The sequence below is a fragment of the Marinomonas sp. NPDC078689 genome, from assembly GCF_044542435.1.
Lineage (GTDB): Bacteria > Pseudomonadota > Gammaproteobacteria > Pseudomonadales > Marinomonadaceae > Marinomonas > Marinomonas arenicola.
Genome location: NZ_JBITUJ010000012.1, coordinates 22689 through 68087, shown reverse-complemented (window position 1 = coordinate 68087; position 45399 = coordinate 22689). Strand labels below are relative to the sequence as shown.

Below are 45399 nucleotides of genomic sequence, written 5' to 3'. Positions count from 1 at the left end.
TCCCATCCCGAACTCAGAAGTGAAAAGCGTCATCGCCGATGGTAGTGTGGGGGATCCCATGTGAGAGTAGGTCGTCGTCAAGCTTATAATTAAGAGAAGCCCCATCCTGCTACGCAGGGTGGGGTTTTTTCGTTCCACTGCATAATAACCTCACACCCGTGTGGGGCTCTTATGAAGGAACGCATGTGAGAGCGGATTATCGTCAAGCTTATAATTAAGAAAGCCCTGATAGCTAACGCTGTCAGGGTTTTTTTTATGCCTGAAATTAAGTTAACCCCCTACGAAAAGTCATTTCTTGTTCTTCCATTTGCTTGCGCCATCACTTTCTAAAGAGCCAAGCTCGACGCGTCAGCGGCTCTCTAAAGATACGGTAAAACAAGAACCTCTCACACTGATTGCACATACCGTCCGTAGGGTCAGACTCCTTAAAAAGTAGCACAGCGTTCAACCAGCCACATCACTCGATGTTTAAGGGCTCTGACCCTAGTCGCAACCGTTGGACTCTCTGCTTCAGTAAAACGGCCGTTTCTTGTTCTTCCATTTGCTTGCGCCTGTCTCGCAAGCTCGACGCGTCAGCACAGATGAAAAACAAGAACCTCTACACTGATTGCGCAGGGTCAGACCCCTTAAAAAGTCGCACAGCGTTCAACCAACCACATCACTTGATGTTTAAGGGCTCTGACCCTAGTCGCAACCGTTGGGCTCTCTGCTTCAGTAGAACGGCCGTTTCTTGCTCTTCTGTTTAAAGGGATCTGACCCCTTTTAGCTACGAGAACCTCTCACACTGCCCCTAGTCGTAACCAGCAAACTAGCTGGGCTTTGAAATAGTCCTCCCCCTGCCAAGGGGGAGTTAGAGGGGGTTGTTTCTTGTTCTTTCGCTTACTTATCAACGCTTTCCGATAATGTATATCGCGTGAATAATTCCTGGAATATAGCCTAGTAACGTCAATAAGATATTGAGCCAAAATGCCCCACCGATACCTACTTGTAAAAATACACCTAAAGGTGGCAGTAGAATGGCGAAGACGATTCTAATCAGATCCATGTTGCTACTCCTTCAATTATGCAATTAGTCGTTTGTTATACTAACGTTAAAAATACTTAGAGTTCAAACTAATGATGGCAAGCTGTCAGTCTTCCATCGAGTTAATAGCTAACTTCATCTTTATCCACAATGCTTTGTAGCCTAGTGGCTTGTTAATAACTTTGCTAGTTATGCACTGATATTGTTTGTTTTAGATTGCTGCATTACGGTTGATTTAAACCATTATAAAGACGGGAATGAGGTGTGTAATAAAGTGGTTATCTCGTGACTTTCTTATGCGAACGTAAGGTTTTATTTCGTATTATCACAATTAATGTATTAAATATTTACCATACCCGAACACACGCCCAGTAGGGAATTCGCTACTATAGGCGTTAATGTTAAATGGATAGAGTCAGCTTATGAATCTTCATTGTTTTTCAGAGCCTGTGAAGGGTTCTCACTTGGTCGGGACACAATCCCGAAAAACGAAAACTGCGAATCGCCTGCAGCGTTTAGCCAGTCGTTCGTTATTGACTGTTGGTGTGTTGTTCAGTGTGACGGCTTGTGCCGCGCAGCCTTCTGAGCCAGCGGAGCCAAAAGCCGGCGAAGCGTTTAACTATGCTTGGTTGAAAGGCTATGCGAGACAGTTAGCAACTCAACCTTATCAAAGTCATAAAGGTGAGTTGCCTAAAAGCCTAAAAAGTTTGGATTGGGATGACTATCAACAGATTCATTTCAATAAAGAAAAAGCGTTGTGGACGAAAGATGACACAGAGTTTCGCACTGAATTGTTTCATCTCGGCCTAGGTTTTGACACGCCAATCCATATGAATGAACTTGAAAATGGAAAGTCGACGCCTATTCCTTATTCGTCCTCTATGTTTGAGTATGGTCAGTCTAAAGTGAATGGTAAAAAGCTGCCTAAAGACCTTGGTTTCGCGGGTTTTAGAATGCAGTTTGCGACGGACTGGCAGCGTGACGTGGTTGCCTTTTTGGGGGCGAGCTATTTCCGTGCGGTAGGCAGTGAGATGCAGTATGGCCTTTCTGCGCGTGGATTAGCCGTTGATACTGCGCTTCCTCACCCTGAAGAATTCCCAACCTTTACCAATTTCTGGCTAGAGAAACCAAAGCCTGGTTCCGATGTGGTGACTGTTTATGCACTAATGGACTCGCCTAGTGTGTCAGGGGCTTATCGTTTTGATATGTCGCCAGGCGAACCGTTTAAAATGAAAGTTGATGCGGCTATTTACCCTAGAAAAGCGATTGAGCGCTTAGGTGTCGCGCCAATGACCAGTATGTTTATGATAGGTGAAAATGACCGTCGAACAGGCTATGACTGGCGTCCAGAGATTCATGATTCCGATGGTCTGGCCATGCAGACGGGTAACGGTGAGTGGATTTGGCGTCCTTTGGGCAACCCTAAGAACTTAAGGTTTAATGCTTACAGTGATGAGAATCCTAAAGGGTTTGGTTTGTTGCAGCGTGACCGAAACTTTGACCATTATCAAGACGATGGGGTTTTCTATGAGAAGCGCCCAAGCTTGTGGATTGAGCCTATTGGCAAATGGGGTAAGGGTTCTGTTCAGTTGGTAGAAATTCCGACCTTGGATGAAACGTTTGATAATATTGTGGCCTTCTGGAATCCGGCGAAACCGATTAAGCCAGGTCAAGAATTGCTGTATAGCTACAATATGTATTGGGGAAGTCACCCGCCGGTTCACTCACCCCGTGCTCGAGTCGTGGATACGTTCACTGGTATTGGTGGTGTGATTGGTAAAAAACGTCATTATTACAGTAAGCGTTTTGTGGTTGATTTTGCCGGCGGATCTTTGGCTATGTTAGGCAAAGACACAAAAGTAAAAGCGATAATTACGACATCGAAAGGTAAGGTGGAAATCGAATCTGCTCGTCCCTTGCATTCTATTGATGGTTACCGTGTGATGTTTGATTTGGTACCGCCTGATGCGACGTCGAATCCGATTAACATGCGAGTGTACTTGGAAGCGAATGGGCAGCCTTTATCGGAAACGTGGCAGTATCAATGGAATCCGCCAGCAGCGAAAGACAGAGCCTTGCATAATGCCGGTCATTTGAAATAACAGTGAGAGACAATTCTTTTATTGTAAGAGCGTCAGTTTAACCACTGACGCTTTTTTTTGTTTTGGGGTTGGGAGCATTGAGGCAGTAGAGCATTGGTGTGAGTTGCCGGCCTTGTGCAGTGTAGGCGGTGAATCTCTGTTGCAGTTCCAGGGGGAGTTGCTCTGCTGTGATCACGCTAAAGCCATTATTCTGATAGAAAGTCGCCAGGTGAGAAAAAGCAAAGCAGTAACAAGGTTTTTCAATTAAGGCGTCGTGTATGCCGCTCAGTAAATGGCTTCCGATTCCTTTTCCTCGCAGCGCCGGCTTGGTTACCATGGCGGTTAATAACTGATAATTTGGAAACTGTTTAAGGCGCACCGCTGCAATAATGGCTGCTTGTTCTTTTAGGACCCAAATTGGATCGGCTTTGTTGGGTTTTCCGCTCGGATAATACTGTTGGTAAAACTTCTTTACGAGTAAGAACCAAAGAGCGGGAACGCGTTCTACGGTCAGTGCTTGAGTCTGCATCGAAGGGTTTTTTATTCAGGCTAGAGAAGAAAGAATAATAGCATAGAGTTTTCTCTCTGGGACTTTGGTAGGATCATAGTATTTAACGACTTTAATAAGGATGAATCATGCGACAACAAATTGTATTTTGGTGTCTGTGTGTGATGATGTTTCCCGTATGGGCCGCAGATGGCAAGGATGTTTTTTTATCAAAATCTGGTGAAGACTTTTCGACCTATGAATCACGCGCTAGACTATTTTTGAGCGCTCATAAAGAATGGATTAACCCTCAAAACTCGGCCAATGAGCTCGCTGCCGTGATGCCGTTTGAGCTACGGCCCGATCCTCAACAGTGTGGCACCTATTCGACAATAGGTGTGTTGCTGTCTCATGGCCTTTCTGATTCTCCTTTTTCTATGCGCGACGCTGCGCTTGCTTTGCAAAAAGCCTGTTACCAAGTACGGGTTATTTTATTGCCAGGACATGGCACGCGCTCTGCGGATTTACTTCAAGTAAATGAAGATGATTGGCGCACAGCCTTTCGGGATGCGGCAGACACCTTTCAAAAAGAAGTGGATGTATTCTATGTTGGCGGGTTTTCGACTGGCGGTGCTCTGGCGGCAGAATACGCTTGGCTGCATCCAGATGCGGTTTCCGGTGTGTTGCTGTTTTCGCCTTTATTTAAAATCAACAGCGGCATTGATTGGTTCTCACCCTTGCTTTCTTACTTTAAAGATTGGTTAGATAATTACCCAACGGATGATTTTGCCAAATACGCTTCTATTCCTGTGCCTGCCATTGCTTCCGCGTACCGTTTAGCGAAAGAAGCACGTAATACTTTGCAAGATAACCCACAACCCATTCCTGTGTTTATGGCGCTGTCTGAAGATGATCAAACAGTGGACGCATCGGTGAGTGAGTCTGTGTTCCATGAGGCCATGATTAGCCCAAAAAGTCAGATGTTGCTCTATAGCCGACTGCAAAGTAATGCCAATACAGATCGAGTGAGGATCTATAATACGAATTGGCCAGAGCAACGTATTCTGGGGTTGTCTCATATGTCGATTCACGGTGATCCCAATAATCCCTACTACGGGGCAAACGGCTCCTACCGGATTTGTGGTTGGTATCTTGATGAGCCGGTAAAATATCAGGCGTGTCGTAGTGATACGAATAATTGGTTTGGTGAAAAGTCAGCGGCGTTGTCGGAAAAAAGTGACCATGCCGGACGTATCTCATGGAATCCTCTTTTTGAGTCCTTGATGAAGCAGGTGTCTAACTTTATTCAGGCGACGGCTTATTTAGAGTAGAAAGATCAGACAAATAAGAGGCGATACCTATGGGGGCAAATAATCCACTCGATTTAGACGTGCTGACCTTGAGCCAAGAGCAAGTAGAGGATTATCACGAAAACGGCTTTCTAGTGATCGAGTCAGCGGTCTCTGGGGTTGTCTGTGAGGCGCTAAAAAAGAGAATGTCGCAGTTGATGACGGAATTTGACCCGAATTCTGTACGTTCTATTTTTACTACGAATGAACAAACTCGGCATACTGATCAGTACTTTATGGCGTCGGCAAACAAAATTTCCTACTTCTTTGAAGAAGACGCATTTGATGCCCTGGGCGAACTTAAACAAGCACTGCCACTATCGATTAACAAGGTAGGGCATGGGCTGCATACGCAGGATGATCTGTTCAAAGCCTTCTCCTTATCTTCCGTCTGGAAAGGGTTGCTTGAACAGTTGGGCATGGTAGAGCCGAGAGCGGCGCAATCTATGTATATCTTTAAGCAGCCAGGCATTGGTGGAGAAGTTAATTGTCATCAAGACAGTACCTTTCTCTATACTACGCCTATGAGTGTGGTGGGATTGTGGTTTGCTCTTGAGGATGCAACGCTTGAAAATGGGTGTTTGTGGGGGATTCCTGGTGGGCACAGACAAGGCCTGTTAACGCGTTTTGAGCGTGTTTCTCCTGCCGCTACAGAGACCACAATGGTGACGCTGAAAGAGCACATTTGGCAGCCTGATGAATTGGTTGCCATGCCGGTGCCAAAAGGGTCATTGGTTATTTTAAATGGTGAGTTTCCTCACCTTAGTTACGCAAACCGCTCGGATACATCTCGTCATGCTTATGCGCTTCATGCGGTAGATCAGCAGTGCGATTATCCCGCAGAAAATTGGTTGCAGCTTGAAAAAGGGCAAGAGTTTGCTGCGTTTTTCAGCGCCGATGCCAGTACGATTGGAGTATAAATAAATGCAAAGAGTATTATCTCTTTTAAGTGACAGTAAGTTTCATTCTGGTGAAGAGCTTGGTGAAGCTATTGGTGTGACGCGAGCCGCGGTGTGGAAAAAATTAAAAAAATTAGAAAGTATTGGGGTGACAGTACACTCTGTGAAAGGTCGCGGCTACCGGCTGCCAGAACCATTAGAGCTGCTATCAGAAGCTGCGTTAGAAGCGGCAGGGATAAATACGGATGTGGTACGCAAGATTCTGTTTGAAACAGAGTCGACCAACAGTGACGTGAAGCAACATATTACCGAAGGTGGGGCATTACCTGTTCTAGTGACCGCTGAGCGACAACTTAACGGCAGAGGGCGTCGTGGTCGCCAATGGGCATCCGGCGTTGCTAAGAACGTTACAATGTCGTTTGCTTGGCGTTTTGAAGGCGGCCCTAGTGTTGTGGAAGGGTTGAGTCTTGCAGTGGGTGTCGCAGTAGCGCGAACCATTAAAAAACTTGGCATCCCGAACCCTGGCTTAAAATGGCCAAATGATGTGCAAATTGATGGTCAAAAAGTGTGTGGCATTCTACTGGAAATGGTCGTTGATGAAGATGTTTGCAATGTCATTATTGGTATTGGCCTAAATGTAGAAATGACGCAAGAAGTGATGGTTGATGTTGATCAGCCATGGACGGATCTGGCATCTCGCCTGGGTCGTACGCCAAGTCGTAACCAAATTCTTGCAGACCTAACCAATGAGTTGGTCGCTGTGTGTGAGTGTTTTGAAGAAGGTCATGGCATGAAGCATTATCAGGCCGTTTGGCAGGCTCACGATGTCCTATTTAATCAGCCAATTACGGTCAGTTCTATTTCCCAACAGAGAATGGGTATTGCTCGTGGTATCGATGAAAGCGGTGCGCTGTTGGTAGAAGAAGATGGGGTGTTGGTCGCATTGCATGGGGGAGAGGTGAGTGTCCGTCGTCGCTAAAGTATTGATCGTTGATGTGGGTAATACCAGTATCAAATACACGGCGTTTGATGCTGATAACATTCTTTGGCAAGTGCGTGATGAGGATATTGCCAAGCAAACAGGCTTTGTACCTGACGCGGTTTATTTTGCCAGCGTGCGCTCGTCAGAAGACGGTGAAGCGTTACAACAGCAACTGAAGGCGTCTTACCCTAATGCTCATTGGGTTGAGCTTAGTAGCGTCGCTGAAGCTTGTGGTGTGCGTAATGCCTATCAAGAGCCGCATCGGTTGGGTGTAGACCGTTGGTTAACTGTGATAGCGAGTTACCATTTGTTTGGTGGTGATGTGGTTGTGGTGGACGCTGGTACCGCGATAAAAGTCGATATGGTAAACAAAGCCGGGCAACATTTAGGTGGTTACATTACGCCTGGGTTAGCAATGATGGAGGCGTCGTTATTGTCTAAAACGGCGCGTATCCGCTATACGCCAGAGGAAAAAGTCATGACAGACGGCTTACCGAATTCTACCGCTAGAGCGGTTGCACAAGGGTGTCATGAAATGGCTCTGGGCTTTCTTGAGCGTATCTACAAAGACTATCAACACTTTACTTGGGTGGTAACGGGGGGCGATGCTAAATCGCTCTTCGATGCGCTGGGTATTGATGCCAGCCAAGAGCAACACCTGGTGGCAAAGGGAGCAAAATTCGTGGGCGATGATTGTTTGAGGGCGCAAATGTGAAGTGGCTTTTTTATCTATTTGTGTTGGCGAACGCGGCTTTTCTGAGTTGGAATAGCTTTGTTCAGGATAACGCTGCACAGCCCAAACAAGCGGTGTACGCGCCGCCGGTGAGTGAAAGCATTCGTTTGTTGTCTGAGCCGCCTAGCGAGGAGGACAAGGTCAAAGAGAAAACGCAAACCGAACAAATGGAAGAGGCGCTTAATCAAGCGGTTGCAGCCTCCACTGTGGCCCAAGGTGCTACTGATGGCGTCTTCTGTCCGCGTATTGAAACCGAGAAAAGTGGCGATGAAGCGCAAATAGTCAAAACGTTAAAAGCGTTCGGCTGGGCCTACAAAGAAGGGGAGACGCTAGGCAAGCGTCCTAAATTCTGGCTGTACATTGATGCGCCTGCAACCAAGCAGCGCGCCACCGAAATAGTGAAAGATTTGGCAAGCAAATCCATCGATAGTTTTATTATTACTCGAGAAGAGATGAAAAATCGTATTTCTTTAGGTTTGTATTCCGAAAAAGGTCGGGCGGAACAGGCGCGAGAAAGGATACAAACCTTGTCGGGTTATACGGTGAATGTCTACGATCATATGCGTACCGTTTCCTTGCATCAGATCACCATTGAGCAGTCTATCAATGAAGAAGACTGGAATGCTTTTCTAGCTCAGTTCGATTTAACCAAGATGATGATAAAGTTAGAAAAAAATCCTTGTTAGTGCTTGCAATTAGAAACGTGATTCATATAATGGCTCCCACCTTTTGGGGTGTTACGCAAGTAGCGATGAGTCGTGGAGGGGTTCCCGAGTGGCCAAAGGGAGCAGATTGTAAATCTGCCACGAAAGTTTCGGTGGTTCGAATCCACCTCCCTCCACCATTTGCGGGTATGGTATAGTGGCTATTACCTCAGCCTTCCAAGCTGAAGAGGCGGGTTCGATTCCCGCTACCCGCTCCAAGCTCATGTAGCTCAGTTGGTAGAGCACACCCTTGGTAAGGGTGAGGTCGGCAGTTCAAATCTGCTCATGAGCTCCAGCATTTTCAATGCAAAGATAGGTGGTTGATCCGCCTTTTTTATTGTCTGTTTTTTGGGCGAATACCCTTGCTAGTTTTTGCAAAGACGGGTATCATCCTCCGCCCATACGATTGTAGGCCAATAGTTCAATTGGTAGAGCACCGGTTTCCAAAACCGGCTGTTGGGGGTTCGAGTCCCTCTTGGCCTGCCATTTTTCGTATCCTATTTCTTAGTTAGGGATTACCTGAAAGTATGAGATCGAGTACTGAAGCTCAAGCGTCTCGCGGAGACGTATTTAAGTGGGCGATTGTTATTTTACTGGTTGCGGTTGGCGTTGTCGGTAATAACTATTTTTCTGCTGAGTCACTATTGTATCGCTTGATCGCTATTCTGGTTTTGGCTGGTGTTGCTGGTTTTGTTGCGTTGCAGACTGCGAAAGGTAAAGCGTTCTTTACATTGGCTAAAGAAGCGAAAACCGAAATTCGTAGGGTTGTATGGCCAACAAGGCAGGAAACAGTACAGACTACCTTAATCGTGTTAGCGGTTGTTATTTTTATGTCTCTCGTACTATGGGGGGTAGATTCGCTCCTTGGTTGGATCGTTTCTTCGGTAATAGGTTAGGAGTTGCTCGTGACGAAACGATGGTATGTAGTACAAGCGTACTCAGGGTACGAAAAGCACGTGATGCGCTCGTTGAACGAACGTGTGCAGATCATGGGGCAAGAAGATAATTTTGGTGACATCTTGGTTCCAACCGAAGAAGTGGTTGAAATTCGAGATGGTAAAAAGCGCAAGAGTGAGAGAAAATTCTATCCAGGCTATGTGTTAGTCCAAATGGATATGAATGATGACTCTTGGCACTTGGTTAAGGGCACGTCGCGTGTATTAGGCTTTATTGGCGGTACAGCGGACAAACCTTCTCCAATCACAGAACGCGAAGCGAATGCTATTCTGCAACGCGTAAATGATGGCGTTGACAAGCCTCGTCCTAAGACTTTGTTTGAAGTTGGGGAAGTGGTTCGTGTTAACGAAGGTCCATTTGCAGACTTTAACGGTGTCGTTGAAGAAGTGGACTACGATAAAAGCCGAATCAAGGTGGCTGTGCTTATTTTTGGGCGCTCTACACCAGTTGATTTGGAATTTAGTCAGGTTGAAAAAGCCTGATTTTGTTGAACGGGTAGCCTTCGGGCAGTGACCCATCTGGAGTTATACAATGGCTAAGAAAGTCCAAGCTTATATCAAGCTTCAAGTTAAAGCGGGTCAAGCGAACCCAAGTCCACCAGTTGGTCCAGCACTTGGTCAACACGGTGTGAACATCATGGAATTCTGTAAAGCGTTTAATGCCAAAACACAAGGCGTTGAACCTGGTCTTCCAACACCAGTTATCATCACTGTATACAGTGACCGTAGCTTCACATTTGAAACAAAATCTACTCCAGCTTCTGTTCTTCTTAAGAAAGCAGCAGGCCTTAAGAGTGGTTCACCACGTCCAAACACTCAAAAAGTAGGTACGGTTACTCGTGCTCAACTTGAAGAGATTGTTGTTGCTAAGCAGGCTGATTTGACTGCAGCAGATATGGATGCAGCGGTTCGTACAATCGCTGGTAGCGCTCGCGCTATGGGTCTAGACGTTGAAGGTGTGATCTAATGGCTAAGCTAACTAAACGCGCTCGTTTGATCGCAGAAAAAGTAGAAGCAACTAAGTTGTACTCTGTTGAAGAGGCTGTTGCTCTTTTGTCTGAGCTTTCTACTGTTAAGTTCAAAGAATCTATCGACGTATCTGTAAACCTAGGCGTTGACCCACGTAAATCTGATCAGGTTGTTCGTGGTTCTACTGTATTGCCTCACGGTACAGGTAAAGATGTTCGTGTTGCTGTATTTGCTCAAGGCGCTAACGCCGAAGCAGCAACAGCAGCAGGCGCTGACGTTGTAGGTTTTGAAGACTTAGCTGAACAAGTTAAAGCCGGCAACCTAGATTTTGACGTTGTAATTGCTTCTCCAGACGCAATGCGCATCGTTGGTCAACTTGGTCAGATCTTAGGCCCACGTGGTCTAATGCCTAACCCTAAAGTTGGCACAGTAACACCAGACGTTGCAACTGCAGTTAAGAATGCAAAAGCAGGTCAGGCTCGTTACCGTACAGATAAAAACGGCATCATTCACGCTGGCATCGGTTCTATCGACTTTGCTGCTGAATCTGTCCGAGGCAACTTGGAAGCGCTACTTACCGACCTACGTCGTGCTAAGCCTGCGTCTTCTAAAGGTGTTTTCATGAAAAAAGTAGTCTTGTCTTCTACAATGGGACCTGGCTTACAAATTGATTTAGGTGCTCTTACTTCTACGAAGTAAGCATTTAAGTCATGCGCTTTGGGGTCTGCCTTCATTAATATGTTGTGCAGGCCGTCAAAGACCGCAGGAACCTTAGGGTTTAATAACAACGTTAAAAAATGTTTGTCCTGCGCAGATGGTGTGGCCCGATTCAGATTTACTGGATCTAACTCACCAGCAAGTACTTCGAGCAATCGAAGAGTTGGTAAAAAATAGGGGAGTTATCTCCCTGCTAATCCAGGAGAAAACCAGTGGCATTAGGTCTAGAAGACAAAAAAGCCATTGTCGCCGAAGTTAGCGAAGCTGCTAAAACTGCATTGTCTGCAGTAGTTGCTGATTCTCGCGGTGTTACCGTGAGCAATATGACAGCACTACGTAAAGAAGCGCGTGAAGCAGGTGTTTATGTACGTGTAGTACGTAACACTTTGGCTCGCCGTGCAGTTGAAGGCACTGACTTCGAATGTCTAGCTGAGAGCTTTGTTGGTCCTACGTTGATCGCTTTCTCTAACGAACACCCAGGTGCGGCTGCTCGTTTGTTGAAAACGTTCGCGAAAGCGAATGACAAGTTTGAAGTAAAGGCGTTGGCGTTCAACGGTGAGTTGATCCCAGCTGGCGACATTGATCGATTGGCAACACTGCCTACTTACGACGAAGCTATTGCGAAACTGATGAGTGTTATTCAGGGCGCAACAAGCAAGTTTGTACGTACTCTTGCAGCGGTTCGCGATCAAAAAGAGCAAGAAGCAGCGTAATACGGTTTACCGTAACCCTTCTTGATAAATATTTTGTTTTATCGCCTACGGGTGATTTTAAAAGAATGCTAGGAATCTGAGTCATGGCTCTAACTAAAGAAGATATCATCAATGCAGTAGCAGAAATGTCTGTGATGGACGTTGTTGAACTAATTTCAGCAATGGAAGAAAAATTCGGCGTATCTGCAGCTGCTGCTGTAGCTGCTGGCCCAGCTGCTGATGCTGGCGCTGCTGCTGAAGCACAAACTGAATTTGACGTTATCCTTACCGCTGCTGGCGATAAGAAAGTTAACGTAATCAAAGCAGTTCGTGCAGCAACTGGTCTTGGCTTGAAAGAAGCTAAAGCTGTTGTTGACGGCGCTCCTGCTGCTGTTAAAGAAGGCGTTTCTAAAGAAGATGCTGACGCACTTAAAGCGGCTCTTGAAGAAGCTGGTGCATCTGTCGAAATCAAGTAATGATACTTGTATTTCCAGATTTCGACCTATAAGTCGAAATGGCTGGTGACATTTTGTCACCGGCCTTTTTGGGTTTCTAGAAACTCAAATAAAACATAAAAGAATTTTCAAGTGGGAGATAACGCTCCCATATATGGTAAGGCCTGATTTGGGCCTTTTGCGTCAATGTGCACAAGCTGGGGAATGCTGATGGCTTACTCATATACTGAGAAAAAACGTATCCGTAAGGATTTCGGTAAACTGCCGCCCGTTTTGGATGTGCCATACTTGCTGGCAATACAGCTTGAGTCCTACCGTAATTTTCTGCAAGAAGGCAAAAGCCTTGCAGAGCGTGGGGAATTAGGTCTGCATGGGGCCTTTAAATCTGTCTTTCCAATGGTCAGCTTTTCCGGCAATGCGGCGCTAGAATACGTCGATTACCGTTTAGGCAAACCTGTGTTTGATGTGAAAGAGTGTCAGTTGCGTGGTATTACTTACGCGGCACCTCTACGCGTTCGAGTTCGACTCATCATCTACGATAAAGAGTCCTCTAACAAGGCCATCAAAGACATCCGCGAGCAAGAAGTCTACATGGGTGAAATTCCACTCATGACAGAAAATGGTACGTTTGTAATTAACGGTACAGAGCGTGTTATCGTTTCTCAATTACACCGTTCACCTGGTGTGTTTTTTGATCACGACCGTGGTAAAACTCACTCATCAGGCAAACTACTACATTCTGCTCGTGTAATTCCTTATCGTGGTTCTTGGTTGGACTTCGAGTTTGATCCAAAAGACTGCGTATTCGTTCGTATTGACCGTCGTCGTAAGCTACCAGTAACTATCTTACTGCGTGCTTTAGGTTATGGAACGGAACAAATTCTTGAAACTTTCTTCGAAACAACTCGCTTCTTCTTAACCCGTGACGGTTTTGAAATGGAGTTGGTGGCGAATCGTCTTCGTGGCGAAACGGCATTGTTTGATATCGCTGATGCTAACGGCGAAATCATTGTTGAAGAAAGTCGTCGTATTACGGCTAAGCACATTCGCGTTATGGAGAAAGCGGGTCTTGAGCGCTTATCTGTTCCGCTAGAGTACATGCTTGGTAAAGTAACGGCGAAAAACTTGGTTCACCCTGCTACGGGTGAATTGATTGCAGAAGCAAACACAGAGCTTTCTGTAGAATTGCTAGAAGTACTAGTGTCTGCAGGTATCTCAGAAATCGATACCTTGTACACAAATGACTTGGACAACGGTCCATTCATTTCTGACACGCTTCGTATTGATCCAACAAACAACCAGCTGGAAGCATTGGTAGAAATCTACCGTATGATGCGTCCTGGCGAGCCACCAACCAAAGAATCAGCAGAAGGCTTGTTCCAAGGTTTGTTCTTCTCTGAAGACCGCTATGACTTGTCTGGCGTTGGTCGTATGAAATTCAACCGCCGTCTAGGCCGTGACGAAGACACTGGTCTTGGTATTTTGGATAACGACGATATCGTCGCTGTTCTTAAGACCTTGCTAGATATCCGTAACGGTAATGGCATGGTTGATGACATCGATCACTTGGGTAACCGTCGTGTTCGTTCTGTTGGTGAAATGGCTGAAAACCAATTCCGTGTTGGTTTGGTTCGTGTTGAGCGTGCTGTTAAAGAGCGTCTGTCTATGGCAGAAGCAGATGGCCTTATGCCACAAGATCTTTTGAATGCGAAGCCTGTGGCTGCTGCAATCAAAGAATTCTTTGGTTCGAGCCAGCTGTCTCAATTTATGGACCAGAACAACCCGCTTTCGGAAGTCACTCACAAGCGTCGTGTTTCTGCATTAGGGCCTGGTGGTCTTACTCGTGAACGCGCAGGCTTTGAAGTACGTGACGTACACGCCACTCACTATGGTCGTGTTTGTCCTATCGAAACGCCGGAAGGACCAAACATCGGTTTGATCAACTCGTTGTCTACTTACGCGCGCACCAACAGCTACGGCTTTTTGGAAACGCCTTACCGTAAGATTGTAGACGGCAAGATGACCGATGAAACAGTCTATGTTTCTGCGATCGATGAAGCGAAATATGTTATTGCCCAAGCGTCTGCGAATGTAGATGAAGAAGGGCGTTTGGTTGATGAGTTGGTTCAGGTGCGTCATATGCACGAAACCACTTTGATTCCAAAAGAGAAAGTAAACTTGATGGATGTTTCTCCTCGTCAGGTCGTTTCTGTGGCGGCGTCATTGATTCCGTTCCTTGAGCACGATGATGCCAACCGTGCCTTGATGGGATCGAACATGCAACGTCAAGCCGTACCAACGCTTAAGGCTGATAAGCCTGTTGTTGGTACTGGTATGGAGAAGAACGTAGCAAAAGACTCAGGTGTTTGTATTGTTGCTCGCCGTGGCGGTGAGATTGAGTCTGTTGATGCAAGCCGCATCGTTGTTCGCGTGAACTCTGAAGAAACGCTAGCGGGTGAAGCCGGTGTTGATATCTACAACCTAACGAAATACGTTCGTTCTAACCAAAATACCTGTATTAACCAGCGTACTTTGGTCATGAAGGGTGAGAAAGTAGCGTCTGGCGATATCATGGCCGACGGTCCTTCTGTTGATATGGGTGATTTGGCTCTAGGCCAAAACATGCGTATTGCTTTCATGCCTTGGAACGGTTTCAACTTCGAGGACTCGATCCTTGTTTCTGAGCGTGTTGTAGAAGAAGATCGTTTTACATCAATCCACATTCAAGAGCTAACGTGTGTTGCTCGTGATACTAAGCTTGGGCCTGAAGAAATCACTTCTGACATCCCGAACGTGGGTGAAGGCGCACTTTCTAAGCTGGATCAATCCGGTATCGTTTACATCGGTGCGGAAGTTGAGCCTGGCGATATTCTTGTTGGTAAAGTGACACCTAAAGGTGAAACACAGCTGACGCCTGAAGAGAAGCTTTTGCGAGCTATCTTTGGTGAGAAAGCGTCTGACGTGAAAGACACGTCTCAGCGAGTTAAAACAGGTACACGCGGTACAGTTATCGATGTGCAAGTCTTTACTCGTGACGGTATTGAAAAAGATGAACGTGCTAAGTCCATCGAAAAATCGCAACTTGATCAAGTTCGTAAAGACTTGAATGAAGAGTTCCGCATTGTTGAAAAAGCTACGTTTGAGCGTCTTGCTGAAACCTTGGTTGGTCAACCTGCAGAAGGCGGTCCAGGATTGGCGCGTAATGCGATCATTACTGAAGAGTACTTGGCAAATCTTGATCACCCTGAGTGGTTTAAGATTCGCATCGCGAACGAAGAAGCGACTGAGCAGCTTGAAAAAGCGCAAGTGGCTTTGGTTGAGCGCCGCAAAGAACTTGATGCCAAATTCGAAGATAAGAAACGTAAGCTACAAACAGGTGATGATCTAGCACCTGGCGTTCTTAAAATCGTTAAGGTCTATGTTGCCATTAAACGTCGTATCCAGCCTGGTGATAAAATGGCCGGTCGTCACGGTAACAAGGGTGTAATCTCTAAGATCATGCCAGTTGAAGACATGCCGTACGATGAGAACGGTGATCCAGTAGACATCGTGTTGAACCCGCTTGGTGTTCCATCGCGTATGAACGTTGGTCAGGTTTTGGAAACTCACTTAGGTGCTGCTTCTAAAGGCTTGGGTCGTAAGATCAACGAAATGTTGGCAGTAGAGCGTGAAAAAGCAGAAGCGGTTGCTGAGCTACGTAGTTTCCTTGATGAAATCTACAATGGCTATGAAGGCGACTTGCGTTGTGCTCGTACGGAAGATCTAGATAGCTTCACAGACGAAGAAATTCTAACCTTGGCGCATAACCTGAAAGGTGGTGTTCCAATGGCGTCTGGTGCCTTTGATGGTGCGAAAGAAGCTGAAATCAAACGTATGTTGCGCTTGGCTGGCATTAACGAAAGTGGCCAGGTTAAGTTGTTCAACGGCCGTACTGGTGATGCTTTCGAGCGTCCTGTGACGGTTGGTTACATGTACATGCTTAAGTTGAACCACTTGGTTGACGATAAGATGCACGCACGTTCTACCGGTTCTTACAGCTTGGTTACTCAGCAGCCGCTGGGTGGTAAAGCTCAGTTCGGTGGTCAGCGTTTCGGGGAGATGGAAGTATGGGCACTAGAAGCATACGGTGCCGCTTACACGCTTCAAGAAATGCTAACTGTTAAGTCGGATGACGTGAATGGCCGTACGAAGATGTATAAAAACATCGTCGATGGCGACCATCGCATGGAACCTGGCATGCCTGAGTCCTTCAACGTGTTGGTGAAAGAGATTCGTTCTCTTGGTATCGATATCGAGCTGGAAACCGAATAAGCACGAATCACATTTGACCTGCTGGGGGGCAAGACTCCCCGGCCTTACGAGTGGGGCGAATATCCATGAAAGACTTATTAGGTCTTCTAAAATCACAGGGACAATCTGACGAGTTTGATGCAATCCGCATCGGCTTGGCATCACCAGATATGATTCGTTCATGGTCTTATGGTGAAGTAAAGAAGCCTGAGACTATTAACTACCGTACGTTCAAACCAGAACGTGACGGTCTGTTCTGTGCAAAAATCTTTGGTCCTATTAAGGACTATGAATGTTTGTGTGGTAAATACAAACGTTTGAAACACCGCGGTGTTATTTGTGAGAAGTGTGGCGTTGAAGTGGCTCTGTCTAAAGTGCGTCGTGAACGCATGGGTCACATCGAGCTTGCATCACCCGTTGCGCACATTTGGTTCTTGAAATCACTACCGTCTCGTATTGGTCTTATCCTAGATATGACACTACGTGACATTGAGCGAGTGCTGTACTTTGAATCTTTCATCGTGATCGATCCAGGTATGACAACGCTTGATAAAGGGCAGTTGCTAAACGACGAGCAGTACTTTGAAGCGCTAGAAGAATTCGGTGACGAATTTGATGCCCGTATGGGTGCCGAAGCGGTTCAGATGTTGCTACGCGATTTGGAAATGCCTGAAGAAATCAATCGCATGCGCGAAGAGCTAAACAGCACGAATTCTGAAACTCGTATTAAGAAGCTTTCTAAGCGTCTTAAACTGGTTGAAGCTTTCTATCATTCTGGAAACAACCCAGAGTGGATGGTGCTAGAAGTATTGCCCGTTCTTCCGCCAGATTTACGTCCATTGGTGCCTCTTGAAGGTGGCCGTTTTGCGACGTCTGATTTGAACGACCTTTACCGTCGTGTGATTAACCGTAACAACCGTCTAAAACGCCTGTTAGAGCTTTCTGCTCCAGACATCATCGTACGTAACGAAAAACGTATGCTGCAAGAGTCTGTTGATGCATTGCTTGATAACGGTCGTCGTGGTCGCGCGATTACTGGTTCTAACAAACGTCCTCTAAAATCTTTGGCTGATATGATCAAAGGTAAACAAGGTCGTTTCCGTCAGAACTTGCTAGGTAAACGTGTTGACTATTCTGGTCGTTCTGTAATCACAGTAGGTCCATCACTGCGTCTACATCAGTGTGGTCTACCTAAGAAAATGGCACTTGAGCTATTCAAGCCATTCATTTTCTCTAAGCTTGAACTTCGTGGCATGGCGACGACGATCAAAGCAGCGAAGAAAATGGTTGAGCGTGAAACACCTGAAGTGTGGGATATCCTTGATGAGGTTATCCGTGAACATCCAGTGATGTTGAACCGTGCGCCAACACTTCACCGTTTGGGTATCCAAGCGTTTGAACCTATGTTGATCGAAGGTAAAGCGATTCAGTTGCACCCATTAGTGTGTGCGGCTTACAACGCCGATTTCGATGGTGACCAAATGGCGGTTCACGTTCCGTTGACGATTGAAGCGCAGCTTGAAGCTCGTGCCTTGATGATGTCTACGAACAACATCCTATCACCTGCAAACGGTGAACCAATCATCGTACCTTCTCAGGACGTTGTATTGGGTCTGTACTACATGACTCGTGAGAAAATCAATGCCAAGGGTGAAGGCATGGCGTTTTCTGACATCAAAGAAGTACACCGTGCGTATGGTGCTAAGCAAGTTGAATTGCACGCGAAAGTAAAAGTACGCATTAGCCAAGTCGATACGACATTGGATGGTGATAAAGTGCCGTCTACTTTCATTGCTGACACTACTGTTGGTCGTGCTTTGCTGTTTGATATCGTGCCTGATGGCCTACCGTTCTCTGTGGTTAACCAAACCATGAAGAAAAAGGCAATCTCGAACCTGATCAATGAGTGTTACCGTAAAGTTGGCTTGAAAGAGAGCTGTATCTTTGCTGACCAATTGATGTACACAGGTTTCGCGTACGCAACAGCCTCTGGTTCTTCTGTTGGTGTGGATGACTTTGTTATTCCACCAGAAAAAGCAGCGATCATCGCGAAAGCAGAAGCGGAAGTTAAAGAAATCGAATACCAATATGCGGATGGTCTTGTAACACAAGGCGAGAAGTACAACAAAGTAATCGATTTATGGTCTCGTACAAACGAAACCGTAACTGAAGCTATGATGAAAAACTTGGCAAAAGAGACCACGGTCAATAAAGCGGGTGAAACGGTTGAACAACAATCTTTTAACTCAGTTTATATGATGGCCGACTCCGGTGCCCGGGGTAGTGTTGCTCAGATGCGTCAGTTGGGTGGTATGCGTGGTTTGATGGCGAAGCCGGATGGTTCCATCATCGAGACACCGATCACAGCGAACTTCCGTGAAGGTCTATCCGTACTTCAGTACTTTACCTCCACTCACGGTGCTCGTAAGGGTCTTGCCGATACCGCATTGAAAACAGCCAACTCTGGTTATTTGACGCGTCGTCTTGTAGACGTTGCGCAAGATTTGGTTATCACTGAAGTAGATTGTGGTTCCACAAACGGTATTTCCGTTGCGGCTATGATCGAAGGTGGTGATGTTGTTGTTCCACTAGGTCATCGTGTATTGGGTCGTGTTGTTGCTCAAGACGTGATGGACGCTAAGGGCAATGAAGTACTTCCTGCTGGTACTTTGATTGACGAGCATAACGTTCGTACTATCGAAGCGGCTGGTGTTGACGAAATGCTTATCCGCTCTGTAATCACTTGTGATACTCGTCATGGAGTATGTGCGAAGTGTTACGGTCGTGACTTGGCTCGTGGACATCAAGTAAATATCGGTGAAGCGATCGGTGTTGTGGCAGCACAATCCATCGGTGAGCCGGGTACACAGTTAACGATGCGTACCTTCCACATCGGTGGTGCGGCGTCTCGAGCTTCTGCTGTAGACAGTGTACAAGTTAAGAGCGCGGGTACAGTTCGTTTTAATAAAATGAAGAGTATCGAGCGTCACACAGGACATTTGGTTGTTGCTTCTCGTTCTTCTGAATTGGCGATTGCTGATGAAGCTGGTCGTGAGAAAGAGCGTTATAAACTTCCTTACGGTGCTGTGTTGAGTGTGCGTGAAGGGGATCAAGTAACAGCGGGTCAAATCGTTGCTAACTGGGATCCACACACACACCCAATCGTATCTGAGATGGAAGGTCGTCTTGAGTTCAGCGGTATGGAAGAGAACGTTACTATTCGTCGCCAATCTGACGAAATGACGGGTCTAACCACCATTGAAGTTATGGAAATTCGCGATCGTCCAACAGCAGGTAAAGATCTACGCCCTATGATCTCGGTGGTAGATGCGGAAGGCAATCCAGTATTGATTCCAGGAACCGATTCTCCTGTTCAATACATGCTGCCTGAAAAAGCATTGTTGAGCCTTGATCACGGTGCAACCGTTAAATCTGGTGAAGTGTTGGCTCGTATTCCTCAGGAATCACAAGGTAACAAAGATATCACCGGTGGTTTGCCGCGAGTGGCAGACCTATTCGAAGCACGCCGTCCGAAAGATCCAGCTGTTATGGCGGAAGCAACGGGTGTGGTTAGCTTCGGTAAAGAAACAAAAGGTAAGATCCGTTTGGTTGTTACGCCACAAGATGGCAGTGACCCAATTGAGACATTGATTCCTAAATGGCGTCAAATCAACATCTTTGATGGTGAAGAAGTGGCAAAAGGCGAGATCATTGCCGACGGTCCTTTGAGCCCTCATGATATCTTGCGTCTTCAAGGTGTAGAAGCTCTGGCTGATTACATCACTAATGAAGTACAAGAAGTTTACCGCTTACAAGGCGTTGTGATTAACGATAAGCACATTGAAGTTATCGTTCGTCAGATGCTGCGTAAAGTAGATGTTGGTGAGTCTGGTGATACAGATCTTATCCAAGGTGACCAAGTTGAATTAACTCAACTTCTAGATGCAAACGAGAAAGCAGAAGCAGAAGGTAAATTTACTGCCAAGTTCGAACGTGTACTTCTAGGTATCACTAAAGCTTCTTTGGCTACTGAGTCCTTTATATCAGCAGCATCTTTCCAAGAGACAACTCGAGTCTTAACAGAAGGTGCGGTAACTGGTAAGAAAGATCACTTACGTGGCTTGAAGGAAAACGTTGTAGTAGGTCGTCTGATTCCAGCTGGTACTGGTTTGGCTTACCACAATGAGCGTAAGCGTAAAAAAGAGCTTGCGCTGGCAGCGAAGGAAGGAAGTGCCTCAATTAGTGCCTCTGATGTAGAAGAAGCACTGAGTGCAGCACTGAAAGACTAGTTAATCGCTGCTAAATCGCGAGGGAGGTGATTTTTTAGTCGCCTCCCTATTGACTGTTTTATAGGCGCAAATTACACTTGCGCCTCCTAAATTTTGGCGATTTCCGCCATAAGTATTGGATCTGTGGAGCTTGTTTAATGGCAACCGTTAACCAGTTGGTTCGTAAACCACGTAAACGTAAAGTGGCAAAGAGTGACGTTCCTGCGTTACAAGCTTGTCCGCAACGCCGCGGTGTCTGCACACGCGTATATACTACTACACCTAAAAAGCCTAACTCGGCTTTGCGTAAAGTATGTCGTGTTCGCTTGACTAACGGCTTCGAAGTAACTTCATACATCGGTGGTGAAGGTCACAACCTGCAAGAACACAGCGTAGTGCTGATTCGCGGCGGTCGTGTAAAAGATCTACCGGGTGTTCGTTACCACACAGTACGTGGTAGCTTGGATACTTCAGGCGTACAAAATCGTAAGCAAGGCCGTTCTAAATACGGTACTAAACGTCCTAAGTAAGTTAATACTGCTTAAGTCACCGTTTAGACATAATTTTTTAATACAGTAAGGCCGAGCAATAATTGTATTGTCTCGGGCGAACCTGAAGAGGATATAGACATGCCTAGAAGACGCGTAGTCGCTAAGCGTGAAGTTCTTCCTGATCCTAAACACGGAAGCCAACTTCTTGCTAAGTTCATCAACCATGTAATGGTTAGTGGCAAAAAATCTGTAGCTGAAAGCATTGTTTACAATGCACTAAACACAGTTGCAACCCGCGCTAAATCTGAAGATCCAATGGCGATCTTCGAGAAAGCACTAGAATCTATCCAGCCAATGGTTGAGGTTAAATCTCGCCGTGTTGGTGGTGCGACTTACCAAGTCCCTGTAGAAGTACGTCCAGCTCGCCGTTCAGCATTGTCTATGCGTTGGTTGGTTGAAGCGTCTCGTAAGCGTGGTGAAAAATCCATGGCTCTACGTCTAGCAGGTGAAATTCTAGATGCATCTGAGAATAAAGGTTCTGCTGTTAAGAAACGTGAAGACGTTCACCGTATGGCAGAAGCTAACAAAGCATTCTCTCACTACCGTTTCTAATAGACCGGAGCAACAAAGACAGTGGCACGTAAGACACCTATCAACCGCTACCGAAATATCGGTATCTGTGCGCATGTTGATGCGGGTAAAACGACGACAACTGAACGCGTTCTTTTCTATACTGGTTTGTCCCATAAAATTGGTGAGGTGCATGATGGTGCCGCAACAATGGATTGGATGGAGCAAGAGCAAGAGCGTGGTATTACCATAACGTCAGCAGCAACAACTTGCTTCTGGAGCGGAATGAGTAAACAGTTCGATCAGCACCGTATCAACATCATTGATACGCCAGGGCACGTAGATTTCACAATTGAAGTGGAACGTTCTTTGCGTGTTCTAGATGGCGCGGTGGTTGTGCTTTGTGGTTCTTCTGGTGTTCAGCCTCAAACTGAAACGGTTTGGCGTCAAGCAAACAAATATGAAGTACCTCGTATGGTGTTCGTCAATAAGATGGACCGTACGGGTGCCGATTATTTCTCTGTGGTACGTCAATTAAAAGACCGTCTCGGTGCGAACGCGGTACCAATTCAAATGAACATTGGCGCTGAGGAAGATTTCCAAGGTGTTGTTGATTTGATTCTCATGAAGGCGATTCGCTGGAATGAAGAAGATCATGGGATGACTTTTACTTTAGAAGACATTCCTAGTGATCTCCTTGATGATGCGAATGAGTGGCGTGAGAAATTAGTAGAAGAGGCTGCAGAGGCGAATGAAGAGTTGATGGACAAATACCTTGAAGAAGGTGAGTTGTCTGTTGAGGATATCAAAGCCGGTTTGCGTGCTCGCACATTAGCCAATGAAGTTGTCTTGGTGACCTGCGGTTCTGCGTTTAAGAATAAGGGGGTTCAGGCTGTCCTGGATGCCGTTATTGAGTACATGCCTTCTCCTGTTGAAGTTAAGGCAATTGAAGGTACGCTTGAAGATGGTGAGACCGTCGTTACCCGTGAAGCGGATGACAGCGCACCTTTCTCTGCGTTAGCGTTTAAAATTGCGACAGATCCATTTGTCGGAACGCTAACCTTTATGCGAGTGTACTCCGGTGTACTAAAAACAGGCGATGCGGTTTACAACTCTGTGAAACAGAAGCGTGAACGTGTCGGCCGAATGGTTCAAATGCACGCCAATAATCGTGAAGAGATCAAAGAAGTGCTTGCTGGGGACATCGCTGCCGCTATCGGTATGAAAGATGTCACTACAGGTGATACGCTTTGTGACATGAAGGATGTGGTGGTACTTGAGCGCATGGAATTTCCAGAGCCTGTTATCTCGGTTGCGGTTGAGCCTAAATCTCAAGCTGACCAAGAGAAGATGGGGATTGCGTTAGGTAAATTAGCGCAAGAAGATCCATCTTTTCGTGTGGAAACACATGAAGAGACCGGGCAGACGATTATTTCTGGTATGGGTGAACTGCACCTCGATATCCTTGTTGACCGTATGCGTCGCGAGTTCAAGGTGGAGGCGAACATTGGTAAGCCTCAGGTTTCCTACCGGGAGAAAATTCGCAAAGAAGTGACGATTAATCACAAATTTGCACGTCAATCTGGTGGTCGTGGTCAATATGGTCACGTCGTAATGAAGTTGATTCCAACCGATAAGGAAGGACTTGAGTTCGTTAACGAGATTGTTGGTGGTGCTATTCCTAAAGAATACATCCCTGCAATAGAAAAGGGTGTTTCGGAGCAAATGAAAAATGGTGTGATCGCTGGTTTCCCTTTATTGGGTATCAAGGTCGTATTGTTTGATGGTTCATTCCATGATGTTGACTCCAATGAAATGGCCTTTAAAATTGCAGCTTCTCAAGGCTTAAAGAAAGGGGCAGTTGATGCTGACCCTTGCGTTCTTGAGCCTGTAATGAAAGTGGAAGTTGTTACTCCTGAAGAATACATGGGCGATGTGATGGGTGACCTGAATCGTCGTCGTGGTCTTGTACAGGGGATGGACGATTCCCCGTCTGGTAAAATTATTCGAGCGGAAGTGCCTTTGGGTGAGATGTTTGGGTATGCAACCGACGTGCGTAGCTTGTCGCAAGGGCGTGCAAGTTATGCGATGGAATTTGAGAAATACGCTGAAGCACCAGCTAGTGTGGCAGACGCGATCATCAAAAATGAAGATTAATCATCATACTTACTAATTCTTAAGGTGTATGTATCATGGCAAAGAGTAAATTCGAACGTAATAAACCACACGTTAACGTTGGTACTATCGGTCACGTTGACCACGGTAAAACAACACTAACTGCAGCACTAACTCGTGTATGTGCAGAAGTATTCGGCGGAACCGCTGTTGCTTTTGACGGTATCGATAATGCTCCAGAAGAACGTGAGCGCGGTATCACTATCTCTACTTCTCACGTAGAGTACGATTCTCCATCTCGTCACTACGCACACGTAGACTGTCCTGGACACGCCGATTATGTTAAAAACATGATTACTGGTGCTGCTCAAATGGACGGCGCGATCCTAGTATGTGGTGCGACTGACGGCCCTATGCCTCAGACTCGTGAGCACATCCTTCTTTCTCGTCAAGTAGGTGTACCTTACATCGTAGTTTTCCTAAACAAAGCTGACTTGTTGGCTGAAGACTGTGGCGGTGCGGATTCTGAAGAATACGCTGAAATGCTAGAGTTGGTTGAAATGGAATTGCGTGACCTTCTTTCTGAATACGACTTCCCAGGCGATGATACTCCAATCATCCCAGGTTCTGCTTTGATGGCATTGAACGGCGAAGACGACAACGAAATGGGTACTACTGCTGTTAAGAAACTTGTTGAAACTCTTGACTCTTACATCCCTGAGCCAGAGCGTGCAATCGACGGTGCATTCATCATGCCTATCGAAGATGTATTCTCTATTCAAGGTCGTGGTACAGTAGTTACTGGTCGTGTAGAGCGCGGTATCGTTAAAGTTGGTGAAGAAGTTGAAATCGTTGGTATCAAAGATACTACGAAAACAACTTGTACTGGCGTTGAGATGTTCCGTAAGCTTCTAGACGAAGGTCGTGCTGGCGAAAACTGTGGTGTTCTTCTACGTGGTACTAAACGTGATGACGTTCAGCGCGGTCAAGTATTGGCTAAGCCTGGTTCTATCACTCCACACACTGAGTTCACTGCAGAAGTATACGTGTTGGGTAAAGATGAAGGTGGTCGTCACACTCCATTCTTCAAAGGTTACCGTCCACAGTTCTACTTCCGTACAACTGACGTAACTGGTGCTTGTGAGCTTCCAGAAGGCGTTGAAATGGTTATGCCTGGTGATAACATCCAGATGACTGTTACTCTAATTCACCCAATCGCGATGGACGAAGGTCTACGTTTCGCGATTCGTGAAGGTGGTCGTACAGTTGGTGCGGGCGTTGTAGCTAAAGTTCTAAAATAATTGATTCTTCGAATTAATTGTTAAGAGCTAGGAAAAGGCCGCTCGATTTTCGAGTGGCCTTTTTTATTTGTTGGCAAATTTTATTCTTTCAGAATTGGTTACTTGACAACCAGTTTTCGAATAGCTAATATTCGCCGTCCTTAAAAAAGGATGTTAGCTTAACAAATGTACAGTTAAGTTATCAAAACATTGTATTTGGAGTTGGAAATGCAAAGCCAAAAAATCCGTATTCGTTTGAAAGCGTTTGATCATCGTCTGATCGATGCTTCAACACAAGAAATTGTGGACACAGCGAAACGCACAGGTGCGCAAGTACGTGGACCGATTCCACTTCCTACTCGCAAAGAGCGTTACACAGTATTGATTTCTCCACACGTAAACAAAGATGCGCGTGATCAGTATGAAATCCGTACACACAAACGTGTTCTAGACATTGTTGAACCAACTGAAAAAACAGTTGATGCTCTAATGAAACTAGATCTTGCGGCAGGCGTGGAAGTACAAATCTCTTTGGGTTAATAACTCAAAGTTTTGGGGTGCGAGAACCGACTGGTTATCAGTCGGCTTATGCACATTAGTGGAATGGTCTGGAATGACCAGCCGTAGCGGGTGATAGCCCCGTACACAACTGGCAAATGAGGTAAAAAATGACTATTCAATTAGTCGGACGCAAAGCCGGTATGACACGTATCTTCAATGAAGATGGTGTATCCGTGCCAGTAACCGTCATCGAGGTTGAACCGAACCGCGTTACTCAGGTGAAAACGACAGAAACTGACGGCTACCAAGCTGTTCAAGTTACTGTTGGTACTCGCCGTTCGAGCCGCGTCACTAAAGCTGCTGCAGGTCACTTTGCAAAAGCGACAGTTGAAGCAGGTCGTGGTTTGTGGGAGTTCCGCCTGGCAGGTGATGAAAAAGAAATCAATGTTGGTGATGAGCTGACTGTAGCTGATTTCGAATCTATCTCTATGGTTGATGTAACTGGTCAATCTAAAGGTAAAGGTTTTCAAGGTGCCATCAAGCGTCATAATTTCAGTATGCAAGACGCTACACATGGTAACTCATTGTCTCACCGTGCACCTGGTTCTATCGGCCAATGTCAAACACCTGGTCGTGTTTGGAAAGGCAAGAAGATGGCAGGACACATGGGCGCAGCACAAGTAACTACTCAGTCTTTAGAAGTAGTTCGTGTTGATACAGAACGTAACCTTATCCTTGTGAAAGGTGCGGTACCTGGCGCTGTAAACGGTGATGTTATTCTTCAATCAGCTGTTAAAGCTCGCTAAGAGGGGTAGACAATGAACTTGAATCTTACAGGCGCAGAAGGAACTATCGAAGTTTCTGAAGTAGCCTTTGCTCGTGAATACAACGAAGCACTAGTACACCAAGTAGTTACGGCTTACTTGGCTGGCGCTCGTCAAGGATCACGCGCACAGAAAACACGCTCTGAAGTGGCCGGTGGCGGACGCAAACCTTGGAAACAAAAAGGTTCTGGTCGTGCACGTGCAGGTACTATCCGTAGCCCTCTATGGCGCTCTGGTGGTGTTACCTTCGCTGCGAAACCACAAGATCACTCTCAGAAAGTAAACAAGAAGATGTATCGTGCAGCAATGCGCACCATCTGGTCTGAATTAGTACGTCAAGACCGCCTTGTTGTTGTTGAAGAGCTTAAATTGGAAGCTCCAAAAACTAAGCTCTTCAAAGCCAAAATGACAGAATTGAATGTTGAGAATGCTTTGATTATCTCCCATGAATTGGACGATAACCTGTTTTTAGCAGCTCGCAACATTCCAAACGTAGATGTGCGTGATGCAGCGTCTATCGACCCTGTTAGCTTGATTGCTTACGACAAAGTGTTGGTGACAGTTGGTGCTCTGAAACAAGTTGAGGAGACACTAGCATGATCGGCGAACGCATTTATAAAGTTCTGTTGGGTCCACACATTTCCGAAAAAGCAACTATCGTTTCTGAAGGAAACGGTCAGTACGTTTTTCGTGTTACTGGTGATGCAACGAAACCTGAAATCAAAAAAGCTATCGAAGCGCTTTTTGAAGTCAAAGTTGAGTCTGTTCGCACGTTGAACCAAAAAGGTAAAACTAAGCGTACAGTTCGTGGTCTAGGCAAGCGTAGTGACGTGAAAAAAGCGTACGTACGTTTGGCTGAAGGCCAAGAAATTGACTTCATGGTCGCTGAATAAGGGGAGATAGGTCAATGGCTGTTGTAAAAAGTAAGCCAACGTCTGCAGGCCGTCGTCACGTTGTTAAAGTTACCAACAACGATTTGCACAAAGGCGCGCCATATGCACCTTTGCTTTCTAAAAAGAGCAAATCAGGTGGACGTAACAATAACGGACGCATCACTACGCGTCACGTAGGTGGTGGTCATAAGCAGCATTACCGTATGGTTGATTTTCGTCGTAACAAAGACGGAATTTCTGCGGTAGTTGAGCGTTTGGAATATGATCCAAACCGTTCTGCAAATATTGCATTGGTTAGATATGCTGATGGTGAGCGTCGTTACATTATCGCTTCTAAAGGTATGGTAGCTGGCAATGTTGTTTTTAGTGGTGCAGATGCGCCTATCAAAGCGGGTAATACTTTGCCTCTGCAAAATATCCCAGTTGGTAGTACCGTTCACTGTATCGAGCTTAAGCCAGGTAAAGGTGCACAAGTTGCACGTTCAGCCGGTGCTTCTGCTCAGCTAGTTGCTCGTGAAGGTCGTTACGTTACTCTTCGCCTACGTTCTGGTGAAATGCGTAAAGTCTTGACGGAATGTCGCGCTACTTTAGGTGAAGTATCAAACTCTGAGCATAGCTTGCGAGTTCTTGGTAAAGCTGGTGCTACGCGTTGGCGTGGTGTTCGTCCTACCGTCCGCGGTGCAGCGATGAACCCAGTTGATCACCCACATGGTGGTGGTGAAGGTCGTAGCAAAGGTGGTCGTCACCCAGTTACACCATGGGGTGTGCCTACTAAAGGTTACAAAACGCGCAGCAACAAGCGTACTGATAAACTTATTGTACGTCGCCGTACTAAGTAATAAGAGGAAACGACTGTGCCACGTTCACTAAAAAAAGGTCCTTTTATCGACCTTCATTTGTTGAAAAAGGTAGAGGCTGCGGTAGAGAAAAATGAACGCCGTCCAATTAAGACTTGGTCACGCCGTTCTACTATCTTCCCTGATTTTGTAGGGTTGACTATCGCTGTCCATAATGGTCGCCAACATGTTCCAGTTCTTGTAACTGAAGACATGGTCGGTCATAAATTGGGTGAGTTCGCTCCGACCCGTACATATCGTGGTCACGCTGCGGACAAGAAAGCCAAACGGTAATTAGGAGTATTAATATGAGTGAAGTAAGCGCTTCATTAAAAGGTGCTCGCCTCTCAGCGCAGAAGGCCCGTTTGGTTGTAGATCAAATCCGCGGCAAATCTGTTAGCGAAGCACTGAACATCTTAGCGTTCAGTCCTAAGAAGGCGGCAGTAATTGTCAAAAAAGTACTAGAGTCTGCTGTAGCAAATGCTGAGCATAACGAAGGTGCTGATGTTGATGACTTGCGTGTATCTACGGCGTATGTTGATGAGGCTATGACTCTGAAACGTATTAAGCCACGTGCTAAAGGCCGTGCTGACCGTATTCTTAAACGCGGTTGCCATATTACAGTTAAAGTCGCTGACTAATTAGGAGAAACCCAATGGGTCAGAAGGTTCATCCAACTGGAATACGCTTAGGGATTGTTAAAGATCATACTTCTACTTGGTATGCGAACAATCAGAACTATTCTAAGCTGTTATTAAACGATCTTCAGGTTCGTAAGTTCTTGGAGAAAAAATTGGTTCAGGCTTCTGTTTCTCGTATCGAGATTCAGCGTCCTGCTCAAACAGCTCGCATTACTATTTACACTGCCCGTCCAGGTATTGTAATTGGTAAGAAAGGCGAAGATGTTGAGAAACTACGTAATGCAGTTTCTGAGATGATGGGCGTTCCTGTTCACATCAACATCGAAGAAATTCGTAAGCCTGAAATGGATGCGAAATTGGTTGCGCAAAATATTGCTAGCCAATTAGAGCGTCGTGTTATGTTCCGTCGTGCGATGAAGCGTGCAGTACAGAACGCTATGCGTGCAGGCGCGAAAGGTATCAAGGTTCAGGTAAGTGGTCGTCTAGGCGGTGCTGAAATTGCACGTGCTGAGTGGTACCGTGAAGGCCGCGTGCCTCTACACACTCTACGCGCTGACATTGACTACGCTACTTATGAAGCAAACACAACTTACGGCATCATTGGTGTTAAAGTGTGGATCTTCAAAGGCGAAATCTTGGGCGGTATTGAGCAAGTGCGAGCTGACAAAGGCGCACAAAAGAAGAAGTCTAAGTAGGGGGTAAGTCATGTTACAACCGAAACGTACTAAGTTCCGCAAGATGATGAAAGGCCGTAACCGCGGTCTTGCCCTTCGCGGTAACCAAGTTAGCTTTGGTGAATTCGGATTAAAGTCCACTGAACGTGGTCGTATTACTGCTCGTCAAATTGAGGCGGCGCGTCGTGCAATGACTCGTCACATCAAACGTGGTGGTAAGATTTGGATTCGTGTGTTCCCTGATAAGCCGATTACTCAGAAACCTCTAGAGGTTCGTCAGGGTAAAGGTAAGGGTAATGTAGAATACTGGGTTGCACAGATTCAACCTGGTAAGATGCTTTATGAAGTTGAGGGCGTTTCAGAACAGCTAGCTCGCGAAGCGTTTGCTTTAGCTGCTGCTAAACTTCCTTTGTCCACAACTTTCGTAACGCGTACGGTGATGTAGATGATAGCAAAAGAACTGCAAGAAAAGTCTGTAGCAGAGCTACAAGCGACCTTGGTTGAGCTTCTACGTGAGCAATTTACATTGCGCATGCAGAAAGCAACTGGTCAGCTGACGCAAACTCATTTGCTTCCGCAAGTTCGCCGCAATATCGCACGTGTTAAAACCGTGCTAAATGATAAGGCAGGTAACTAAGATGGCAGAAACAAAAGCGCGTACAGCTACTGGTAAAGTAGTCAGCGACAAAATGGATAAAACCATTACAGTACTAGTTGAACGTACGGAGAAACACCCGTTGTACGGTAAGTACGTACGTCGTTCAACTAAACTACACGCTCACGATGAAAACAATGAGTGCCAGATTGGTGATACGGTTAAGGTCGTAGAAACACGTCCTTACTCTAAGTCTAAGACTTGGAACCTGGTTCAAGTTATTGAGAAAACTGCAGCTCTATAAGCTGCTTTTTCCCTCGTGAGACTTGTTATCTAACTTGATTGGAGAGCAGAAATGATTCAAACAGAATCGATGCTTGATGTTGCAGATAACAGCGGCGCAAAGCGTGTTCAGTGTATTAAAGTACTGGGTGGCTCACACCGTCGTTATGCTGCTATCGGTGACATTATTAAGGTCACAGTGAAAGAAGCGATCCCTCGTGGTCGTGTTAAAAAAGGGCAGGTTCTTAACGCAGTTGTCGTTAGAACTAAGAAAGGTGTTCGTCGTCCTGATGGTTCTGTAATCCGTTTTGATGTAAACTCAGCGGTTCTATTGAATGCTTCAGGACAGCCTATTGGTACTCGTATCTTTGGCCCTGTAACACGTGAGTTGCGAACTGAGCAATTCATGAAAATTGTTTCTCTTGCACCTGAAGTGCTGTAAGAGGGAGAGGGGACATTATGCGTAAAATCAAACGTGACGACGAAGTAATCGTGATTGCTGGTAAAGATAAAGGCAAACGCGGTACTGTTGTTAAGGTAGTAGACGAAAGCCGAGTTCTTGTTTCTGGTATCAATATGATCAAGAAACACGAAAAACCAAACCCTATGAAGGGTTCAACTGGCGGCATCGTTGAAAAAGAAGCACCTATCCAGGTTTCTAATGTAGCCATCTACAACAAGGCTACTGACAAAGCGGATCGCGTCGGCTTTAAATTGAATGAAGACGGTACTAAAGTACGTATCTTTAAATCAAACAGTGAAGCGATCGACGCCTAAGAGCGAGAATTATAGCCATGGCGAGACTTAAGCAAGTTTATAAAGATAATGTTGTATCAGCTCTTACTGAAGAGTTTGAATACAAGAATGTGATGGAAGTGCCGAAAATCACTAAAATCACATTGAACATGGGTGTTGGTGAAGCTATCGCAGACAAGAAACTTCTTGAGCATGCGGTAAACGATCTAGAAGCACTTAGCGGCCAGAAAGTTGTAGTGACTAAGGCGCGTAAATCAGTAGCAGGCTTTAAAATCCGTGACGGTTACCCGATCGGTTGTAAAGTAACGCTACGTGGTGAGCGTATGTGGGATTTCTTTGACCGTTTGGTTGATGTTGCTATTCCACGTATCCGTGACTTCCGTGGACTTAATCCTAAGTCTTTCGACGGTCGTGGTAACTATAGCATGGGTGTTAAAGAGCAGATCATCTTCCCTGAAATCGATTACGATAAAGTGGATCGTGTACGTGGTATGGACATCACCATTACAACGACTGCTCGTACCGACGAAGAAGGTCGTGCTTTGCTAGCCGCCTTTAGTTTCCCTTTCAAGAAATAAGAGGTAGGAATCATGGCAAAGATCTCAATGATTCAGCGCGAAGCAAAACGTACTAAATTAGTAGCTAAGTTCGCTGAAAAGCGTGCTGCTCTAAAAGCGATCATTAGCGACGTTAATGCATCGGACGATGAAAAGTGGGAAGCAACGCTTAAATTACAAGCGCTTCCACGCGATTCATCTTCTTCTCGCCAGCGTAACCGTTGTCAAATAACGGGTCGCCCACATGGTGTTTATCGTAAATTTGGTTTGTCTCGAATCAAATTGCGTGAAGCAGCGATGCGCGGTGATGTACCAGGCTTGAAGAAAGCTAGTTGGTAAGCAAGTAGAGCGCTATCATAATACATGGCAGTGGGTGGGGTGTCTAAATACTGGACATTCTCCCCGCTGCTGTGTACTATGCGCGAGCTCTATTTGCTGCACAATGGTTTTTAATTAGGAGCTCTTTAATGAGTATGCAAGATACCCTTGCGGATATGTTCACACGTATTCGTAATGCACAGATGGCTGCAAAGACCTCTGTGAGCATGCCTTCATCAAAAATGAAGGCATCTGTCGCTGCAGTTCTACGCGAAGAAGGTTACGTAGGTGACTTTTCTGTAGACGAAGCGATTAAACCGACCCTTACTATCGAGTTGAAATACTACGAAGGTAAGCCGGTTATTGAACAAATTAAACGCGCATCTCGCCCAAGCTTGCGTCAATACAAAGGCACATCTGCTTTACCTAAAGTAGAAGCTGGCCTTGGTGTTGCGATCATCTCTACCTCTAAAGGTGTGATGACAGACCGAGCAGCTCGCGCTGCTGGTATTGGTGGCGAAGTAATCTGCACTGTATTCTAGGAGTTAGTATGTCTCGAGTTGCTAATAGTCCCGTGACGCTTCCTAGTGGTGTAGATTTAACCCTAAATGGCCAAAATGTTGTTGTAAAAGGCGGCAAAGGTTCATTAGAGTTTACTGTTCACACAAGCGTTATTGTGTCTAAAGAAGAAAATGTTATCACTTTCGCTGCCCGCGATGGTGCAAAACAAAGCCGTGCCTTAGCTGGTACTACTCGCGCTTTGGTTAACAACATGGTTGTTGGTGTTAGCCAAGGTTTTGAGAAAAGATTGCTTCTTCAAGGTGTTGGTTACCGTGCTGCGCTTAAAGGCAAAGTACTTAACCTATCTTTGGGTTTTTCACACCCAGTAGATTATGAACTACCTGAAGGCATTACAGCTGAATGTGCTTCACAGACAGAAGTCGTGATCAGAGGCATTGATAAGCAAGCCGTTGGTCAAGTCGCTGCAGAAGTTCGCGGTTTCCGTCCACCAGAGCCATATAAAGGCAAAGGTGTTCGCTATGCTGACGAAAATGTTCGTCGTAAAGAAGCTAAGAAGAAGTAGGTAAGCATTCATGAACACTAAGAAACAATCTCGAATTCGTCGTGCACGCCGTGCGCGCCTACATATTCGTGAGCTAGGTGCGAATCGTCTTACTGTACATCGCACGCCACGTCATATGTATGCTCAAGTGATTTCTCCTTGCGGTAGCAAAGTACTAGCTAGTGCTTCTACTCTGGAAGAAACTCTACGTGCTACAGCGACTGGCAACAAAGCAGCGGCTCAACAAGTCGGTACTTTGATTGCTACACGCGCTAAAGAAGCAGGTGTCACTTCGGTCGCTTTTGACCGTTCTGGCTTCAAATACCATGGCCGCGTTCAAGCTCTTGCTGACGCAGCACGTGAAGCCGGTCTAGAGTTCTAAAGGGGTAGCAAATGGCAGTTAATGATCAACAAACTAGCGACCTCCAAGAGAAGCTAGTTCAAGTAAACCGCGTTGCTAAAGTTGTGAAGGGTGGTCGTATCTTCTCTTTCACTGCTTTGACAGTCGTTGGTGATGGAAATGGTAAGGTTGGCTTCGGTCGCGGTAAAGCGCGTGAAGTCCCTCAAGCTATCCAAAAAGCGATGGAACAAGCTCGTCGCAACATGGTTTCAGTTAAACTTGACGGTGATACTTTACAGTATCCAGTTAAAGCAGTTCATGGAGCTTCTAAAGTTTACATGCAACCAGCTTCTCAAGGTACTGGTATCATTGCCGGTGGTGCTATGCGTGCAGTTCTTGAAATTGCAGGCGTACACAACGTATTGGCAAAATGTTACGGATCTACAAACCCAGTAAACGTAGTTCGCGCTACGATCAAAGGTTTGCAAGATATGAAAGCACCTGAGCAAATCGCGGCTAAACGCGGTAAGTCAGTCGATCAAATTTTGGGGTAATGTGTTATGGCGAATAATACCATCACAGTTCAACTAACCCGTAGCCCGATCGGTCGTCTTCCAAAGCACCGTGAAACAGTTAAAGGCTTGGGTTTGCGTAAAGTTGGCCAAACACGTGAGCTGGAAGATACTCCAGCAGTACGTGGTATGGTTAATAAAGTTTATTACATGGTTAAAGTAGTAGGAGAATAACATGTTCTTAAATACGCTTCGTCCTGGCGAAGGTAGCAAACATGCTCCGAAACGTGTCGGTCGCGGTATTGGTAGCGGCTTGGGCAAAACAGGCGGACGTGGCCATAAAGGTCTTAAGTCTCGCTCTGGTGGCTCAGTAAAACCTGGTTTTGAAGGCGGTCAAATGCCATTGCAGCGTCGTCTGCCAAAATTTGGTTTTACTTCACGTCAGGCAAAGTATGTTGCTGAAGTTCGTTTAAACGAACTTGCTGCTGTAAATGCTGAAGTTGTAGATTTGGCTGCTCTTAAAAGCGCCGACATTCTTGGTCATCAAATTAAGACAGCACGTGTAATTTTGTCTGGTTCTATCGACAAAGCCGTTACCGTTCGTGGTCTTAAAGTGACTAAAGGTGCTCGTGCTGCTATTGAAGCTGCCGGCGGAAAAGTCGAGGAATAAATGGCAAAGCGTGGCTCACTACCAGCTGGTGTACAAAATGGATTAGGCGAACTTTGGTCGCGTATCCGCTTTGTATTCTTAGCAATTATTGTATACCGAATTGGTGCACACATCCCTGTTCCGGGTATTAACCCAGATAGATTGTCTGCCCTGTTTAATCAAAATGAAGGCACAATTCTGAGTTTATTTAACGTATTCTCAGGGGGCGCACTCGAGCGTATGAGTATTTTTGCGCTTGGGATTCTGCCCTATATTTCTGCCTCTATTATTATGCAGTTATTAACGGTTGTGAGTCCGCAGCTAGAACAGTTGAAGAAAGAGGGTGAGGCGGGTCGTCGTAAGATTACTCAATACACTCGCTACGGCACTGTACTGTTAGCGCTTGTTCAGTCTGCCTCTATGGCAGTCGGCTTAGCGAGTCAGGGCATTTCGTTCAGTAATGGTATTGAGTTCTACGGCGTCGCCGTTGTGACTCTCGTTGCTGGTACGGTGTTCTTGATGTGGCTAGGTGAGCAAGTGACTGAAAAAGGAATTGGTAATGGTATTTCCATTATCATCTTCTCCGGTATCGTTGCTGGTTTGCCATCTGCTCTAGGTCGTTCATTTGAATCGGCTCGTCAAGGCGATATAAATATTCTTGCTCTGTTGGTTATTGGTGTATTAGCTGTTGCGACAATCGCGCTCGTTGTTTTCATCGAACGTGGTCAACGTAGAATTACAGTCAATTACGCGAAGCGTCAGCAAGGTAATAAGGTGTTTGCCGCACAAAAGAGTCATTTGCCTCTTAAAGTGAATATGGCGGGTGTTATCCCACCAATCTTCGCTTCTAGTATCCTTCTGTTTCCAGCGTCTATTGGCCAATGGTTTGGTCAAGGACAAGGTATGGAATGGTTGCAAAATATCTCTTTGGCTCTAGCTCCTGGACAACCTCTATATGTGCTGTTGTTTGCAATCGCAATTGTTTTCTTTTGCTTCTTCTATACAGCGCTGGTGTTCAACCCTAAAGATGTGGCAGATAACTTAAAAAAATCCGGTGCTTTTTTGCCGGGTATTCGTCCAGGCGATCATACAGCTCGATATATTGATGGTGTAATGACTCGTTTGACTCTATTTGGTGCTTTATACATCACTTTAGTGTCGCTGATGCCTCAGTTCTTTGTTGTTGCGTGGAATGTTCCATTCTACTTTGGCGGTACCTCTATGTTGATCGTAGTGGTGGTTGTCATGGACTTTATGTCGCAAGTGCAAAGTCACTTAATGAGTCATCAATACGAGTCGTTAATGAAGAAATCTAATCTGACTGGTTATGGTCCAAATGGCCTAATGCGTTAGCATAGGTTGGAGTTGAACATGAAAGTACGTGCATCTGTAAAGAAAATCTGTCGTAACTGTAAAATCGTTCGTCGTAACGGTGCAGTTCGAGTGATTTGCACTGAGCCTCGACACAAACAGCGTCAAGGTTAATTGCAAGTTCGTTCGATGATAGGGTAGGGTGGTTGATTTTTCGCCTAAAGATAGGCATAATCAGCCGCCCTCATGAAAGTAAAGTGATGATTTAGATATCGTCCATAACAACGGAGTGAATTGAATGGCTCGTATAGCCGGTGTCAATATTCCTGACAATAAACATGCGGTCATTTCTCTGACTTACATCTTCGGAATTGGTCGCACACGTTCGCGCGCAATTTGCGCCGCGTCAGGTGTTGCAGAAACTACGAAAATTGGTTCTTTGAGTGATGATATCCTTGATGAACTTCGTGGCGAAGTTGCTAAGTATACTGTAGAAGGTGATCTACGCCGTGAAGTCAGCATGTCTATCAAACGCTTGATGGATCTTGGCTGTAATCGTGGTATTCGCCATCGCCGCAGTCTACCTGTTCGTGGTCAACGTACCAAAACGAACGCTCGTACACGTAAAGGCCCTCGTAAGCCTATTCGTAAGTAATATAAACGCGTTTCGCTCTAGTTGCTAAGTCCACTAGAGCTGAGCATTAAATAGGAAAGTGCAATATGGCTAAGCCAGCTACGCGCAATACCAAGAAAAAAGTCAAAAAGACGGTTGTTGATGGTGTTGCTCATGTACACGCTTCATTCAACAATACGATCGTGACTATCACCGACCGCCAGGGCAATGCTTTGTCTTGGGCTACGGCAGGTGGTTCTGGTTTTCGCGGATCTCGTAAAAGTACACCATTCGCAGCTCAAGTAGCAGCGGAACGTGCCGGTACTGTCGCACAAGAATTTGGCCTTAAAAACGTCGACGTAATGATCAAGGGCCCTGGTCCTGGTCGTGAGTCCGCAGTTCGTGCATTGAATGCATTGGGCTTGCGTATTAATAACATCACAGATGTGACGCCAATCCCGCACAACGGTTGCCGTCCACCTAAGAAACGTCGCGTTTAACTGAGGAGACAGATACATGGCTCGTTATATAGGTCCAACTTGTAAGTTGTCTCGTCGTGAAGGTACCGACTTGCAATTGAAGAGCGGTTCACGCGCTCTTGAGTCGAAATGTAAAGCAGAAACTGTTCCTGGTGTGCATGGCGCACGTCGCGGACGTCTTTCTGATTACGGCTTACAATTACGTGAGAAACAAAAAGTACGTCGTATGTACGGTGTTCTTGAAAAACAATTCCGTAACTACTACAAATCTGCTGCTCGTCTAAAGGGTGCTACTGGTGAAAACCTTCTGCAACTTTTAGAATCTCGTTTAGATAACGTTGTATACCGCGCAGGTTTTGGTTCTACACGTGCGGAAGCTCGCCAACTAGTAGGCCATAAAGGCATTCTAGTAAACGGCGCAACGGTTAACATTCCATCTTACCAAGTTAAAGCTGGTGATGTTGTGTCTATCCGTGAAAAAGCTAAGAAGCAATTGCGTATTCAAAGCGCACTAGAGCTATCTAAAAATCGTACGTCGATCCATTGGATCGAAGTTGATACAACTAAACTGGAAGCAACTTATAAAGCTGCTCCAGAACGTGCCGATTTATCAGCTGAAATTAATGAGAACCTAATTGTCGAACTTTACTCTAAGTAAGTCGGTGATTAGGATTAAGAAATAGGTGGATCTATGCAGCGTTCAGTGAGCGAATTGTTAACCCCACGCAACATTGAAGTTCAGGAATTGGGTAAAACGCGAGCTAAAGTGACGCTTCAACCACTAGAACGTGGTTTTGGTCACACTTTAGGTAATGCGTTGCGCCGAATTCTACTGTCTTCAATGCCTGGTTGTGCAATTGTTGAAGTTGAAATCGACGGTGTATTGCATGAATACAGCGCAATTGAAGGGGTTAAAGAAGATGTCATTGAAATTCTTCTTAACCTGAAAGGAGTTGCGATCGCTCTACACGGGCAAGATGAAGCAACTCTTACTCTAAGTAAAAAAGGTCCTGGTATCGTAACGGCTGGTGATATCCAGTTAGTTGCTGATGCAGAGATCGCTAACCCTGACCATGTAATTGCACACTTGGACGATACTGCTGAACTTTCTATGCAGATCAAAGTGGCTCGTGGTCGTGGTTATGAGCCTGCTGACGCTCGTGTTGCTAGCGATGATGAGACTCGTCCTATCGGTCGCTTGCAACTGGATGCCTCATTCAGCCCTGTTCGCCGTGTAGCCTACAGTGTTGATAATGCTCGTGTAGAGCAACGTACTGACCTTGATAAGCTAGTTTTAGATATCGAGTCAAACGGTACTATCGACCCTGAAGAAGCTATCCGTCGCGCAGCGACTATTCTACAACAACAGATCGCAGTCTTTGTTGCTCTTGAAAGTGAGAGTGAAGCGCCTGTAGTTGAAGAAGAGGATGAGATTGATCCAATTTTGCTACGCCCGGTTGATGATCTTGAGTTGACCGTTCGCAGTGCTAACTGTTTGAAAGCAGAGAACATTTATTACATCGGTGATTTGATTCAACGTACTGAGGTTGAGCTTCTTAAGACGCCTAACCTAGGTAAAAAGTCGTTAACTGAAATCAAAGATGTTTTAGCACAGCGTGGTTTGTCTTTGGGAATGCGTCTAGAAAACTGGCCACCAGCTAGTTTGAAAGACGATAGCAAAGTTCTAGCTCGCTAGGTCATTGTTCCCTGACCACCGTAGTTTGGTAAGGAATGTAAAATGCGTCATCGTAAGAGTGGACGTCACTTAAACCGTACTAGCTCTCATCGCAAAGCGATGTTCAAGAATATGGCTGCTTCTTTGTTCGAACACGAAGTTATTAAAACTACGTTGCCGAAAGCCAAAGAACTTCGCCGTGTTGCAGAGCCTTTGATCACATTGGCGAAAGAAGATTCCGTTGCGAATCGTCGCCTTGCCTTTGCTCGTACTCGTAGCAAAGATGCAGTAGGTAAATTGTTCTCAGAACTTGGTCCTCGTTACCAAGCTCGTCCTGGCGGTTATGTTCGCATTTTAAAATGTGGCTTCCGTGCAGGTGATAACGCACCTATGGCTTACGTTGAATTGGTCGACAGACCAGTTGCGGAAGCAGCTGAGTAACATCAGTTTGTAACAAAAAAGCCGAGCTAATAAGCTCGGCTTTTTTTGTGCCTAAAATTTGTCTCAAAAAAAAGCGGCTTAGCCGCTTTTTATGAAATAGGGCGCCAGTTAGCGCACCCCATGCCATTTAGTATTAAGCCAACATCCCTTTTAAGAAGCGACCGGTATGCGAGTTGCTGGATTCAGCCACCTCTTCCGGCGTCCCTTCAGCGATAATATAGCCTCCACCACTGCCACCTTCTGGACCAAGGTCAACAACCCAATCAGCGGTTTTTATCACGTCTAGGTTATGTTCAATGACGACAACGGTATTGCCGTGGTCTCGTAAGCGATGCAGTACCTTTAGAAGTTGCTCAATATCCGCAAAATGTAAGCCAGTCGTCGGCTCATCAAGGATATACAGTGTCTGCCCAGTATCGCGCTTAGACAACTCTTTGGCTAGCTTCACTCGTTGTGCTTCACCGCCAGACAGCGTCGTTGCCGCTTGACCCAGTTTGATATAACCCAAGCCTACATCGATCAAGGTTTGCAGCTTACGGGCAATGGATGGCACAGCATCAAAGAAGTCTCTGGCGTCTTCAATGGTCATGTCTAAACACTGATGAATATTTTTGCCTTTATAGTGTATTTCTAATGTTTCGCGGTTATAGCGCTTACCTTTACAAACATCACAAGGCACATAGACATCCGGTAAAAAGTGCATTTCGACCTTAATAACCCCGTCACCTTGGCAAGCTTCACAGCGTCCGCCTTTAACATTAAAACTAAACCGGCCTGGCTTATAACCACGAGAACGCGCTTCCTGAGTGGCGGCGAACAGCTCTCGCATTGGGGTAAATATACCCGTATAGGTTGCTGGGTTAGAGCGTGGCGTTCTGCCAATTGGGCTTTGGTTTATGTCTACGCACTTATCGAATAGATCTAATCCTTCAATGCGCTCATGAGGTGCTGCTTTGAGTGTGGTGGCTCCATTTAAGGCCGTTGAGGCCAACGGATACAGAGTGCCATTTATTAAGGTCGATTTTCCTGAGCCAGAGACGCCGGTAACGCAAGTCATGATGCCAACAGGAATCTTGAGGTCTACGCTGTTCAAGTTGTTTCCTGTTGCGCCAATCAGGTTCAGCGAGTGGCCATCTTTTGCTTTGTTTCTTATTTCAGGAATCTCAATCTTGCGTTTGCCCGTCAAAAATTGCCCAGTAATAGATTCCTTACAATCCATTACGTCTTGCGGAGTGCCACTGACAATGACTTCGCCGCCGTGAATACCTGCGCCAGGGCCGATATCAACCACAAAGTCAGCGACTCGAATGGCATCTTCATCGTGCTCCACAACAATAACGGTATTACCGAGGTCCCGTAAGCGCGTTAAAGTTTCAATCAAACGCTCATTATCACGTTGGTGAAGTCCTATAGAGGGTTCATCAAGAATATACATAACGCCAACTAGGCCTGCGCCAATCTGGCTGGCGAGACGGATACGCTGAGCCTCTCCACCAGAGAGTGAATCTGCTTTGCGGTCTAGGGTTAAATAATCTAAGCCAACATTGACTAAGAAGGTAAGTCGGTCACGAATCTCTTTCAAAATTTTGGAAGCGATTTCGCCACGGGCACCGGGTAGGTCAAGCGCTTCAAAGTAGCTAAGACATTCTGCAATCGGGTAGGTCACTACCTCTGGCAAGGTTTGCTCATTAATAAAGACATTTCTTGCTGAGCGGTTAAGTCGCGAACCATGACACTCTGGACAAGATTGAGTGCTGATGTATTGGGAAAGATCTTCTCTGACGCTATCAGACTCTGTTTCATGGTAGCGGCGTTGAAGGTTAGGCAAAACGCCCTCAAACGCATGTGAGCGTATCATCTTGTCGCCGCGTTCATTGATGTAGACAAAGTCTATCTTGTCTTTTCCTGACCCTTTTAGAATCTTGTTTTGGAACTCGACCGGGATGTCTTTAAATTTCGCCTCGACATCAAACCCATAATGTTTCGCGAGAGCGGTCAGTTGTTGATAGTAGAAAATACTACGTCGTCCCCAACCTCGAATAGCGCCTTCAGCCAGCGTCAATGTATCGTCTTGGATGATTCGGTCAGGATCGAACAGTTGGTGCGTGCCTAAACCATCACAAGTCTGGCAGGCGCCATTTGGGTTGTTAAAAGAAAATAGACGAGGTTCCAATTCCGTTAAACTGTATCCACAAACAGGGCAAGCAAATTTACTGGAGAAAATATGAACGTCTTTGTCGTCGTCCATATTGATGACTTTGGCAATGCCGTCAGAGAGCGCAAGACAGGTTTCAAAGGACTCTGCCAAGCGAAGTTGTAGGTCGTTACGAACCTTAAAACGGTCAATAACCACCTCAATAGTGTGTTTCTTATTTTTTTCTAAAGTGGGTGCATCGTCTAAATCGACCACAATTCCGTCAATACGTGCGCGAATAAATCCCTTAGATAACAAGTCACTAAGAATATGAAGGTGCTCGCCTTTACGATCTTTCACGATCGGTGCAAGCAACATCATTTTAGTTTCCTCAGGGAGGGAGATTATCTTATCCACCATTTGTGATATGGTCTGCGCCTCAAGAGGCTCGCCATGATCAGGACAGCGTGGTTGGCCAGCTCGCGCAAACAGTAGACGTAGGTAGTCATAGATTTCTGTGATCGTACCCACCGTTGAGCGTGGGTTATGTGACGTGGATTTCTGTTCTATGGAGATCGCGGGAGAAAGCCCTTCAATATGGTCTATATCTGGCTTTTCCATCATGGATAAGAATTGACGAGCGTACGTAGAGAGGGATTCTACATAGCGTCGTTGACCCTCTGCATATAAGGTGTCGAAAGCAAGTGATGACTTTCCCGAACCTGATAAACCTGTGATCACCACGAGTTTGTCTCTGGGGATGTCTAAGTCCACATTTTTTAAATTGTGGGTGCGAGCTCCGCGTATGGTGATGGTATCCATGTGTCTCCAAATAGTGTTTTAGCAACAGAAGTTTTACATCGTTGTCGGTAGAATAACTGTCTATTTTTACAGTACTTGAAATAGAGCTTCAACGGTATTTTAAGTAAAATAGGCATCTTTCTTTTTTAAACCCTAAGTTGAGTGGTTGTAATCTCCTTATGGATGTACTCGAACGTCGTTCTGTTCTCGCCTTAGCATCAGTCTACTTGTTTAGAATGCTAGGCCTTTTTCTTATTATGCCAGTGATTAGTGTTGCCGCGGATGGCTTAACCGGATCCGATGCAGCCTTAATCGGTACTGCAATTGGCATTTACGGTTTTACTCAAGCGTGTCTACAGATTCCGATGGGCATGTGGTCCGATCGTATTGGCCGTAAACGTGTGATTGTCATTGGTCTATTACTGTTTGCTTTAGGCAGTTTGATTTGTGCCAACGCCACCGATATTAGCGTATTGATTATTGGTCGAGCCGTACAGGGCGCTGGGGCGATTGCTAGTACCTTAATGGCGCTTCTGAGTGATGTGACGCGAGAGCAAAATCGAACCAAAGCAATGGCGACCGTCGGCATTAGTATTGGCGCTTCCTTTATGCTGTCACTGGTATTAGGTCCTTGGATATTTGACCTGATTGGCTTGTCTGGGCTTTTCTATTTATCGTTTGGCTTTTCTTTTTTAGGCATCGCTTTGGTGCTCTTTATGGTGCCAAATGTGGTACAGCATACCTTCCGACGAGATACGACACCAAGCGCGGTCGCTCTAGGAAAAGTTATCAAAGACAGCAAGTTACGCTTTTTGAATATTAGCGTGCTCTTGCTACACGCCAGCCTGACAGCCTTGTTTGTGACTGTGCCGCATTTATTAATCACTCGATTCGGTTTGCCATTGGCGCACCATAGCTGGTTGTATCTAGCGATTATGGGTTTTGCTTTTGTGGGTATGGTACCATTGGTGATTATTGCAGAAGCCAAAGGCAAAATGAAAGAAGTCGTTTTTGGCGTCGTTGCATTACTAGGTTTTAGTGCTTTGTTGCTACAATGGGCACCATACTTATGGGCTTTTGGGCTATTGCTATGGGCTTATTTTGTTGGCTTCAATACCTTAGAAGCAACCTTACCTTCTCTGATTAGTAAGTTAGCACCTGTTGGTTATCGCGGCACGGCCATGGGGGTTTTCTCTACTCATCAATTTTTAGGTTCCTTCATTGGTGGTATTGGTGGTGGCTGGCTATTACAGCACTTCTCCAGCAACAGTTTATTCCTCGTCGTTGGTTTGGCATTGCTTTTGTGGTCGATAGTCTGCTTATTCCAGCCTACAATACGACAACTGAGCAGCGTGGCGTTTAGCCTGCCAGAAGGCGATGACGCAGCGATAACTGCGTTCGCAGACCAGCTCTCCCATGTGGAAGGGGTGGAAGACATGCAGATTTTTATAGATGAGCGTACCGCTTATCTTAAAGTAGACAAAAAAATACTCGATAAAGAGACATTGCAGCGCCTTGCGCCGCAAGTGAATCTTTAAAGATGACAATGAATTATTTAGTTGGAGAGCGTCATGGCACGTGGAATTAACAAAGTTATCCTAATCGGTAACGCAGGCAATGATGCCGAAGTGCGTTTTATGCCATCGGGTGCAGCGGTTGCAAACGTTAACCTAGCAACATCAGAAAGCTGGCGTGATAAGCAAACCGGACAAATGCAAGAACGTACCGAGTGGCACCGAGTGGCTTTTATGGACCGCGGTAATTTCCGTTTGGGTCAAATTGCAGGTGACTTCATCAAGAAAGGCTCAAAAGTCTACGTAGAAGGTTCTTTGCGTACACGTGAGTGGGAAAAAGACGGCATTAAGCGTTACACCACTGAGATTGTTGCGAACGAAATGCAGTTACTTGACGGTCGTGGCGATAACAATAATGGCGGCCAGCAAGGCGGCTATGATTCATCTGCTCAAGGTGGCTACGGCAACAACGCACCACAACAAGGTGGTTATAACCAAGCACCGGCACAACAAGCGCCACAGCAAGGTTTTAATCAACCACAAGGTGGCTACAACCAAGCGCCCGCTCAGCAAGCACCACAACAAGCGGCTCCGCAAGCTCAGCCTCAATCTTTTGGTAGCTGGGGTAATGCGCCACAGCAAGCGCCTGCTCAAGCAGCGCCACAGCAACGTGCGCCACAGCAGCCGGCTCCTCAGCGTGCACCAGCGCCTGAGCCAAAACCTCAGCAAGCGCCAAACTTTGATGACTTCGATGATGATATCCCGTTCTGATATCTGAATTCATAACGTGTAGAGTTAATTTGAAAGCCCCTTTATAAGGGGCTTTCTTTTTTCATAGCGCAACTCATAGAGGACTACGCAATGCTGTTAGGTGTTACGCTCGGAACGAATGATCTCGCAAAAGCGGGTGCTTTTTATGACGCTGTATTAGGCACCATTAATATGGTTCAGACGATGGCGGTAGAGGGAGAGATAGGTTACGGCGTGATAGGTGGCTTAAGTTGCTTTTGGGTATTAACGCCGTTTAATCAACAAGCTGCGTCGTACGGCAATGGCGTGCAAGTTACCTTTCAAGCGTCGAGTAACGATCAGGTTGAGGCTTTTCACCAAATGGCGTTAGCGCTTGGCGGCGTGGATGAAGGCGCACCAGGGTATCGTTATCGTCCAGATTATTACGGTGCCTACTGCCGAGATTTAGATGGTAATAAATTGCACGTTATGTACGAAGCTTAATAGTTCTATTTTCTCTTTAATATATTACGACTGAGTGCTTTGCCCTCTAAAGCTTTAAATATAACTTGCTATGTAATTACTTACTGTGTTAATATTTTTTCATCGGGTCAATAGAAAGCCCTGTTTATTTGTACGTACCACGTTGTTATTAGTAATAATCCTTCGCGTTATCCTCAGTTAAATATCTGTTTTCTTCACACTCAATCGCCTTATTTTGGGCACACTTTTATTAATTTCTAGGATATCTATTATGTCTAATACAACAACTGGTTCAGTAAAATGGTTTAACGAAACAAAAGGTTTTGGTTTTATCGAACAAGAATCTGGTCCTGATGTTTTTGCTCACTTTAGTGCAATCGTCAGTGACGGCTTTAAAACATTGGCCGAAGGTCAACGTGTTGAATTTAAAGTGACACAAGGCCAAAAAGGCCCACAAGCAGAAAATATTGTTTGTATCTAAATTTCTAAATAGTGGGCTTAATTAGTCCACTATTTAACATTAGTTTGAAAGAAAGACCTGTTTATTGTACGTACCACGTTGTTATTAGTAATAATCCTTCGCGCTATCCTCAGTTAAATATTTGTTTTCTTCATGCTCTATCGCCTTATTTTGGGCACACTTTTATTAATTTCTAGGATATCTATTATGTCTAATACAACAACTGGTTCAGTAAAATGGTTTAACGAAACAAAAT

Annotated in this window: 53 protein-coding genes, 4 tRNA genes and 1 rRNA gene; 55 read left to right on the top strand and 3 right to left on the bottom strand. The window is 45.7% G+C overall.

The genetic code is table 11. The features are described from left to right. Window positions 1–83: ribosomal RNA gene (gene rrf, locus ACIGBN_RS16200) — 5S ribosomal RNA — on the top strand; the annotation flags it as partial. An 803-nt stretch (window positions 84–886) separates the two neighbouring features. On the opposite strand, the gene ACIGBN_RS16195 is transcribed toward rrf, so the two are convergent. Then, window positions 887–1045 carry a YqaE/Pmp3 family membrane protein gene (locus ACIGBN_RS16195; protein WP_133004520.1) on the bottom strand — a complete coding sequence of 53 codons (159 nt, stop codon included), beginning with the start codon at window positions 1043–1045 and terminating at the stop codon, window positions 887–889. Window positions 1046–1446: 401 nt separating this feature from the next. Between ACIGBN_RS16195 and ACIGBN_RS16190 the strand changes: the two genes are divergently transcribed. Continuing rightward, window positions 1447–3126, top strand: a complete 1680-nt coding sequence (locus ACIGBN_RS16190; protein WP_396666556.1) for a glucan biosynthesis protein — start codon at window positions 1447–1449, stop codon at window positions 3124–3126. 37 nt (window positions 3127–3163) lie between these two features. On the opposite strand, the gene ACIGBN_RS16185 is transcribed toward ACIGBN_RS16190, so the two are convergent. Further along, on the bottom strand, window positions 3164–3634 hold the full coding sequence (locus ACIGBN_RS16185; RefSeq protein ID WP_396666554.1) for a GNAT family N-acetyltransferase: 471 nt from the start codon (window positions 3632–3634) through the stop codon (window positions 3164–3166). Between the two features lie 107 nt (window positions 3635–3741). Here ACIGBN_RS16185 and ACIGBN_RS16180 point away from each other — a divergent pair, with 107 nt between their 5' ends. The 49 genes from ACIGBN_RS16180 (at window position 3742) to rplQ (ending at window position 39022) form a co-directional block, all read left to right on the top strand. Continuing rightward, on the top strand, window positions 3742–4923 hold the full coding sequence (locus ACIGBN_RS16180; protein ID WP_396666552.1) for an alpha/beta hydrolase: 1182 nt from the start codon (window positions 3742–3744) through the stop codon (window positions 4921–4923). A 29-nt stretch (window positions 4924–4952) separates the two neighbouring features. Next, complete coding sequence (locus ACIGBN_RS16175) at window positions 4953–5861, top strand: phytanoyl-CoA dioxygenase family protein (RefSeq protein ID WP_341565345.1); 909 nt, start codon at window positions 4953–4955, stop codon at window positions 5859–5861. 4 nt (window positions 5862–5865) lie between these two features. Beyond that, window positions 5866–6819 carry a biotin--[acetyl-CoA-carboxylase] ligase gene (locus tag ACIGBN_RS16170; protein WP_396666550.1) on the top strand — a complete coding sequence of 318 codons (954 nt, stop codon included), beginning with the start codon at window positions 5866–5868 and terminating at the stop codon, window positions 6817–6819. After that, the gene (locus ACIGBN_RS16165; RefSeq protein ID WP_396666548.1) at window positions 6803–7537 is read left to right on the top strand and encodes a type III pantothenate kinase; all 735 of its coding nucleotides are present in this window, start codon (window positions 6803–6805) and stop codon (window positions 7535–7537) included. Before ACIGBN_RS16170 ends, ACIGBN_RS16165 begins: the two co-directional genes overlap by 17 nt. Further along, window positions 7534–8241, top strand: coding sequence for an SPOR domain-containing protein (locus ACIGBN_RS16160; protein WP_133004513.1), 708 nt, complete (start codon window positions 7534–7536; stop codon window positions 8239–8241). Before ACIGBN_RS16165 ends, ACIGBN_RS16160 begins: the two co-directional genes overlap by 4 nt. Before the next feature lie 74 nt (window positions 8242–8315). Beyond that, window positions 8316–8399, top strand: a tRNA-Tyr gene (locus ACIGBN_RS16155). Between the two features lie 3 nt (window positions 8400–8402). After that, window positions 8403–8477 (top strand) — tRNA-Gly (locus ACIGBN_RS16150). A gap of 1 nt (window position 8478) precedes the next feature. Then, window positions 8479–8554 (top strand) — tRNA-Thr (locus ACIGBN_RS16145). Between the two features lie 115 nt (window positions 8555–8669). After that, a tRNA-Trp gene (locus ACIGBN_RS16140) sits at window positions 8670–8745 on the top strand. A gap of 41 nt (window positions 8746–8786) precedes the next feature. Next, the gene (gene secE, locus ACIGBN_RS16135) at window positions 8787–9155 is read left to right on the top strand and encodes a preprotein translocase subunit SecE (protein ID WP_115898940.1); all 369 of its coding nucleotides are present in this window, start codon (window positions 8787–8789) and stop codon (window positions 9153–9155) included. A 9-nt stretch (window positions 9156–9164) separates the two neighbouring features. Next, entirely contained in the window at window positions 9165–9698 is a 534-nt protein-coding gene (gene nusG, locus ACIGBN_RS16130; RefSeq protein WP_133004512.1) for a transcription termination/antitermination protein NusG, read from the top strand. A gap of 49 nt (window positions 9699–9747) precedes the next feature. Then, window positions 9748–10182 carry a 50S ribosomal protein L11 gene (gene rplK / locus ACIGBN_RS16125; RefSeq protein WP_133004511.1) on the top strand — a complete coding sequence of 145 codons (435 nt, stop codon included), beginning with the start codon at window positions 9748–9750 and terminating at the stop codon, window positions 10180–10182. Beyond that, entirely contained in the window at window positions 10182–10883 is a 702-nt protein-coding gene (rplA, locus tag ACIGBN_RS16120) for a 50S ribosomal protein L1 (protein WP_133004510.1), read from the top strand. Before rplK ends, rplA begins: the two co-directional genes overlap by 1 nt. Window positions 10884–11113: 230 nt before the next feature. Then, window positions 11114–11614: a 50S ribosomal protein L10 gene (gene rplJ, locus ACIGBN_RS16115; RefSeq protein WP_133004509.1), complete on the top strand. Its 501-nt coding sequence runs from the start codon at window positions 11114–11116 to the stop codon at window positions 11612–11614. Between the two features lie 83 nt (window positions 11615–11697). Next, window positions 11698–12069, top strand: coding sequence for a 50S ribosomal protein L7/L12 (rplL, locus tag ACIGBN_RS16110; RefSeq protein WP_133004508.1), 372 nt, complete (start codon window positions 11698–11700; stop codon window positions 12067–12069). A gap of 189 nt (window positions 12070–12258) precedes the next feature. Beyond that, window positions 12259–16359 (top strand): DNA-directed RNA polymerase subunit beta, encoded by a 4101-nt coding sequence (rpoB, locus tag ACIGBN_RS16105; RefSeq protein WP_133004507.1) that lies wholly within the window; start codon window positions 12259–12261, stop codon window positions 16357–16359. Window positions 16360–16424: 65 nt separating this feature from the next. Continuing rightward, entirely contained in the window at window positions 16425–20627 is a 4203-nt protein-coding gene (rpoC, locus tag ACIGBN_RS16100; protein WP_133004506.1) for a DNA-directed RNA polymerase subunit beta', read from the top strand. A gap of 137 nt (window positions 20628–20764) precedes the next feature. Next, window positions 20765–21136 carry a 30S ribosomal protein S12 gene (gene rpsL / locus ACIGBN_RS16095; RefSeq protein WP_013659444.1) on the top strand — a complete coding sequence of 124 codons (372 nt, stop codon included), beginning with the start codon at window positions 20765–20767 and terminating at the stop codon, window positions 21134–21136. 99 nt (window positions 21137–21235) lie between these two features. Continuing rightward, window positions 21236–21709 (top strand): 30S ribosomal protein S7, encoded by a 474-nt coding sequence (rpsG, locus tag ACIGBN_RS16090; RefSeq protein ID WP_133004505.1) that lies wholly within the window; start codon window positions 21236–21238, stop codon window positions 21707–21709. Between the two features lie 21 nt (window positions 21710–21730). Next, window positions 21731–23824 carry an elongation factor G gene (gene fusA / locus ACIGBN_RS16085; RefSeq protein WP_133004504.1) on the top strand — a complete coding sequence of 698 codons (2094 nt, stop codon included), beginning with the start codon at window positions 21731–21733 and terminating at the stop codon, window positions 23822–23824. 35 nt (window positions 23825–23859) lie between these two features. After that, complete coding sequence (tuf, locus tag ACIGBN_RS16080) at window positions 23860–25083, top strand: elongation factor Tu (protein ID WP_133004503.1); 1224 nt, start codon at window positions 23860–23862, stop codon at window positions 25081–25083. A gap of 207 nt (window positions 25084–25290) precedes the next feature. Then, window positions 25291–25602, top strand: coding sequence for a 30S ribosomal protein S10 (gene rpsJ / locus ACIGBN_RS16075; RefSeq protein ID WP_012071937.1), 312 nt, complete (start codon window positions 25291–25293; stop codon window positions 25600–25602). 128 nt (window positions 25603–25730) lie between these two features. Continuing rightward, window positions 25731–26369: a 50S ribosomal protein L3 gene (gene rplC / locus ACIGBN_RS16070; RefSeq protein WP_133004502.1), complete on the top strand. Its 639-nt coding sequence runs from the start codon at window positions 25731–25733 to the stop codon at window positions 26367–26369. A gap of 12 nt (window positions 26370–26381) precedes the next feature. After that, window positions 26382–26987 (top strand): 50S ribosomal protein L4, encoded by a 606-nt coding sequence (rplD, locus tag ACIGBN_RS16065; RefSeq protein ID WP_133004501.1) that lies wholly within the window; start codon window positions 26382–26384, stop codon window positions 26985–26987. Then, on the top strand, window positions 26984–27280 hold the full coding sequence (rplW, locus tag ACIGBN_RS16060) for a 50S ribosomal protein L23 (RefSeq protein WP_115898953.1): 297 nt from the start codon (window positions 26984–26986) through the stop codon (window positions 27278–27280). The genes rplD and rplW overlap by 4 nt, the downstream gene beginning before the upstream one ends. A gap of 14 nt (window positions 27281–27294) precedes the next feature. Continuing rightward, the gene (rplB, locus tag ACIGBN_RS16055) at window positions 27295–28119 is read left to right on the top strand and encodes a 50S ribosomal protein L2 (protein ID WP_133004500.1); all 825 of its coding nucleotides are present in this window, start codon (window positions 27295–27297) and stop codon (window positions 28117–28119) included. A gap of 15 nt (window positions 28120–28134) precedes the next feature. Beyond that, a complete protein-coding gene (gene rpsS, locus ACIGBN_RS16050; protein ID WP_115898955.1) occupies window positions 28135–28410 on the top strand; it encodes a 30S ribosomal protein S19 in 276 nt (91 codons plus the stop codon). Window positions 28411–28424: 14 nt separating this feature from the next. After that, on the top strand, window positions 28425–28757 hold the full coding sequence (rplV, locus tag ACIGBN_RS16045; protein WP_133004499.1) for a 50S ribosomal protein L22: 333 nt from the start codon (window positions 28425–28427) through the stop codon (window positions 28755–28757). A 14-nt stretch (window positions 28758–28771) separates the two neighbouring features. After that, the gene (gene rpsC, locus ACIGBN_RS16040; protein ID WP_133004498.1) at window positions 28772–29452 is read left to right on the top strand and encodes a 30S ribosomal protein S3; all 681 of its coding nucleotides are present in this window, start codon (window positions 28772–28774) and stop codon (window positions 29450–29452) included. A 10-nt stretch (window positions 29453–29462) separates the two neighbouring features. Next, window positions 29463–29876: a 50S ribosomal protein L16 gene (rplP, locus tag ACIGBN_RS16035; RefSeq protein WP_133004497.1), complete on the top strand. Its 414-nt coding sequence runs from the start codon at window positions 29463–29465 to the stop codon at window positions 29874–29876. Then, window positions 29877–30068 (top strand): 50S ribosomal protein L29, encoded by a 192-nt coding sequence (rpmC, locus tag ACIGBN_RS16030; RefSeq protein ID WP_115898959.1) that lies wholly within the window; start codon window positions 29877–29879, stop codon window positions 30066–30068. A gap of 1 nt (window position 30069) precedes the next feature. After that, window positions 30070–30330, top strand: coding sequence for a 30S ribosomal protein S17 (rpsQ, locus tag ACIGBN_RS16025; protein ID WP_133004496.1), 261 nt, complete (start codon window positions 30070–30072; stop codon window positions 30328–30330). A gap of 51 nt (window positions 30331–30381) precedes the next feature. Next, window positions 30382–30750 (top strand): 50S ribosomal protein L14, encoded by a 369-nt coding sequence (rplN, locus tag ACIGBN_RS16020; protein WP_113875592.1) that lies wholly within the window; start codon window positions 30382–30384, stop codon window positions 30748–30750. Between the two features lie 17 nt (window positions 30751–30767). After that, complete coding sequence (gene rplX / locus ACIGBN_RS16015) at window positions 30768–31085, top strand: 50S ribosomal protein L24 (RefSeq protein WP_115898961.1); 318 nt, start codon at window positions 30768–30770, stop codon at window positions 31083–31085. A gap of 17 nt (window positions 31086–31102) precedes the next feature. Then, entirely contained in the window at window positions 31103–31642 is a 540-nt protein-coding gene (rplE, locus tag ACIGBN_RS16010) for a 50S ribosomal protein L5 (RefSeq protein ID WP_133004495.1), read from the top strand. A 12-nt stretch (window positions 31643–31654) separates the two neighbouring features. Next, window positions 31655–31960 (top strand): 30S ribosomal protein S14, encoded by a 306-nt coding sequence (gene rpsN / locus ACIGBN_RS16005; protein WP_133004494.1) that lies wholly within the window; start codon window positions 31655–31657, stop codon window positions 31958–31960. Between the two features lie 128 nt (window positions 31961–32088). Continuing rightward, window positions 32089–32481 (top strand): 30S ribosomal protein S8, encoded by a 393-nt coding sequence (rpsH, locus tag ACIGBN_RS16000; protein ID WP_133004493.1) that lies wholly within the window; start codon window positions 32089–32091, stop codon window positions 32479–32481. 8 nt (window positions 32482–32489) lie between these two features. Further along, complete coding sequence (gene rplF, locus ACIGBN_RS15995; protein ID WP_133004492.1) at window positions 32490–33023, top strand: 50S ribosomal protein L6; 534 nt, start codon at window positions 32490–32492, stop codon at window positions 33021–33023. A 10-nt stretch (window positions 33024–33033) separates the two neighbouring features. Next, window positions 33034–33384 carry a 50S ribosomal protein L18 gene (gene rplR, locus ACIGBN_RS15990; protein WP_115898965.1) on the top strand — a complete coding sequence of 117 codons (351 nt, stop codon included), beginning with the start codon at window positions 33034–33036 and terminating at the stop codon, window positions 33382–33384. Between the two features lie 11 nt (window positions 33385–33395). Then, window positions 33396–33896 (top strand): 30S ribosomal protein S5, encoded by a 501-nt coding sequence (rpsE, locus tag ACIGBN_RS15985; protein ID WP_115898966.1) that lies wholly within the window; start codon window positions 33396–33398, stop codon window positions 33894–33896. 6 nt (window positions 33897–33902) lie between these two features. Continuing rightward, window positions 33903–34088: a 50S ribosomal protein L30 gene (rpmD, locus tag ACIGBN_RS15980; RefSeq protein ID WP_036163144.1), complete on the top strand. Its 186-nt coding sequence runs from the start codon at window positions 33903–33905 to the stop codon at window positions 34086–34088. Window position 34089: 1 nt separating this feature from the next. Beyond that, window positions 34090–34524 (top strand): 50S ribosomal protein L15, encoded by a 435-nt coding sequence (gene rplO, locus ACIGBN_RS15975; RefSeq protein WP_133004491.1) that lies wholly within the window; start codon window positions 34090–34092, stop codon window positions 34522–34524. Continuing rightward, complete coding sequence (gene secY, locus ACIGBN_RS15970) at window positions 34525–35856, top strand: preprotein translocase subunit SecY (protein WP_133004490.1); 1332 nt, start codon at window positions 34525–34527, stop codon at window positions 35854–35856. An 18-nt stretch (window positions 35857–35874) separates the two neighbouring features. Then, entirely contained in the window at window positions 35875–35988 is a 114-nt protein-coding gene (gene rpmJ / locus ACIGBN_RS15965) for a 50S ribosomal protein L36 (RefSeq protein ID WP_133004489.1), read from the top strand. A 124-nt stretch (window positions 35989–36112) separates the two neighbouring features. Beyond that, window positions 36113–36469: a 30S ribosomal protein S13 gene (gene rpsM, locus ACIGBN_RS15960; RefSeq protein ID WP_133004488.1), complete on the top strand. Its 357-nt coding sequence runs from the start codon at window positions 36113–36115 to the stop codon at window positions 36467–36469. Window positions 36470–36534: 65 nt separating this feature from the next. Next, window positions 36535–36927, top strand: a complete 393-nt coding sequence (gene rpsK, locus ACIGBN_RS15955) for a 30S ribosomal protein S11 (RefSeq protein WP_012071913.1) — start codon at window positions 36535–36537, stop codon at window positions 36925–36927. Between the two features lie 16 nt (window positions 36928–36943). Continuing rightward, on the top strand, window positions 36944–37564 hold the full coding sequence (gene rpsD, locus ACIGBN_RS15950) for a 30S ribosomal protein S4 (protein ID WP_115898970.1): 621 nt from the start codon (window positions 36944–36946) through the stop codon (window positions 37562–37564). Between the two features lie 33 nt (window positions 37565–37597). Beyond that, window positions 37598–38602, top strand: a complete 1005-nt coding sequence (locus tag ACIGBN_RS15945; RefSeq protein WP_133004487.1) for a DNA-directed RNA polymerase subunit alpha — start codon at window positions 37598–37600, stop codon at window positions 38600–38602. 42 nt (window positions 38603–38644) lie between these two features. Next, on the top strand, window positions 38645–39022 hold the full coding sequence (rplQ, locus tag ACIGBN_RS15940; RefSeq protein ID WP_067020081.1) for a 50S ribosomal protein L17: 378 nt from the start codon (window positions 38645–38647) through the stop codon (window positions 39020–39022). 133 nt (window positions 39023–39155) lie between these two features. Here rplQ and uvrA read toward each other — a convergent pair whose 3' ends face one another. Further along, on the bottom strand, window positions 39156–41978 hold the full coding sequence (uvrA, locus tag ACIGBN_RS15935) for an excinuclease ABC subunit UvrA (protein WP_133004486.1): 2823 nt from the start codon (window positions 41976–41978) through the stop codon (window positions 39156–39158). A 158-nt stretch (window positions 41979–42136) separates the two neighbouring features. Between uvrA and ACIGBN_RS15930 the strand changes: the two genes are divergently transcribed. From ACIGBN_RS15930 to ACIGBN_RS15915, 4 genes are all read left to right on the top strand, one after another. Beyond that, window positions 42137–43495, top strand: a complete 1359-nt coding sequence (locus tag ACIGBN_RS15930; protein WP_133004485.1) for an MFS transporter — start codon at window positions 42137–42139, stop codon at window positions 43493–43495. Between the two features lie 33 nt (window positions 43496–43528). Next, the gene (gene ssb, locus ACIGBN_RS15925) at window positions 43529–44242 is read left to right on the top strand and encodes a single-stranded DNA-binding protein (RefSeq protein ID WP_133004484.1); all 714 of its coding nucleotides are present in this window, start codon (window positions 43529–43531) and stop codon (window positions 44240–44242) included. 90 nt (window positions 44243–44332) lie between these two features. Then, complete coding sequence (locus ACIGBN_RS15920) at window positions 44333–44704, top strand: VOC family protein (RefSeq protein WP_396666531.1); 372 nt, start codon at window positions 44333–44335, stop codon at window positions 44702–44704. A 250-nt stretch (window positions 44705–44954) separates the two neighbouring features. Beyond that, complete coding sequence (locus ACIGBN_RS15915; RefSeq protein ID WP_115898976.1) at window positions 44955–45164, top strand: cold-shock protein; 210 nt, start codon at window positions 44955–44957, stop codon at window positions 45162–45164. Window positions 45165–45399 lie beyond the last annotated feature (235 nt).

What these genes read in the sequence shown, in the direction of transcription:
- rplX (WP_115898961.1), top strand. Translation starts at nt 30,768, where the DNA reads ATGCGTAAAATCAAACGTGACGACGAAGTAATCGTGATTGCTGGTAAA.
- rplP (WP_133004497.1), top strand. Translation starts at nt 29,463, where the DNA reads ATGTTACAACCGAAACGTACTAAGTTCCGCAAGATGATGAAAGGCCGT.
- secY (WP_133004490.1), top strand. Translation starts at nt 34,525, where the DNA reads ATGGCAAAGCGTGGCTCACTACCAGCTGGTGTACAAAATGGATTAGGC.
- rpsK (WP_012071913.1), top strand. Translation starts at nt 36,535, where the DNA reads ATGGCTAAGCCAGCTACGCGCAATACCAAGAAAAAAGTCAAAAAGACG.
- rpsE (WP_115898966.1), top strand. Translation starts at nt 33,396, where the DNA reads ATGGCAGTTAATGATCAACAAACTAGCGACCTCCAAGAGAAGCTAGTT.
- rplO (WP_133004491.1), top strand. Translation starts at nt 34,090, where the DNA reads ATGTTCTTAAATACGCTTCGTCCTGGCGAAGGTAGCAAACATGCTCCG.
- rplQ (WP_067020081.1), top strand. Translation starts at nt 38,645, where the DNA reads ATGCGTCATCGTAAGAGTGGACGTCACTTAAACCGTACTAGCTCTCAT.
- ACIGBN_RS15930 (WP_133004485.1), top strand. Translation starts at nt 42,137, where the DNA reads ATGGATGTACTCGAACGTCGTTCTGTTCTCGCCTTAGCATCAGTCTAC.
- ACIGBN_RS15920 (WP_396666531.1), top strand. Translation starts at nt 44,333, where the DNA reads ATGCTGTTAGGTGTTACGCTCGGAACGAATGATCTCGCAAAAGCGGGT.
- rplV (WP_133004499.1), top strand. Translation starts at nt 28,425, where the DNA reads ATGAGTGAAGTAAGCGCTTCATTAAAAGGTGCTCGCCTCTCAGCGCAG.
- secE (WP_115898940.1), top strand. Translation starts at nt 8,787, where the DNA reads ATGAGATCGAGTACTGAAGCTCAAGCGTCTCGCGGAGACGTATTTAAG.
- ACIGBN_RS16175 (WP_341565345.1), top strand. Translation starts at nt 4,953, where the DNA reads ATGGGGGCAAATAATCCACTCGATTTAGACGTGCTGACCTTGAGCCAA.
- rplE (WP_133004495.1), top strand. Translation starts at nt 31,103, where the DNA reads ATGGCGAGACTTAAGCAAGTTTATAAAGATAATGTTGTATCAGCTCTT.
- rpmC (WP_115898959.1), top strand. Translation starts at nt 29,877, where the DNA reads ATGATAGCAAAAGAACTGCAAGAAAAGTCTGTAGCAGAGCTACAAGCG.
- rpoC (WP_133004506.1), top strand. Translation starts at nt 16,425, where the DNA reads ATGAAAGACTTATTAGGTCTTCTAAAATCACAGGGACAATCTGACGAG.
- ACIGBN_RS15915 (WP_115898976.1), top strand. Translation starts at nt 44,955, where the DNA reads ATGTCTAATACAACAACTGGTTCAGTAAAATGGTTTAACGAAACAAAA.
- rplB (WP_133004500.1), top strand. Translation starts at nt 27,295, where the DNA reads ATGGCTGTTGTAAAAAGTAAGCCAACGTCTGCAGGCCGTCGTCACGTT.
- rplL (WP_133004508.1), top strand. Translation starts at nt 11,698, where the DNA reads ATGGCTCTAACTAAAGAAGATATCATCAATGCAGTAGCAGAAATGTCT.
- rplA (WP_133004510.1), top strand. Translation starts at nt 10,182, where the DNA reads ATGGCTAAGCTAACTAAACGCGCTCGTTTGATCGCAGAAAAAGTAGAA.
- rpsM (WP_133004488.1), top strand. Translation starts at nt 36,113, where the DNA reads ATGGCTCGTATAGCCGGTGTCAATATTCCTGACAATAAACATGCGGTC.
- rplR (WP_115898965.1), top strand. Translation starts at nt 33,034, where the DNA reads ATGAACACTAAGAAACAATCTCGAATTCGTCGTGCACGCCGTGCGCGC.
- rplN (WP_113875592.1), top strand. Translation starts at nt 30,382, where the DNA reads ATGATTCAAACAGAATCGATGCTTGATGTTGCAGATAACAGCGGCGCA.
- ACIGBN_RS15945 (WP_133004487.1), top strand. Translation starts at nt 37,598, where the DNA reads ATGCAGCGTTCAGTGAGCGAATTGTTAACCCCACGCAACATTGAAGTT.
- rplW (WP_115898953.1), top strand. Translation starts at nt 26,984, where the DNA reads ATGATCGGCGAACGCATTTATAAAGTTCTGTTGGGTCCACACATTTCC.
- rpmD (WP_036163144.1), top strand. Translation starts at nt 33,903, where the DNA reads ATGGCGAATAATACCATCACAGTTCAACTAACCCGTAGCCCGATCGGT.
- rpsJ (WP_012071937.1), top strand. Translation starts at nt 25,291, where the DNA reads ATGCAAAGCCAAAAAATCCGTATTCGTTTGAAAGCGTTTGATCATCGT.
- rpsC (WP_133004498.1), top strand. Translation starts at nt 28,772, where the DNA reads ATGGGTCAGAAGGTTCATCCAACTGGAATACGCTTAGGGATTGTTAAA.
- rpsN (WP_133004494.1), top strand. Translation starts at nt 31,655, where the DNA reads ATGGCAAAGATCTCAATGATTCAGCGCGAAGCAAAACGTACTAAATTA.
- ACIGBN_RS16190 (WP_396666556.1), top strand. Translation starts at nt 1,447, where the DNA reads ATGAATCTTCATTGTTTTTCAGAGCCTGTGAAGGGTTCTCACTTGGTC.
- rplD (WP_133004501.1), top strand. Translation starts at nt 26,382, where the DNA reads ATGAACTTGAATCTTACAGGCGCAGAAGGAACTATCGAAGTTTCTGAA.
- ACIGBN_RS16180 (WP_396666552.1), top strand. Translation starts at nt 3,742, where the DNA reads ATGCGACAACAAATTGTATTTTGGTGTCTGTGTGTGATGATGTTTCCC.
- rplF (WP_133004492.1), top strand. Translation starts at nt 32,490, where the DNA reads ATGTCTCGAGTTGCTAATAGTCCCGTGACGCTTCCTAGTGGTGTAGAT.
- ACIGBN_RS16170 (WP_396666550.1), top strand. Translation starts at nt 5,866, where the DNA reads ATGCAAAGAGTATTATCTCTTTTAAGTGACAGTAAGTTTCATTCTGGT.
- rplC (WP_133004502.1), top strand. Translation starts at nt 25,731, where the DNA reads ATGACTATTCAATTAGTCGGACGCAAAGCCGGTATGACACGTATCTTC.
- uvrA (WP_133004486.1), bottom strand. Translation starts at nt 41,978, where the DNA reads ATGGATACCATCACCATACGCGGAGCTCGCACCCACAATTTAAAAAAT.
- rpmJ (WP_133004489.1), top strand. Translation starts at nt 35,875, where the DNA reads ATGAAAGTACGTGCATCTGTAAAGAAAATCTGTCGTAACTGTAAAATC.
- rpsH (WP_133004493.1), top strand. Translation starts at nt 32,089, where the DNA reads ATGAGTATGCAAGATACCCTTGCGGATATGTTCACACGTATTCGTAAT.
- rpsD (WP_115898970.1), top strand. Translation starts at nt 36,944, where the DNA reads ATGGCTCGTTATATAGGTCCAACTTGTAAGTTGTCTCGTCGTGAAGGT.
- rplK (WP_133004511.1), top strand. Translation starts at nt 9,748, where the DNA reads ATGGCTAAGAAAGTCCAAGCTTATATCAAGCTTCAAGTTAAAGCGGGT.
- ACIGBN_RS16185 (WP_396666554.1), bottom strand. Translation starts at nt 3,634, where the DNA reads ATGCAGACTCAAGCACTGACCGTAGAACGCGTTCCCGCTCTTTGGTTC.
- ssb (WP_133004484.1), top strand. Translation starts at nt 43,529, where the DNA reads ATGGCACGTGGAATTAACAAAGTTATCCTAATCGGTAACGCAGGCAAT.
- rpoB (WP_133004507.1), top strand. Translation starts at nt 12,259, where the DNA reads ATGGCTTACTCATATACTGAGAAAAAACGTATCCGTAAGGATTTCGGT.
- ACIGBN_RS16195 (WP_133004520.1), bottom strand. Translation starts at nt 1,045, where the DNA reads ATGGATCTGATTAGAATCGTCTTCGCCATTCTACTGCCACCTTTAGGT.
- rpsL (WP_013659444.1), top strand. Translation starts at nt 20,765, where the DNA reads ATGGCAACCGTTAACCAGTTGGTTCGTAAACCACGTAAACGTAAAGTG.
- tuf (WP_133004503.1), top strand. Translation starts at nt 23,860, where the DNA reads ATGGCAAAGAGTAAATTCGAACGTAATAAACCACACGTTAACGTTGGT.
- rpsG (WP_133004505.1), top strand. Translation starts at nt 21,236, where the DNA reads ATGCCTAGAAGACGCGTAGTCGCTAAGCGTGAAGTTCTTCCTGATCCT.
- rpsQ (WP_133004496.1), top strand. Translation starts at nt 30,070, where the DNA reads ATGGCAGAAACAAAAGCGCGTACAGCTACTGGTAAAGTAGTCAGCGAC.